This window comes from Streptomyces sp. NPDC026301 (genome assembly GCF_055567935.1).
Map to the genome: position 1 here is coordinate 1 of NZ_JBVHPN010000003.1, position 57671 is coordinate 57671.

Consider the following 57671-nt stretch of genomic DNA (forward strand, 5'->3'; position numbering starts at 1 on the left):
GTGTGCCGGGGGGGGTTGCTGGTGGTACGCGTTGGGTTTTTTCGACACAAGGGTGCTTCTTGTTAAGCAAGAAGATGGGGGTTGTGCCCGCCGTGTCCCTCCCCCCACCGCCCTTGTGGGGCACGGGAGTTACCCGTAGCTGACCCGCAGCTCCTTGACGCCGTTGAGCCATGCCGAGCGCAGCCGCCGCGGGGCGCCGGTCAGCGCGATGTCCGGCAGGGCGTCGGCGACGGCGCGGAAGATCAGGTCGATCTCCAGGACCGCGAGGGACTTGCCGAGGCAGAAGTGCGGCCCGCCGCCGCCGAAGCCCAGGTGCGGATTGGGGTCGCGGGTGATGTCGAAGACCTCGGGCCGGTCGAAGACCTCGGGGTCGTTGTTGGCCGACGCGTAGAAGATGCCGACCCGTTGTCCCTCCTTGATGCGCGCGCCGCCCAGCTCGGTGTCGCGGGTGGCGGTGCGCTGGAAGGAGACCACCGGGGTCGCCCAGCGCACGATCTCCTCGGCCGCGGTCGCCGGCCGCTCCCTCTTGTACAGCTCCCACTGCTCGGGGTGGGTGAGGAAGGCGTGCATGCCGTGCGTGATGGCGTTGCGGGTGGTCTCGTTGCCGGCCACGGCCAGCAGCAGCACGAAGAAGCCGAATTCGTCGCTGCCGAGATTGCCCTCGTCCTCCGCGGCCACCAGCCGGCTGACGATGTCCTGTGCCGGACACTCCTTGCGCGCCGCCGCCAGGTTCATCGCGTACGAGATGAGCTCCATCGCCGCGTTGGTGCCGACCTCCTCGGTGATCGCCAGCTCGGGATCGTCGTACGCGATCATCTTGTTCGACCAGTCGAAGATGCGGGCCCGGTCCTCCTGGGGGATGCCGATCAGCTCGGCGATGGCCTGGAGCGGTAGCTCGCAGGCGATGTCGGTGACGAAGTCGCCGCGGCCGTTCTTCTTCGCCTCCGCGACGATCCGGGCGGCGCGCTCGCGCAGCGCGTCCTCCAGGGCGCGGATGGACCGGGGCGTGAAGCCGCGCTGGACGATCTGCCGTACCCGGGTGTGCTCGGGCGGGTCCATGTTCAGCATGATCAGCTTCTGGACGTCGATCTGGTCGCGGGTCATCGACTCGTTGAAGCGGATGATCGAGGTGTTGCGGTTCGCGGAGAAGACGTCGGGCCTGGTGGAGACCTCCTTGACGTCCGCGTGCCGGGTCACCACCCAGTAGCCGTCGTCCTCGAAGCCCGCGATGTTGTGCGGCTGGGCGTTCCACCACACGGGCGCGGTCCGGCGCAGCCGGGCGAACTCGGGGAGGGGCACGCGTTCCTGGTAGACGTCGGGATCGGTGAAGTCGAACCCGTCGGGCAGCGCGGGACAAGGCATCGGCGACTCCAGGTCCGGGTTGTTTCCGGCTCGCCCGCTCGTCCTGACGAGCCATCAGAATCTGCCGCGAAGGTAGTAACGAGTTCTACAAGTGGCAAGGCTCACGCGGGAAATGCTTGCGGGTGCGGCCGACGCGGCACTCTTGCGCGGGCGCGTGTGGCTCGTGAGACTGGGCGCAGAACTAGAACGCGTACTAGTTCTGCCCGGGTGCCGGGCCGCCCGGACAGCCAGGAGAGGACGAGTCATGGCCGCTGAACCCGTCATCGTCGAAGCCGTCCGCACGCCGATCGGCAAGCGCGGGGGCGCGCTCGCCAATCTCCATCCCGCCTACCTACTGGGCGAGACGTACCGCGAACTCCTGGCGAGAACGGCGATACAGCCGGACTGCGTCGAGCAGATCGTCGGCGGGACGGTCACCCACGCCGGCGAGCAGTCCATGAATCCGGCCCGCAACGCCTGGCTGGCCGTGGGCCTGCCGTACGAGACCGCCGCGACCACCGTGGACTGCCAGTGCGGCTCCTCGCAGCAGGCCAACCACATGGTCGCCAACATGATCGCGGCCGGCGTCATCGACGTGGGCATCGGCTGCGGCGTCGAGGCGATGTCCCGCGTCCCCCTGGGCAGCGGCTCCAAGCACGGCCCCGGCAAGCCCTTCCCGGACGAGTGGCATATCGACCTGCCCAACCAGTTCGAGGCGGCCGAGCGCATCGCCCGTAAGCGCGGCCTGACCCGGGAGAACGTCGACGCGCTCGGGCTGATCTCCCAGGAGCGGGCCGCGCAGGCATGGGCCGAGGGGCGCTTCAAACGCGAGACGTACGCGGTCCAGGTGCCCACCACGGAGGCGGAGCAGGCGGCCGGGCAGGGCATGTGGCGGCTGGTCGACCACGACGAGGGGCTGCGCGACACGAGCATGGAGGCGCTCGGCTCGCTCAAGCCGGTCATGCCGACCGCCGTCCACACGGCGGGCAACTCCTCGCAGATCTCCGACGGGGCCGCCGCCGTGATGTGGGCGTCCAAGCGGATGGCCCGGGCGCTCAAGCTGAAGCCCCGGGCGCGCATCGTCGCCCAGGCGCTGGTCGGCGCGGACCCGCACTTCCACCTGGACGGACCGGTCGACGCGACCCGGGCCGTCCTGGGCAAGGCCGGCATGTCCCTCAAGGACATCGACGTCGTCGAGATCAACGAGGCGTTCGCGTCCGTCGTCCTGTCCTGGGCGCAGGTCTTCGAGCAGGACCTGGAGAAGGTGAACGTCAACGGCGGCGCCATCGCCCTCGGCCATCCGGTGGGCGCGACCGGGGCCCGCCTCATCACCACCGCGCTGCACGAACTGGAGCGCGCCGACAAGGAATTCGCGCTGATCACGATGTGCGCGGGCGGGGCGCTGGCGACGGGGACGATCATCCAGCGACTGTGACGGGGGCCGCGCTCGCGGCCCGACGGCCATTGTCAGTGGCGCCTGTCACACTCCTGCCATGACGACAGAACCGACGGAACCGACAGACCCGGCGGGCCCGACAGGACCACCGAAGATCCCTGCTGACAACATGCCACCGGTCTGGGCGGGGCCGGACGAGCGCCCGGCCCCGCCCCTCGTCGGCGACGAGCGCGAGATCCTCACCTCGTTCCTGGACTGGCACCGCAGGACCTTCGAGCTGAAGTGCGCAGGGGTGCCGCCCGAGCGCCTCTCCGAGAAGGGCGTCCCGCCGTCCGGGCTGAGCCTGCACGGCCTGGTCCGCCACCTCGCAGGCGTGGAGCACTGGTGGTTCCGCGTGCAGTTCGCGGGCGAGCGGGACGACTTCCCGTACTACTCCGACGACGACCCCGACCAGGACTTCGAGATGCTGGAGGGGGACGTCGAAGAAGAGCTCGCGTTCTGGCGCGCCGAGTGCGCGCACTCCCGCAAGCTCGTCGCCGCCGCGCCCTCCCTGGACGTCACGGGCACCCATGCGGCCAGCGGGCAGCCGGTCTCGCTCCGCCGCATCCTGGTGCACCTGATCGCCGAGTACGCCCGGCACAACGGCCACGCGGACCTCCTCCGTGAACGCCTCGACGGCGCGACCGGGGTCTAGGACCCGGGCACGCCGTCGGGGGACAGATGGTGAGGGGGAGGAGCCGCCCCTGGCTCAGTACCAGTTGTGGGACTGCCAGAAGGTCCAGGCGCCGCAGGGGCTGCCGTAGCGGTCGTTCATGTAGTTCAGGCCCCACTTGACCTGGGTGGCGGGGTTGGTCTTCCAGTCCGCGCCGGCCGAGGACATCTTCGAGCCGGGCAGCGCCTGGACGAGGCCGTAAGCGCCGGAGGAGGCGTTGGTGGCCTGGGGGTTCCAGCCGCTCTCGCGCTCCACGATGTTGCTGAAGCACTGGAACTGCCGCGCGTCCGGGATCTGCTGGTGCGCCGCGGCCTGGGCCTCGCTCGCGCCGGCCCGCTCGGCGGCCTGTGCGGGGGTCGCGGCGAAGGCGGCCGCGGCGGCGCCGAGCGCCACGGCACCGACGGCGGCGGCGCCCGCGGCCCGCTGACGGGTGACGAGACGGGGAGCGGTACGGCCGGTGGTGCGGCCGGTGGCCGAGGACACGGGGGACAGCACGGAGGAAGGACCTTCCGACGGAGACAAGGGGGGAGGCCGCCGAGGGCGAGACGAGTCGCGGGGGCGAGCCGAGTCGCCGGGGCGCGGTGAGGTTTGCGGACCCGGCGACCACTTCACCGTGGGAGGTGGCTCGGGGTTCCCGCAAGCACCGCCGGTACGTAAGGGCTTCGTAGCAGGCCCCGGGAACGGCGGCCGGAGCCGGGCGAGGGCCCGCGCCGGTTCCTCCTATCGGGCCTCGTATGTGACCAAGGTCCCTGTGCGGGGCTTCACAGGAGGGCTGCGCTCTAGGGCGCGTCTCTCGGGGCGGCGGGCACCGGTGCGTCGAAGGAGACCGGTGCGTCGAAGGCCGCGCGGCGGGTGGCGCGGCGGAGGGCCTTCAGGACGGAGGGGCCGACGGTGAGGGTGAGGACGATCGTGACCAGGGCGCGGGGGAGGTCCCAGCCGAGGGAGGTGGCCAGGCAGTAGGTGACGAAGCGGGCGAGGTTGTCGGGGAGCGGGTCGCCGGGGACGAAGGAGACGCCGGAGGCGAGGCCCGCGATGTACGGCCAGCCCTGGAGGTTCATGACCAGCCCGTACAGGAGGGAGGAGAGCGTGCCGTAGACCGCCAGCAGCAGCATCTCGCGGCGGCCGCGGAGCCGGTCGGGCCCCGGGAGCAGGCCCGCGCCCATCGACACCCAGCCCATCGACAGCATCTGGAACGGCATCCAGGGGCCGACACCGCCGGTGAGGAGGGCGGAGGCGAACATCGAGACCGCGCCGAGCACGAAGCCGAAGCCCGGCCCGAGCACCCGCCCGGACAGCACCATCAGGAAGAACATCGGCTCGATGCCGGCCGTGCCGGCGCCGAGCGGGCGCAGCGCCGCGCCCGCGGCCGCGAGCACGCCCAGCATGGCGATGGCCTTGGCGTCCAGGCCGACGTCCGCGATGGTCGCCACGACCACGGCGAGGAGGAGGGGGAGCAGGGCGGCGAACAGCCAGGGGGCGTCCTTGGAGTGCGCGAGGCCGGACGCGGAGTCCGCCAGCAGCGGCCAGCCGAAGGCCAGCACGCCGACGGCCGAGACCAGTACGAGCGCGGCCACCGACCGCGGCCCGAGCCGCACCGCCCGTACCCTCCTGTCCGTCCGTGGGCTCATGCCGTGTGCTCCAGCTCGGCCAGGGCGTGCGTGACCTGGGGCACGGTGAGCCAGGGAAGCGGCGCGAGGACCTTGGCGACCTGCGGGGCGAAGGACGGGGAGGCGACCACGACCTCGGCGGTCGGGCCGTCCGCGACGATCTCGCCGTCGGCGAGGATGACGACGCGGTGGGCGAGTTCAGCGGCCAGTTCGACGTCGTGGGTGGCGAGGACGATCGCGTGGCCCTCGGCGGCGAGGCCGCGCAACACCGCCACCAGGCGGGCCTTGGCCGCGTAGTCCAGGCCGCGGGTCGGCTCGTCGAGGAGGAGCAGCGGCGGCCGCGCGGTGAGGACCACGGCGAGCGCGAGCGCGAGGCGCTGGCCCTCGGAGAGGTCGCGCGGGTGGGTGCCGTCCGGGACGTCCGGCAGCAGCCGGGTGACCAGCGCCCGGCAGCTGCCCGGTGCCGCGCCCGCGTCGGCGTCCGCCGCCGCGCACTCGGCGCCGACGGTGTCCGCGTACAGCAGGTCGCGCGGCTCCTGCGGTACCAGGCCGACCCGGCGCAGCAGGTCGCGCGGCCCGGTGCGGTGCGGCACCGCGCCGCCCACGCGTACCGATCCGGCGGCCGACTCGTGCATCCCGACGAGCGTGTTCAGGAGCGTGGACTTGCCCGCGCCGTTGCGGCCCATCAGGGCGACGGTCTCGCCGGGGCGTACGGCCAGGTCGACGCGGTGCAGCGCGTCGATGCGGCCGCGGCGCACGGACAGCCCGGCGGCCTCGGCGACCGGCGGGGCGCCCTCGGCGACCGGCGGGACGGACGGCGCACCGGCCGCCTCGGGGGATGCCGGTGACCGTCCCGCCAGCCGCTCGCGCAGCGCGCCGGCCTTGCGGCGTGCGTCCCGTACGGTCAGCGGCAGCGGCGACCAGCCGGCCGCCCGGCCGAGGGCGACGACCGGCGGGTGGACCGGGGAGACCGCCATGATCTCCGCGGGCTCGCCGATGACCGGCGCGGCGCCGGGCGCGGGCAGCAGGATGACCCGGTCCGCGTACTGGACGACGCGCTCCAGCCGGTGTTCGGCCAGCAGGACCGTCGTGCCGAGGTCGTGGACCAGGCGCTGGAGGACCGCCAGTACCTCTTCGGCGGCGGCCGGGTCCAGCGCCGAGGTCGGCTCGTCCAGCACCAGCACCTTGGGATGCGTGGTGAGGACGGACCCGATCGCGACGCGCTGTTGCTGGCCGCCGGAGAGGGTGGAGATGGCCCGGTCGCGGAGGCCGGCGAGGCCGAGGAGGTCGAGGGTCTCCTCGACGCGGCGGCGCATCACGTCGGGCGCGAGGCCGAGCGATTCCATGCCGTACGCCAGCTCGTCCTCGACGGTGTCGGTGACGAAGTGGGACAGCGGGTCCTGGCCCACCGTGCCGACCACGTCGGCCAGTTCGCGCGGCCGGTGGGTGCGGGTGTCGCGGCCGTCGACGGTGACCCTGCCGTGCAGGGTGCCGCCGGTGAAGTGCGGTACGAGGCCGGAGACGGCGTTCAGCACGGTCGACTTGCCGACACCGGACGGGCCGACCAGCAGGCAGAGTTCGCCCTCGGGGACGGTCAGGTCGACCCCTTGGACGGCGGGCGCGCCCGCGTCCCCGTAGGTGACCGACACCTGCTCGAACCGGATCACGTCGTCTTCTCCTTCGGGTTCTTCGTACGCCGCTCGTCGGGTGGTACCGGGGCGACGAACGCCGGCACCAGCCCGACCAGCACCGAGAGCGCGGGCCAGAGGGGGAGCTCCGGGGCCGTCAGCGGTACGGCCGGCGGGTGCAGGGCGGCGGGCGCGTACGAGCCCGCCCAGATCATCAGCGCGGCCACCGCCGCGCCGGAGCCCGCGACCAGCCAGGCGCGCGGGCCCCAGCGGTCGGGCCGGTAGCGGGTGCGGACCGAGCGGCGGCCGCCCAGCCACAGCCCGGCGAGCGCGGCGGCGAGCCCGGCGGCCAGCACCGGAAGTCCGTAACCGGCGCCCTGGGCCGCGAGCAGTCCGTACGTGCCGGCGCAGATGCCGAGGAGGCCGCCGAGCGTGAGGGCCGTGGTGGTGTGCCGGACGGCGCGCGCCACCTGCGCGGTACGCCCGTACCCGCGGGCGTCCATCGCCGCCGCGAGCGCCACCGAACGCTCCAACGCGCCCTCCAGCACCGGCAGTCCGACCTGGAGCAGTGCCTTGACACCGCGGTCGGGGCGGCCGCGCAGCCGGCGCGCCGCGCGCAGCCGCTGGACGTCGGCGACCAGGTTCGGGGCGAAGGTCATCGCCACGACGACGGCCACGCCCGCTTCGTAGAGCGCGCCGGGCAGGGACTTCAGCAGGCGGGCCGGGTTGGCGAGCGCGTTGGCGGCGCCCACGCAGATCAGCAGCGTGGCCAGCTTCAGCCCGTCGTACAGCGCGAAGAGCATCCCCTCGGCGGTGACCCGGCCGCCGATCCGCACGCCGCGCGCCCAGTCGGGCAGCGGCACTTCGGGGAGCGTGACCAGGAGGTGCGTACCGGGGACGGGCGAGCCGAGTACGAAGGCGAAGACCAGCCGGATGGCGAGCACGACCAGGCCGAGCTTGACGAACGCGCCGTAGGACCGGGCCCAGGGCGCGTCGGAGCGGCGGGCCGCGACCACGTATCCGGCGACGCCGATGAGCAGGCCGAGGAGCAGCGGGTTGGTGGTGCGGGACGCGGCCGTCGCCAGGCCCAGCGCCCACAGCCACCACGCGCCGGCGTGCAGCGCACGCCCCCGCGTGGCGAGGGGAGCACGCAGCCGGGCGGGGGCGCGCAGCCGGGCGGGGGCTCGGGTGCCGGTCATCCGCGCCGGCGCCGGGCCTGCCACACCGCGGCGGCGCCGAGGACGGCAACCGCGGCGATGCCGCCCATCAGGCCGGCGGAGGGCCCACCGGCACCGGTGTGCTCGCCGGAGCCGGACGCACCGGAGCCGGACGCGCCACCATCGGGCGCCGCGGACCCGGTGGACCCGGTGGACTCGCCGGAGCCCTTCGACGACCCGCCCGCCTGCTCGGCGCAGCCCTTTTCCGGATAACCGGCTATCGCGCACAGCAGCGCACTGGAGTCGTACCGCAGCGGCGCCGCGACCGCGGCCAGCGCGTCGCCCGCGCTCGCGTCCTCGGGGACCCGCGCGCACTCCGTACGGGCCGCGGGCGGGTTCTCGCCCTTCGGGGCGTCGGCCGCCGTGCCGAAGTCGAGGACGACGGCGACCCGCTTGCGGCCGTCCGCCGCCTTCGTGCCGCCGCAGACCGCGTCGAAGTCGGCGGCCGCGCGCGGCTTCGTGGCGCGCGCGGAGTCGGCGCTGACGGTGAAGCGGAAGCCGGCCACGCCGCCGTCTGCGGGGCGGGCCGTCGAGGGCCCCTCGGTGGCGTACGTCCAGCCACCGCCCCCGTGGGCCGCCGCGTCCGCCGTCCAGAAGGACCAGTAGCGGTACTCCTCGGCGTGCGCGGGCGCGGCGGCCAGGCCCGTGGCCGTGCCGGCCAGGGCCAGGGCGCCGATGCCGCGTGCGATACGGACGGCGCTGCTCACAGCTGGTTCTGCTTCCGGCGGCCGCTCACCAGGAAGCCGATGCCGGCGCCCGCCGCCAGGCCGACGACCACGACCCACCACACGGAGATGCCGCCCTCGTCCTGCTTCTGGTCCTTGCCGTCCTGCCGGGCCGAGGCGGCCGCCGGCTTCGGGCCGGTCGCGTTGAGCTTCGTCACCAGGTCCGTGCCGCCGAAGTCGTGCGGGTCGCCGCCGGTGGCGTGCGTGGCGAGGATCAGCTGCGCGTACGCGGCCGGGCCGCTCTGCTTCGCCCAGGCCGCCGAGTGCCCGCGCAGCCAGCCCAGCGACCGCTTCGCCTCGTCGGCACGCCCCGCGGCGGCCAGCGCGACGACGGCGTCGGCGGTGTTGCCGACGTCCGGCTGCGCCTCGGCGCCGGGCATCGCGGACATCAGGTGGTGGCCGTGCGCGTCCAGGACGGAGACGAGGTGGGCCGCGCCGTCGGCGGCGGCCGCGTGCGGGTCCTTCGCGGCGTCCTCGCAGGACGCCGGCTTCGCGGCGTCCGCACCCGGCTCGACGACGAAGCCCTTCCCCAGCGCCCCCAGTACCGCGGCGGCCGTCGCGTCCTCATTGGCGGCGAGCTTCCCGTCCTTGGCCTGGAAGGCGAACGCGCCGCGGTCCTTCTTCTTCGCGTCGCAGCCGAGCCGGAAGGCGAGCAGCCCGTCGTACGGCGACGTGCCGCCCTTCTTGGCCGTCACCGACTCGGGCTTCGTGCCCGTGGCGGCCAGCGCGCCGATCACCACCGAAGTGGAGTTGGCGTCGCTCGGGGCGCCGGCGGCCGAGCCCCAGCCGCCGTCGTCGTTCTGGGCGGACTTCAGCCAGGAGACGCCCTTGCGCACCGCGTCCGCATGCCCGCCGACCGCGGCCAGCGCCTGCACGGCGGCGGCCGTCTGGTTGGTGTCCCGCATCGTCTTCGCGTCGCAGCCCTGCTTCGGGTCGGCGCGGTACGCGGTGAACGCGCCGTCGGCGCACTGCTGCCCGGCGAGCCAGTCCACCGCCGAGTCCGCCGGGCGCACGCCCGCGGTGTCCTGCGCCAGCAGCGCCAGCGACTGCCGCCAGACGCCGTCGTACTTCGGGTCCGTGCTGCCGTACAGGCCCTTCGGGAGCTTGGGGGACGCGGCGGGCGCGGGGTCGGCGGCGAACGCGGCGGGGGCAGCGGCCGCGCACAGCACGGCGGCGGCCAGGGCCGCGGCGCAGCGGCGCGCCGGGGCGGCGAGGGAGCGGGCCGTGATGGCCATGGGGTCGGTGCCTCTCGGTCGGTTCGCGGGGTGCGCGAGGTGGGAGGTCACGCAGCCGTACTCCGCCGCACCACGTCGCGCGCGGCGCGCGGGCGCGGTGGCACCGGGCTCAGCTCCGTATACCTCGACGGTGCCGCGCGCCGGACGGCCGATGAAGGGCGGCCGTACGGTACGCGGGAGCCTTGGGCGTGCCCCGCCGGGCGTTCCGGCTCGCTCCGGCGCACGGATGCGCGCCAGGGCTCACGGCTGCGGGTCAGCGCCGGTTTTCCACCGGCTTCCCCCGGTCGGGCACGAATGAACTTGTCCGGACCACTTTAACCGGCGGGTAGCGGCCGGTCTCCGGCACGTGCAGAAGGGCTGCGTGGCCGCCCGGGCCCACCGCCTCCGGCAGCCGCGTGCCTCACACCGCCCGGTACGTCACCGGTTCCGAGCCCGGCACCGGCTCGGCCAGCCCCGCCTTCACCAGGCGCCGCAGGTGCGCCTCGGCCTCGGAGACGGCGATGGTGCGCGAGCCGTACGGGATCTCCTCCCACGGGCGGTTCCACGTCATGGTCTCGGCGAGCTGCCAGGGCGTGAGCGGGGCGGCGAGCAGGGCGCGCAGGCCGCCGAGCCGTTCCTCGTGGTGCGCGACGAGCTCCGCCGCCCGCTCGGCGGCGCCGGTGAAGGCGTGCTGGTGGGCCGGGAGGACCTCGGCGACGCCGAGCCGCGCGATCCGCTCCAGGGAGTCCAGATAGTCGCCGAGGGGATCGGTGACCGTCGCGTCGTCCGGGTCCTCGTACAGGCCGACGTGCGGCGTGATGCCCGGCAGCAGGTGGTCGCCGGAGAAGAGCCGGCCGTGCCCGGGGCGCGCCGCCGGGTGCGCCTCCTCCAGGTGGAGGCAGACGTGGCCCGGTGTGTGGCCCGGCGTCCAGACCGCGCGCAGCCGCCGCCCCGCGAGGTCCAGCAGCTCGCCGGGGACGATCTCGCGGTCCGGGAGCGCGGGACGCTGGTCCGGGAGCCCGCGCGTGCGCCCCTCGGCGCGGGCCGCGTAGAGCGGCGCGAGGTGGTCCTCGGGCGCGCCAGCCGAGGCCAGTTTCGCGATGACGTACGTCAGCCACGTGCCCGGCTCGGCCTCACGGGTGCGGCGGACGACCTCCGTGTCGGCCGCGTGCATCGCGATCCACGCGCCGGACGCCTCCCTGACCCGCGCCGACAGACCGTGGTGATCCGGGTGGTGGTGAGTGACCAGGACGCCGTGCAGATCGGCCACGTCGGTGCCGCAGGCGGTGAGCCCGGCGGCGAGGGCGTCCCAGGAGTCCGGGTCGTCCCAGCCGGTGTCGATCAGCACCGGGCCGCGGTCCGTCTCCAGTACATGGACGAGGGTGTGCCCGAGCGGGTTGTCCGGTATGGGCACGGCGATGCTCCACACCCCGCCCCGGTGGTCGATCACGTGCGGCATGTCCTGCCCCTCCCGGCCCGCACGCCGTCGCGTGCCTCACCGTTGCCCACTATAGCTAGAACTGGTATCAGTTCTGATGCAGCGTCAGATTTACGTCACGTATCGCGGTGACCGCGGGAGGCGGAGTCGATGGCCGATCTGATCGAGCACGGACAGCTCTACATAGGCGGCGAGTGGGTCGATCCCGCAGGGCGGGACACCATCGAGGTCGTCTCCCCGCACACCGAGCAGGTCATCGGCCGGGTGCCGCACGCCTCCCGGGCCGACGTGGACCGCGCCGTCACGGCGGCCCGCGCGTCCTTCGACTCCGGCGTCTGGGCGGACACCCCGCTCGCCGACCGGATCGCGGTGATCACGCGGATCAAGGACGCGTTCGCCGTGCGGAGCGAGGAGTTCGCGCGGCTCATCAGCGCGCAGAACGGCACCCCGTACACCGCGGGCGTCATGGTGCAGTCGCTCGCCGCGATGCTGGCCTGGGACGCGGCGATCACGGTCGCCCGCGACTTCGCCTACGAGGAGCGGCGGCAGGGCCTCCTCGGGCCGCTGCTGATCCGCCGCGAGCCGGTCGGGGTGGTCGCGGCCGTGGTGCCGTGGAACGTCCCGCAGTTCACCGCCGCCGCCAAGCTCGCGCCCGCGCTGCTGGCCGGGTGCTCGGCGGTGCTGAAGGTGTCGCCGGAGACGCCGCTGGACGCGTATCTGCTCGCGGAGATCGCGGCCGAGGCCGGGCTGCCCGAGGGTGTGCTGTCCATCCTCCCGGCCGACCGGGAGGTCAGCGAGTACCTGGTCGGGCACCCGGGCGTGGACAAGGTGTCCTTCACCGGGTCGGTCGCGGCCGGCAAACGCGTCATGGAGGTGGCCGCGCGCCGGCTCACCCGCGTGACACTGGAGTTGGGCGGCAAGTCGGCCGCGGTGATCCTGCCGGACGCGGACCTGGACGCGGCGGTCGCCGGGATCACCCCCTTCGCCTGGATGCTCAACGGGCAGGCGTGTGTGGCCCAGACCCGCATCCTCGCGCCGCGCTCCCACTACGAGGAGATCGCCGAGCGGTTCGCCGCAGCGGCCACCGCCCTGAAGGTCGGCGATCCGCTGGACGCGGCCACCGAGGTCGGCCCGCTGGTCGCCGAGCGGCAGCGGCGCCGGTCGCTGGAGTACATCGCGGCCGGGCAGCAGGAGGGCGCCAAGGTGCTGGCCGGCGGCGGCCGCCCGGCGGACCAGGCCACCGGCTGGTACGTCGAGCCCACCCTCTTCGGCGAGGTCACGCCCGGTATGCGGATCGCCCGCGAGGAGATCTTCGGCCCGGTGATCTGCCTGCTGCCGTACGAGGACGAGGACGAGGCGGTACGGATCGCGAACGACTCCGACTACGGGCTCTCCGGATCGGTGTGGACGGCGGACACCGAGCGCGGCATCGAGGTGGCGCGCCGGGTGCGCACCGGCACGTACTCCGTGAACACCTTCAGCCTGGACATGCTCGGGCCGTTCGGCGGCTACAAGAACAGCGGCATCGGGCGGGAGTTCGGCCCCGAGGGGTACGGCGCGTATCTGGAGCACAAGATGATCCACCTCCCGGCGGGGGAGTGAGCGCATGGGCGACCGCTGGCAGGTGGAGGTGGACCGCGGGGTCTGCATCGGCTCGGGGCTGTGCGCGAGCATGGCGCCCGGGGACTTCCGGCTGGACTCCGCGCGGCAGTCGCACCCGGTGGCGGGCGAGACGGACGCCCGTGAGGCCGTGCTGTCGGCCGCCGAGGGATGTCCGGTCGAGGCGATCCTGATTACGGAGGCGGACTCCGGGGAATCAGTCTTCCCGCCGGAGGAGTAGCGCCGCCCCGTACGCCCCGCCCGCCCCGTCGAACGGATGAGCGAGCCCCTGGTCCGTACTTAGAGTTACCTGTGCGTTCCTCACGGTGATCTCATGACATCTGTGACTGTCCGTCCCTCCCGTTGCGTGGAAATCTCTATTCCACGCCGCCGAGGGGGGAGACGATGGATAAGCGGTACGAGGTGTACTGCCTGGCTGACAGGTATTTCTATGAAACCCCGGACCGTTTGTCCGTCGGGGAAAGTGCCGCAGCTGACGACAGTGCGGTCTACGAAGCGGCGCAACGCGCGGTCCCCGAAGGGTGGCGCTGTTTCCTCTCCGGGGACTGGCTCCACGTCAATCCCGTGGACAGCGAGGGGAACCCGCGTCCGGGCAGGCCGAAGCAGGGGTGGAAGATACATGTGTCGGCCTGCCCGGACAATGCGGAGAAGATAGCGTCCAAGGTCTGGGACTACTGCGTCGCCAGGTCCATTCCGTTCAAATTCGTGCCGGGCCCGCGCCCGCTGCACCTGCGGAATTCCAAGTACGCCGACCGGGCCGCCAGCGGCAAATTCGCCACCATTTACCCGCTGGACGAAGCGGAATGCCACCGCGTTCTGGAGGAGCTGGGCTCGCTGCTGGACGGCGAGCCGGGCCCCTACATCCTGAGCGACCTGCGGTGGAACGACGGACCGCTGTACGTGCGGTACGGCGGCTTCGCCCGGCGGTACTGCGTCGACGGCACGGGCGCGCTCGTGCCCGCCATCGAGAACGCCGAAGGACGGCTGGTCCCGGACCGCCGCGAGCCCGCCTTCCGGCCGCCGGAGTGGGTGCCGCTGCCCGGCTTCCTGGCCCCGCAGCTCGCGGCCCGCAACGCCACGACCGTCGCCGACCTGCCGTACGCCATCGAGTCGGCGCTGCACTTCTCCAACGGGGGCGGCGTCTACGCCGGCCGGGACCGGAGCACCGGTGAGAGGGTGGTCCTGAAGGAGGCGAGGCCGCACGCCGGCCTCGCCGCCGACCTCGCCGACGCGGTCACCCGCCTGGAGCGCGAACGCGCCGCGCTGGAGCGGCTGTCGGGCCTCGGCGTGGCCCCCGAGGTGCGCGACTGGCTCACCGTCGGCGACCACCGCTTCCTGGTCCTGGAGCACATCCCGGGCAAGCCGCTGAACTCCTTCTTCGCCGAGCGCCACCCGCTGCTCACCGCCGACCCCGACCCGGAGGCGCTCACCTCGTACACCGAGTGGGCGCTGGGCATGTACAACGCCGTCGAGCAGGCCGTCGCCGCGGTGCACCGCCGCGGCCTGGTCCACAACGACCTGCACATGTTCAACGTCATGGTCGCGCCCGACGAACAGAGCGTCACGCTGCTGGACTTCGAGGCCGCCGCCGGCAGCGGCGAAGGGACCCGGCAGTCCCTCGCGCACCCCGGCTTCCTCGCCCCGCGCGAGCGCACCGGCTACGACGTCGACCGGTACGCGCTGGCCTGCCTGCGCCTCGCGCTCTTCCTGCCGATGACCACGCTGCTGACCATCGAGCGGGAGAAGGCGGCGGACCTCGCCGAGATCGTCGTCCGCGAATTCCCCGGCGTGCCGGCCGGTTTCCTGGAGGAGGCCGTGCGGACGATCTGCGCGCACCGGCCCGCCAGGCCGCGCATCCGGCGCCCCGCGCAGGCCCGCCACCTCGTCGCGGTCGACACCCGCGAACCGTACGTCTGCGACCCGGCCGACTGGCCGCGCAGCCGCGAGTCCATGGTCCGGGGCATCCTCGCCTCGGCCACGCCCGAGCGCACGGACCGCCTGTTCCCCGGCGACATCGCCCAGTTCGCCGACGGCGGCGGACTCGGCATCGCCCACGGGGCGGCCGGTGTCCTGTACGCGCTCCACGAGACGGGTGCCGAGGGGTTCGAGGAGGGCGAGGAGTGGTTACTGCGGCAGACCGCTCCGCCTCCCCTCGGCACCCCCCTCGGGTGCTACGACGGACTCGCCGGCGTCGCCTACGTACTGGACCGGCTCGGCCACCGCGAACGGGCCGACGAGCTGATCGAGCGGGTGCTCGCCGAGAAGTGGTACCGCCTCGCGCCCGACCTGTACGGCGGGCTGGCCGGCATCGGCCTCACCCTGGACCACCTGGCGCGCCGACGCGGCGAACGCGAGCTGCGCGACCGGGCGCTGGAGGCGGCGGGACACGCCGCCGACCGGCTGGAGAGCTGCGCGAACCGGGCCGGACTGCTGCGCGGCGCGAGCGGCCCCGCGCTGCTCTTCCTGCGGCTGTACGAGGGCACCGGCGACCCCGGGCTGCTCGATCTCGCCGCGCAGGCGCTGCGCAGCGACCTCGCCCGGTGCGTGCGCAACGAACGCGGCACCCTGCTGGTCGACGAGGGCTGGCGCACCATGCCGTACCTCGGCGCGGGCTCGGCGGGCATCGCGATGGTGCTCGACGACTATCTGACGCACCGCGCCGACGCGGAGTTCGAGGAGGCCAGGGCCGCGATCCTGCCGGCCACCCAGGCCCGCTTCTACGCGCAGCCCGGCCTCTTCAGGGGCCGCGCCGGCATGGTGCTGCACCTGGCCCGCACGACGACCCCCGACCCCGACGTCGAGGCCGCGCTCGCCGCACAGATCGCCGACCTGAGCTGGTACGCCATGCCCTACCGCGGCGAACTGGCCTTCCCCGGCGACCAGATGATGCGGCTCTCCATGGACCTGTCCACGGGCACGGCCGGCTGCCTGCTGGCCCTGGGCTCGGCCCTGCACGAGGACCCCGTACAGCTGCCGTTCCTCCCGCCGCTGCCGGCGCCGGACGGGCTGCGGCACTGAAACCGACCAACGGAAGGACGTGCCACGTGGCACTGCTCGATCTGCAGATGCTGGAGGCCCCGGAGCACGGGAGCGGCGAGGACAGTACCGACAGCTTGCTGGACTGCGACAGCACCCTGAGCCTCCTCATCTGCTAGCGCGTCATCCCCGCGGTGGCCCGGCTCCGTCCGGCCCGCCGCCCCTGATCAGGTTCGTTCCGGTACGCGTCGACCGCGGACCGGGAGGTGATACAGGCCGACCGCGGTACGGGAGGTGACCGTGCCCGGCCCGGATCGTGAGGTCCGATCCGGTCCGGACACGGCACACCGCCCGCACCGTCCGGCCTGCTCCGGTGGCCGACGCCGGGACGAACCGGTGCGCGTGCGGCTCCTGGGGGAGCCAAACACGCCCCCCCCCCCCCACCCCCCCTCTTTTCCTTTCCAGGGAGATTCCACCCCCCCCCCCCCCCCCCCCCCCTCCCCCCCTCTCCCCCCCCCCTCCCCCCCCCCCCCCCCCCCCCCCCCCCTCCCCCCCCCCCGCGGCCGGGGCGCTCGACGCGCTCGGGGCGGCGCTCGGGGCGCTCGGAGCGCGGTCGAGGGTGATGCCGAAGTGCGTACGGTAGGCCGCGAGCACCTCCGCCTCGGGGATCTCGCGCTCCGTCCGGCCCCCGTCGGGCGCGGTGATCACGAGCGTCCGGCCGGAGAGCGTGATCCGGCCGCCGTCATCGGTGAGCCGCGAACAGACCAGCGACTGCGTGAAGTGCGACTTCGGAGACGTGGTCTGCCACCAGCAGCCCGCCTCGAAGTCGGCGAGCACGCGCGGCCGCAGTTCGAGGCGGTACTGCGGTGCCCCGTCCCGCAGCACGTCGAGATCGCCCTCGGCCGTTTCCACGACCCGGAAGACCCCGCCCGGCTCGGCCTGCTCCTCGGCCGTGTCCAACCGCAGCGGATAGTGACTGTGCCGCCCGAACCCGACGTCGGCCAGCAACGGCCCATCGGGCGTACGAACACGCACGGCCGCGTGGTCGTACGGGATGCCCAGCCGCCCGTCCTCCCCGTAGACCCGCCCGGACAGCAGCTCGGCGTCGTACCCGAGCGCCGTCAGCAGGAACGCGAACGAGCCGTTGAGTTCATAGCAGAACCCGCCACGGCGGTCCCGTACGACCTTGTCCAGCAACGCCTGCTCGGTAAGGACGATCTCCTCCCCGAGATGGACGGAAAGGTTCTCGAACGGAACCGTACGCAGATGCTGAAGGTGCAACGTCCGCAACGCGGCGACATCGGACACGGCGGGCCGCCCAACACCGATCCGCCCGAGGTAGGCGTCAACGGCGTCAATTGCCCCGCCGTACGCACCACCGGAGCCACGATCACCACGCTCACAGCCCGTACGACCCTCGCGATCACTGCCCTCGGGCTCGCGGCCCTCGCGGTCACTGCCCGCGGAGTTCGCGGTGGCCATCAGCTCCCCGTCCTCTCCATCGCGAACCACCGGCGCGTACGGTCCGCCGACGTGGCCGGGGCCGCGGCGAGCACGTCGGCGAGGGTCTGCGCGGCCAGCTCGCGGCGCCAGGCCAGCTCGGCTCGGCGCATGGCCGTAGCGATGCCGCACGGCCCCCTGAAGTCGCGCCCCGCCCCCTCGGCGCCCGCGCCCTGCTGCCGGATCTCCATACAGCGGAACGCCTCCTCCGGCCCCTCGATCGCGGTGACCACGTCCATCAGCGTGATCGCCTCCGGCGGCCGGGCGAGCCGGAAACCACCGCGGGCACCCGGCGTCGAGCTGAGGATTCCGGCCCGTACGAGCGCCTGGAGCCGCTTGTTGAGGTACGCGGCCGGCAGGTCGAAGAAGGCGGCCAGCCTCGCCGTGGACACCGGCCGCTCGTCCCCGAGCCAGGCCAGCGTCACGCAACAGTGCAGCCCCCACTCGACGCCTTCACTCATCCTCATATTCTGGAGTTTACAGATCCGGGTTCCACCGGCCCTCCCCTCTCCTCCGTCTCCACAGGCTCCACCGCCCGGTACCGACGGCTGAACCTCTGCTGAAGGCTTGCCGAAGCGTGCTCGCCCACGACGACGGCTCCCTGGATTGCGGCCATCACCCCAAGAGCAAGCAGCGCATGCTGGTACTGCACAAACGCGTGCCCTGCGCCGACGACCGGAGCCTGTCGGCCTCCGTATGCCGTCCCTGACAGCTGCCCGCCTGCGCCCCGGACGCCTGCGAGCCGGGCTCCTGCCGCCCGGGTTTCTGCGGGCCGGGCTTCTGCGGACCGGCTGCCGTCGTCGGCCGTTGCTGGTGGCCGCTGCGAGCCCGGTGGTGGCGCTGCCCGTCACGGCGATCGCGCCATCGGTGTCCGTACGCAGCACCCTCGCCCCCTGTACGCGCAGCGCGGCGACCGTGCTGGGAGCGGGGTGTCCGTACGGATTCCCGGCACCGCAGCTGATCAGGGCGAGCCGCGGCGCCAGCGCGCGGAGGAGCGCCGGGTCCTGGTAGGCGGAGCCGTGGTGGGCGACCTTGAGGACGTCGATCGCCCGCAGGCCGGGGTGGGCGGCCAACAGTTCCTGCTGAGCGGGCGGTTCGAGGTCGCCGAGGAGGAGGACGGTCAGCCCTGCCGTATGTACGAGGAGGGTGACGCTGGCGTTGTTGGGGCCCTCGGGCATCGGTCCGGTGGAGGGAACAGGGGGCGACGGACCGATCGCCGTGCGTGCGGCCGGGCCGGAAGCCGGGAGCTGGGGCGGCCACGGTGTCGGTTGCGGGGGCCAGAGGACTTCCCAGGACACCGGACCCGTACGGCGTCGCTCGCCCGGCGCCGCCCGGACCACCGGTACCTCATGGGCGGCCGCCTCCTTGCGTACGAACGCCGCCTGGTCCGGCGGATCGTCGCGCGTCGTGGTCTCCAGCGCGCCGACGCTGCGGCCCCGGAGCGCGCCGGGAAGGCCGTCCACATGATCGGCGTGGAAATGGGTCAGGACGAGGAGCGGGATGCGGCGTACGCCCAGTTCCTGCAGGCAGCGGTCCATGGCACGCGGGTCGGGTCCGGTGTCCACGACCAGCGCGCTGCCGGGGCCGGTGGCCACTACGAGGCCGTCTCCCTGGCCGACGTCGCACACGGCCAGCCGCCAGCCGGGCGGCGGCCAGCCGGTGATGATCCGGGTCAGGGGCACGGGCCGGACGACGAGAACGACCAGCAACAGGGCGCAGACGACGCACAACCAGCGGTACCGCAGCACGGCCCGGGCGACCGGTACCAGGGCGGCGACGGCCGCGGCCAGCAGGAGACCCCCTGACCAGCCGCCGGGCCAGCCGAACTCGGCGCCGGGCAGCGCGGCTCCCGTCCGGGCGATGGCCGCGATCCACTCGGCCGGCCACCCCGCGCACCAGGCGAACGCGATGGCGAGCGGCGGGAGGAGAGGCGCGGTGGCCAGGGCCGCGAACCCGAGCACGGTCGCGGGGGCCACGGCCAGCTCCGCGAGCAGGTTGCAGGGGATGGCCACCAGGCCGACGCGGGCGGCGAGCACCGCGATGACCGGCGCACACACGGCCTGCGCGGCGGCGGCCGCGGCGATCACCTCGGCGAGCCGGGGCGGCACGCGCCGCCGCTGGAGGGCGGCGCTCCAGCGCGGGGTGAGCGTGAGCAGCGCCCCGGTGGCCAGTACGGAGAGCAGGAAGCCGTAACTACGGGCCAGCCAGGGGTCGTAGAGGACCAGCAGCAGAACGGCGGCGGCGAGCGCGGGGAGCAGCGTACGGCAGCGGCCCGAACCGATGGCCAGCAGCGTGATCAGGCCGCAGGCGGCGGCGCGCAGCACGCTGGGGTCGGGGCGGCACACGACGACGAAGGCGATCGCGACCGCGCCGCCGATCACCGCCGTGGTCCGCAGGGACAGGCCCAGGCGGGGCGCGATGCCCCGGCGTTCGGCACGTACGGCGAGGTGCGGTGGGCCGATGAGCAGGGCCAGCACGATGGTGAGGTTGCTGCCGGAGACGGCGAGCAGGTGCGTCAGGTCGGTGGCCCGGAAGGCGTCGTCGAGCTCGGGCGTCAGGCGGGAGGTGTCGCCGACGACGAGCCCGGGCAGCAGCGCGCGGGCGTCGGGCCGCAGCCCGTCGGACGCCTCGCGCAGCCCTTCCCGGAGGGAGCCCGCGAGCCGCTGGAGAGGGGTGGGGCCACCGACGCGCCGCGGCGACGCATCGGCCGCATCTGCCGCTACGCGCAGTACGGCGGCCATACGGCCGGTGGGCGGCAGCGGGGGTGCGAACCGCGCTTCGACCCGGATGCGCGTGGAAGGGAGCAGCGCCCGCCAGGGGCCGGTGGCGGCATTGTCGGAGGCTTGCGCGGTCGAGGGGGCGCGCTCTCGCTCGTCCTGCCCGTCTCCTGCACCGGGCGTGCGCTCCGGCTGCGGCCGGTACAGGCGCTGGTGCTGGTGCTGGTGCTGGTGCTGGTGCTGGTGTTGGTGCTGGGGAACGATGACCAGGACGGGGGTGCGGAGGGCGGTCACCGTACCGTCCGGCGCGGTGATGCGGCGTACATCGGCGGCGAACACGACGGCGGCCGGCATACGTTGTGCGCCGCGCACCCGCTGCCGGGCGACGTGCGGGTCCTCGGTCACCTCCAACTCGACGGTGGCCTGCGCGTACTGATGCGCCAGCCGGGGCACCGGTCCGCGCCGCAGGTCCGCTCCCTGGAGCGCCGCCGAGGCCGCACCGCCCACCGCGCACAGCAGCACAGCGGCCGCCGCGACGAGCGTCCCCGCCTCCCATGCCGTACGCCGTCGGCGCCACCCGCCGCGGGGAAGACCGATGCGGGGGTGCGGGCCAGGGTCAAGGTCAGGGTCAGCGGAGGCCGCTGGTCCGGCCGTGCGGCGGCGTACGGCCCGGAGGACAGCGAGGCCGGCCAGCACCAAGGCGGCGGCACAGGACAGGAGCAGCGGGCGTACGGGGGCGTCCAGGGCCAGCGCCGCGGCTCCCCAGGCGGCGAGCGCGGGCGCAACCAGCCGCAGATCGGCCGGTCCCTCTCCCTGCGGAGTCTGCGCCTGCTGGGCGCCAGGCCCTGCCGACGACTGTGATGCGCCAGGCATCGGCCGCGAGTCGGCCCGCCCTCCCTCGGCGTCGCTCGTCGACTGCACAACAGCCGAGCCGTACGAGGAGGCCGGAGCGTGTGGGGTGGTCATGGCTGCACCAGAGGGCGCAAGTCGGCGAAGCGGCGATCGCCGATTCCGTTCACTTGCTGCAACTGGTCGACCGAGGAAAAGCCGCCGTGCTGGGTGCGGAAGTCGATGATGTGCTGGGCGAGGACGGGCCCGACGCCCGGGAGGGTGTCGAGTTGGTCGGCGGTGGCGGAGTTCAGGCTGATCGGACCGGCCGGGGCGCCACCGGCCGCTGCGGAGCCTCCCGCGGTACCCCCGCCACCTGCGGTACCCGTCGCACCGGCAGCGGCGCCGCCTGATGCCGCAAGGGCGGCGGCCGGAGCGCCGACGACGACCTGCTCGCCGTCCGCCAGGAGGCGGGCGCGGTTCAGCGTGCGGGTGTTCGTCCCGGGCAGCACCCCGCCCGCGGCCCGCAGTGCATCGGCGACGCGGGCGCCCGGAGCGAGGCGGTGGATGCCGGGGTGGCGCACCTTGCCCGCGACGTCCACGACGATGCGGCGGTCCGAGGCGCCGGACATCGCACCGGCTGCGGCGCCACTCGGGCCGGAGAGTCCGGCCGGCCCCGTCCGCTCGGCCGCGGTGGGGCCGCTGCCCGCTGCGGCCGCAGAGGCGTGCTGTGCGGTCGGCGCCCGTACGGTCTGGGGCCGCGCGGTCCAGAAATGGTGGACCGCGAAGGCCACGGCGATCAGCAGCACGACGGCGAGCGCGCCGAGCGCCTTCGGGTCCGTGCCGCACCGCAGTTGGATCCACAACGGCAGTCGTTCCTGCAGCGCCACCCGCCAACGCGCCGACGACAACGGGCCGGTACCCCATGAAGCAGAAGAATCAGATGGACCTAATGGATCAGGTGGACCATGCGGATCAGGTGGATGCGACGGTGGCCGGCCGGTGTGGGAAGCAGAGGAAGAGGCAGCGGAATAGGCGGAGTTGCGAGATCGCGGAGTCATGTCGACGACGCTAGAGCGATTTCGCGAATCCCGCCGATCACCACCAAATTCCGTGGATAACCGCCGTGTTGTGGATATCCCGGCCACCCGGACGAGGGAATCAGCGCGGCGACAACGCCGTCACGGCGACCTCTGCACCACCGTCCCCACCACCCCCACCGCCCTACCGCCCTACCGCGGCGACAGCACAACCCCCAGCAGCCCCGGCCCCGTGTGCGCGCCGATCACCGCGCCCACCTCGCTGACGTGCAGGTCCATCAGGCCCGGCACGCGGGCGCGGAGGCGATCGGCCAGGGCGTCGGCGCGCTCCGTCGCCGCCAGGTGATGCACCGCGACATCGACCGGGTCCGTGCCCGCCCGCTCCGCGACGATCTCTTCCAGGCGCGCGATGGCCTTGGAGGCCGTACGGACCTTTTCCCGCAGTTCGATGCGTCCGTCGGCGAGTTGGAGCAGGGGCTTGACCGCGAGCGCGGAGCCCAGCAGGGCCTGTGCCGCGCCGATCCGGCCGCCGCGGCGCAGATACTCCAGGGTGTCGACGTAGAAGTACGCGGAGGTGCCCTCGGCGCGCTTCTCGGCCGCGGCCACCGCCTCGTCGACGTCCCCGCCGGCCTGTGCGACCTCCGCGGCCGCGAGGGCGCAGAAGCCCAGCGCCATCGCGACCATGCCGGTGTCCACCACCCGCACGGGGACCGGTGCCTCCTTGGCCGCCAGTACGGCCGCGTCGTACGTCCCGGAGAACTCCGAGGAGAGATGGAGCGAGACGATGCCGTCGGCGCCCGCGGCCGCGACCTCGCGGTAGGTCTCGGCGAACGCCTCGGGAGCGGGCCGGGAGGTGGTGACGTACTTGCGTTTCTGCAGCGCCTGGGCGACCGACCTGGCCGAGATCTCCGTTCCCTCTTCCAGGGCCTCGTCGCCGAGGACCACGGTCAGCGGCACCGCCGTGATGCCGTGGCGCTCCAGCGCCGCCCGCGGCAGGTAGGCCGTTGAATCGGTGACGATCGCGACATGGCGGGACATGACTGGGAGGTTATCCAGAGAACCCGGTGCCCGACAGTGCGGCCCCCGTCTCAAGATCTTCTCCGATTACCCGGCGATGCGCTACAGCCAACTTCGCGCGGTCGGCGAGCTCGCCCGCCGACGCTCCGGCAGGTCCCCGGCCGGCAGCCGGCCGTATCGAGCACCGCTCTCCGCCCACGTCAGCCCGCGCTCTCCGGACGGGCCGCCTTCTCCCACGGGTACGGCCTCCGCATGCGCGGGGCCGGGGCGTCGATCGCCTGCGGGCCCTCGGGAGCAGCGGCGGTACCGGGCTCCTCCGACGGCGGCGGCCAGCTGGCGAGCGGGTCCGGCGCGGCACCCGCACCCGGCCGGGACGTGGTGTCGCACTCGTCCGGCGCCGGCGTCCAGTGCCGCAGCGCGCCCGCCTCCACGTCGATCTGTCCGGCCAGCGCCGAGAGATCGTCCTCGGCGAACTTCTGGGCGCGGTCCTGGGCCGCCCAGCGCAGCGAGTCCGCGGAGTGCGTGATCCGCTCCAGGCGTTCTCGCAGCTCAGGGAGGCAGTCGGTGATCCGCGCCCGGTCCGGCTCGCGCTCCAGGCGCTTCAGGTCGGCGTCCAGCTCGTGGCCGTGCGCGCTGAGCCGTGCGAACAAGTTCAGCGCCTCGCTCAGCGACTGGTCCTCGGGGGCGGCCTCCTGCAGCGCTTCCTGGGTGGCGCGCATCGAGGCGCGCAGGGAGAGCCGCATCTGGGCCAGCTGACCGGCCGAGCCGGACTGGGTGTACTGCCGGGCGCGCAGGGTGGTGTCCTCGACCGTGCGGCGGGCCTGGGCAACCGTACGGTCCACGCCGCGCTTGGTCGCCGAGACGACTTTGACCGTCGCGATGACCCCGGCCGCGACGAACAGCACGAAGAGCAGGGCGAGGATCGCGATCACAGCGATCATGGGCTTACCTCATGTGGGCTCGGTCGGACCGACGGACGGAAGTACTTCCTTCTCCCACCGTAAACGCCTCGGGCAGGTCGGCGGTTCCCCGAGAACCCCCAACCTGCCCGTAATGGTCATCCCCCACGCGCGCCTGCCGGGCAGGCGCGCGGGGGAACCGGATCATGCCGGAACGATGTTGACCAGCTTCGGCGCCCGCACGATCACCTTGCGGATGCCCGCGCCGCCCAGCGCCGTCACGACCGCCGGCTCGGCCAGCGCCGCCGCCTCCAGGTCCGCGTCCGAGATGGCCGGCGAGACCTCCAGGCGGGCCTTGACCTTGCCCTTGATCTGCACGACGCAGGTCACGGTCTCGTCGACGACGTACGCCGGGTCGGCCACCGGGAAGTCCGCGTGCACCACGGAGTCGGTGTGGCCCAGCTTGCGCCACAGCTCCTCACCGATGTGCGGGGCCAGCGGCGCGACCAGCAGCACCAGCTGCTCGGCGACCGCGCGCGGCACGTTGCCGCCGGCCTTCGTCAGGTGGTTGTTCAGCTCCGTGACCTTGGCGATCGCGGTGTTGAAGCGCAGCCCGGCCATGTCCTGGCCGACGCCGTCGATGGCCTTGTGCAGGGCACGCAGGGTGTCCTCGTCCGGCTCCGCGTCCGTGACGGTGACCTCGCCGGTGGCCTCGTCCACGATGTTGCGCCACAGGCGCTGCAGCAGGCGGTACTGGCCGACGACGGCGCGGGTGTCCCACGGGCGCGAGACGTCCAGCGGGCCCATCGCCATCTCGTACAGCCGCAGCGTGTCCGCGCCGTACTCCTGGCAGATCTCGTCCGGCGTGACGGCGTTCTTCAGGGACTTGCCCATCTTGCCGAGGACGCGGCTGACCTTCTCGCCCTGGTAGAAGTACCCGCCGTCGCGCTCCTCGACCTCGGCCGCCGGGACGGCGATGCCGCGCTTGTCCCGGTAGACGAACGCCTGGATCATGCCCTGGTTGTACAGCTTGTGGAACGGCTCGGCCGAGGCGATGTGCCCCAGGTCGTGCAGCACCTTGGACCAGAAGCGGGCGTACAGCAGGTGCAGCACGGCGTGCTCGGCGCCGCCCACGTACAGGTCGACACCGCCGTGCGGCTGACCGTCGCGCGGGCCCATCCAGTACTGCTCGACGGCCGGGTCGACCAGCTTCTCGTCGTTGTTCGGGTCCAGGTAGCGCAGCTCGTACCAGCAGGAACCGGCCCAGTTGGGCATGGTGTTGGTCTCGCGGCGGTAGCGCCGCACGCCCCGGCCGTCGCCCAGGTCCAGCTCGACGTTGACCCAGTCCTCGTTGCGGGACAGCGGGGTCTCCGGGGAGGTGTCCGCGTCGTCCGCGTCGAAGGTGCGCGGCGAGTAGTCCTCGACCTCGGGCAGCTCCAGCGGCAGCATCGACTCGGGCAGCGCGTGCGCCACGCCGTCCTCGTCGTACACGATCGGGAAGGGCTCGCCCCAGTAGCGCTGCCGGCTGAACAGCCAGTCGCGCAGCCGGAAGTTCACGGTGCCCTCGCCGATCCCCTGCGCGGCCAGCCACTCGGTGATCTTCGCCTTGGCCTCGGTGACGCCCAGGCCGTCCAGCGAGATGGTGTCGTCCGAGGAGTTGACGATCTTCGCGTCGTACGAGGAGAAGGCCTCGTCCCAGGTGGACGGGTCGGTGCCGCGATCGTCCGAGGGCTCGACCACGCAGCGCATGGGCAGCTCGAAGGCGCGCGCGAAAGCGAAGTCACGGGAGTCGTGCGCCGGGACCGCCATGATCGCGCCGGTGCCGTAGCCCATCAGGACGTAGTCGGCGATGAAGACCGGGACGCGCTCGCCGCTGACCGGGTTGATCGCGTACGCGCCGGTGAAGACGCCGGTCTTGTCCTTGGCCTCGGCCTGGCGCTCGACCTCCGACTTGGCGGCGGCCTGCTTGCGGTAGGCAGCGACGGCCTCGGCCGGGGTGTCGTAGCCACCGGTCCACACGTCGTGCGTGCCCTCGGGCCAGGCGTCCGGGACGATCGAGTCCTCACCGGAGACCAGCTCGTGCTCCGGGGCCAGCACCATGTAGGTCGCGCCGAACAGGGTGTCCTGGCGGGTGGTGAAGACCGTGATGTGCTGGTCCCCTACGGGGAAGTCGACCCGCGCGCCCTCGGAGCGGCCGATCCAGTTGCGCTGCTGCAGCTTGATCGCCTCGGGCCAGTCCAGCCCGTCCAGGTCCTCCAGCAGGCGGTCCGCGTAGGCCGTGATGCGCATGTTCCACTGGCGCAGCTTGGCCTTGAAGACGGGGAAGTTCCCGCGCTCGGAGCGGCCGTCGGCGGTGACCTCTTCGTTGGCCAGTACGGTGCCCAGGCCCGGGCACCAGTTGACGGGCGCGTCCGAGGCGTACGCCAGGCGGTACTCGCCCAGGACGTTGGCGCGCTCGATGGCGCTCAGGTCGGCCCACGCGCGGCCGTCGGGCGTCTCGCGCTCCCCCGCCTCGAACTGGGCGACCAGCTCGTCGATCGGGCGCGCCTTGTTGGCGTCGGTGTCGTACCAGGAGTTGAAGATCTGCAGGAAGATCCACTGGGTCCACTTGTAGTACGCCGGGTCGATCGACTCGATCGAGCGGCGCTGGTCGTGGCCCAGGCCCAGGCGGCGCAGCTGCGCCTTCATGTTGACGATGTTGGCCTCGGTGGAGACCCGCGGGTGGGTGCCCGTCTGGACGGCGTACTGCTCGGCGGGCAGGCCGAAGGCGTCGAAGCCCAGGGTGTGCAGGACGTTGTGGCCCGTCATGCGCTGGAAGCGGGCGTAGACGTCGGTGGCGATGTAGCCCAGGGGGTGGCCGACGTGCAGACCCGCACCCGAGGGGTACGGGAACATGTCCATGATGAACTTCTTGGGCTTGGCCACCTGCTCCGGGTCGCCGGCCAGGTCACCGCTGGGGTTCGGCGCCTCGTAGGTGCCGTTCGCCTCCCAGAAGTCCTGCCAGCGTGCCTCGATGTCCGCGGCCAGCGCGGCCGTATAGCGGTGCGGGGCCGCCGCCTCGGCGGCCGTGGTCGTCTCGCTCATCGTCCTCAAAGCTCCATCGATCGTCTCTGCCTGCGGAAACGCACCCCTTGCGGGCACCTTCTTGCCGGCTGGCGCCTGAAACAAAAAGGCCCCTCGCACAGGAGGGGACGCCGCGCCGATGCCGACCTGGACCCGCAGTCCGTGATCCGGTCGGTACTGATCAGCGCGGCCCGCTAAGCAGAAGGCGTACGGCACGCATGGCGTCAGGGTACCGCAGGCCACCAGGGGCCCGCGCCGAGGATTCCCCCGCGCGGGCCCCGTCCCACATGCCGGGACGGGCGAGCGCCCCGGTATGCGCGGCGCTCAGCGCCGGTAGGAGTCCACGTAACCCCGGCCCGGTGTGCCCACGCCCGTGACGTCGTCGTAGCCGACGACCGCGTGCAGCGAGCTGTCCTTGCCCAGGCTGCGCAGCGAGGTGGTCGTGCCCTCACTGGCGTCGATGCCGTTCACGTAGTCCACCCGGACCACCCCGAGGTCCCGCCCGGCACCCAGGGGGTGATCGGTGACGTCGTGGTACGCGGCGGTGCCGTACCGCTGGTAGATCCCGGGGTTGGCGAAGCCGATCGGGACACCGTGCCGGGCCTCCTGGGCCAGCGCCTGCACGCCCGCGATCACCGGCGCCGCCAGGGAGGTGCCGCCGATGCGGTACTCGTCGTACGTGAGCGAGCCGTCCGGGAGGGACTGGGTCTGGCCTACGAGAAAGCCGGTGTTCGGGTCGGCGACCGCGGCGACGTCGGGGACGGTGCGCATCGCGGTACCGCCGTTCGCCTTCGAAAGCGCGTTCGGTACGACGCCGCGCTGATAGAAGGGCTGCGCGACGGTCCTACTGGTGCCGCCGCCGGCCCCGGAGGTGAAGGCGCCGGGGAAGTCCTGCCAGCTGCCGCCGTCGGCCGCCAGATTGGCCTTCTGGGTGCCCCAGCCGGTCTCCCACAGGTACTTGTCACCCTTGCCGACGGCCAGCGCGGTGCCGCCGACGGCGGTCACCCAGGCGGAGTTCGCCGGAGTGTCGACCTGCTTGGTGCCGGTGTTGGCGACCTCGTCACCGTTGTCGCCCGAGGAGAAGTAGAAGCCGATGCCCTCGACGGCGCCCCTCTGGAAGATCTGGTCGTACGCCGCTGCCACGTCCGGGGTCTCGTTGGCCTCGATGTCGCCCCAGCTGTTCGAGACGATGTCGGCGAGCCGGCCGTCGACGATCTTGCCCAGGGAGTCCAGGAGATCGTCGTCCATGCAGGACGCGCCACCCACGTAGACGATGTCGGACTCCGGAGCGACCGCGTGCACGGCCTCGACGTCGAGGGTCTCCTCCCCGTACCACCCGGCCGCGTCGCACTCCTTGATGTGCGTGTACTTCTTGGGCAGCACCTGGGAGAGCTGCCCCTTCGTGTACCCGGCGTCCCCGTTGCGGTCGGCGTACTTACGGGCGTCGGCGGCGATGGTCGGCGAGGCGTACGCATCGGTTATCGCCACCGTGACGCCCTTACCGGTGCGCTTGCCCGCTCCGTAGGCGGCGCGCAGCTGCTTGCCCGTGTAGCCCTTCACGGCGTACGGCTGCTTGGCCCCGTAAGCGGAGGGCAGGTCCTTGTTCGTCCTCGAGCCGTAGTAGCTGGAGAACGGGCCGGAGTTGCGGAAGATCTGACTGGGCGGCGGCAGCTGGGCATGGTGCTGCGCCATGTGCGGCGCGTTGTCCAGACCGGTGACCGTGAGGACCGCACCGTGCAGCGACTCCGGGGCGGAGGCGGTGCGCGACGGGGCGTGGTAAGTGTGTCCACCCTTGCGGTAGTTGTGCAGGTCCGTGGCGAACGCGCGCTCCACTTCCGAAGTGGTGCCGGCCACGGTGAGGGAACGGCGGTCGGTGGCGGTGACCTTCAGGCCGGCCCCCGTCAGCCAGTCGGTGACCGCGGATATCTGTTCACGGGTGGCGCCGAAACGTGCCTGCGCGCGGTCGGCGCTCAGGTACTTCCCGTACGAGGCGGAGGACGGGTCCGAGACGGCCCTGGCGTAGGCCGCGAGGCCCTCGGCGTCCCGTCCGGCCAGGAACACCCGGGCGGTGACCCGGTCGGCGTTCCTGGTGCTGCCGCGGTCGGCCTGCTGGGTGGCCCACTGCGGCTTCGTGCCGTGCAGCGTGTCCCGGCCGTCGTGGCCGGCGGCACCGGCGGCGGGCGTACCGAGCGCCAGCGCGCCGGCGACCAGCGGCAGCGTCGCCGCCGCGGCCAGCCCGGCGCGTCCCCGACGCGCTCTGGAGCGGCTTGATCTCATGAAACCCCCTGCGATGCGATGCGTCGCGTGCGGTGCACGCGGTCTCCGCGGTGGCGCACGGTGTACGCGGTGGCGGCCACACGCACGCGCTGCGTCACTCTTTCGATGATCTGTTCACGTCAGGGGCATGGGATGACCAAGAAGCACCCAAGGACGGACAAGAAATAGCCATGGAAAGTGCATCAAATGGCCTGTATGCACACGGCAATTCGCGTGTACAGAAGGGCGACCGAGCTGGTGTGCGGGGCGCGAACGGACCGACGTTAGCAGCGGGTCACGCCGGGCGGGCGGGATACGCGAAGGCCGCCGCGGGCCCTCGCGACGGCCCCTAGCTTGCCGGGCATGCAACCGCTCACGGGCCCGGCGGCGCGCCGAGCGGCCCGCACCCGCCGCCCCCGCCGCTTACGCCTCCCCCACCGTCTCCAGAGGCCACGCCCCGCGCTCACCACCGGGGCCGGCGCCGTACTGGTCCTCCCCCTCCTCGGCGCGGCCCCCGCCTTCCGCGCGTTCTTCGACTACACCGCCGGGGTCCTCACGCTCGTCTCGCTCACCGCCGCCGTGGTCTGGGGCCTGCTCGCGGCCGGCCGCACCGTACTGGCGCCGCGCAGCAGGCTCCTGGCGCAGGGCGTCCACCGGGCGCTCGCCACCGCCTCGCTCGGCTTCCTTGTGCTGCACATCGCGGTCAAGGTGGCCGAGACGCACGCCCTGTTCTCGGACGCGTTCCTGCCCTTCGCCTCCGTGGTGCTCGGCGGGCCCGTCGCGCCCGGCACCGCACCGCTCATCGGGTTCGGCACCCTGGCCGGGCTGCTGATGGTGCTGGCCGCCGCGACCGGGGCACTGCGCAGCGCGTTCGCGGGGCGCGGGCGCGTCTCCGGGCGCTGGCGCGCCCTGCACACCAGCGCGTACGCCGCGTGGTGCCTGGCCCTCCTGCACGGTCTCAAGTCCGGTCGCGCGCCTTCGGGGTGGGTCACCACCGGGTACGTGCTCTCCCTTGCGGCGGTCATGGGCGCGCTGCTGGCTCGTCTGTTGTTCACCCCGTGTGCGGAGTTCCCGTACTTCGTACTGCGGCGGGAGCTGCCGTTCCGGTCACGAAAGCGGGACCGGCAGCGGGCGGTGCGCAGGGGGGCGGGCCGTACGGACACGCGCTCCGCCTCCGAGGCACCGGGAGTGGCTGCCTCTGTTGGCGCCCATGCGGGCGACGGGCGACCTACGGGGGCGGCGACCACCCCACCAGGGGACGCGCGGGAAGCGCCTTCTTGGGCTGCGCTGGCCGACGCCCCTACAGAGACACTCCCCTACGTCACCGACGCACCACCCCTGGCCCTCGGAGCGGACGGGGCACCCACGGAACGCATTCCCTTCGCCGGCTTCGACGCCGCCCCCGAGTGGGGCGGTCCACCCACTCTGGTGCAGCCCCGGCCCTCCGACACTCACACCGAGGGCGCGCCTCTCCCCCACGCCCCGAACGGCCGGACCTCATGACCAGTACCGCGCTGGTCCCGTATACGGGCGGTGGGCCGCTGCCCGATGTGCCCGGCGTACGCGTACTCGGGCTGCCGCGGCTGTGCGCCGGATTCGACGAGGCCGAACGGCTGGACCGCAAGCGGCACCTGCTCCTCCACGGCTCACTGCCCGCGCTCTCCGGGGAGCGGCTGGCCGCCGTCGCCGAGGCCGTGGCGCTGCGAGGCCGGGGCGGCGCCGGATTCCCGCTCGCGCGCAAGCTGACGGCCGTCGCCGACGCCGCGGCCCGCCGCGGGGTGCGCCCCGTCGTCGTGGTCAACGGCTGCGAGGGCGAACCCGCCTGCCGCAAGGACACCGTGCTGCTGTGCCGTGCGCCACACCTCGTCCTGGACGGCGCGCTGCTGGCCGCCGCGGCGCTCGGCGCGCACCTCCTGGTCGTCGGCGTGACGAAGGCCACGACGAAGAACTCCGTACGGGAAGCCCTCGCCGAACGAGGGCTGGGGCGCAGGCGACGTGGGCGTGCGCTGCGCGCACAGGTCGTGCGCTCCCCCGAGCGCCTGGTGTCCGGGGAGGCGTCCGCGCTGATCCGGGCCGCCGAGGGCGGGCCGCCGGTACCGCCGGGCCGCCGGGCACGGGCCGCCGAATCGGGCCTGGGCGGCGCGCCCACGCTGCTCTCCAACGCCGAGACCTTCGCCCAACTCGCCGTCGCCGCCCGCCTCGGCCCCGACCGCTACGCCTCCACGGGTCTCCCCGGCGAGCCGGGCACGCTCCTGCTGACGGTCTCCGGCGCGGTCCCCGCCCCCGCCGTCGTCGAGGTCCCCTCCGGTGTGCCGCTGCCGTACGTACTGCAGGCGTGCGGCGCGGAACCGGCACCGTCCGGCGTCCTGGTCGGCGGCTATCACGGCGCCTGGCTGGACCCGGCCACCGCGTACGGGACGCCGCTGTCGCGCGAGGCGCTGGCGGCCCGCGGCGGGGCGCTGGGCGCCGGGGCGGTGCTGCCGCTGTCCACGCGGACGTGCCCGCTGGGCGAGGCGCTGCGGATCGCGCGGTGGCTGGCGGCGGAGTCGGCGGGGCAGTGCGGCCCGTGCCGGCTGGGGCTGCCGTCGCTCGCGGAGATGCTCGCGGACGCGCTGGGCGGCGGCGGGCAGCCGGCCCTGGAGGCGGTACAGGAAGCGGCGCGCGGCGTACGGGGGCGGGGCGCGTGCAAACACCCCGACGGTGCGGCGCGGTTCGTACTGTCGGCGCTCACCGCGTTCCCCGACGACCTGGCCGCGCACGTCCTGGGCGACGGCTGCGGGCGGCCCACGGTCGGGCTGCTGCCGCTGCCGCGCGAGGAGGGCGCTGGGGCGGCGACCGGCGCCGGAGAGGACGCCGGGGCCATCGGTGCCGCCGGGGAGCGGCTGGCGGTGGACTGGACGCTGTGCGAGGGGCACGGGCTGTGCGCGGGGCTGCTGCCCGAGGCCGTACGGCTCGACCGGGACGGCTTCCCCGTACTGTCCGACGACGTACTCCCGGGGGCGCTGCGCGCCCGCGCACAACGCGCCGTACGCCGCTGCCCAGCCCTCGCGCTCCGACTCGAGAAGCCGTGACGGCGGGCGGGGATACGACAAAGCGGCCCGTCCTCTTCGGACGGGCCGCTCTGATCACTGTGGAGCTAAGGAGAATTGAACTCCTGACCTCCTGCATGCCATGCAGGCGCTCTACCAACTGAGCTATAGCCCCGTGTTCTGTTGTCGTCTCCGGAAGTTTTCCTCGGGGGTTTCCCTCGCGGCGACATCGACTACATTACACGGCTGCCCCGGGCTTCTGCCAAATCGCTTTCCCGGGTCCCTGCGGCGGCGGTCTGCCGAAGATCTCCGAGGAGCCGGAGCGGCAGCCGGGACGCACCCGGCGAGGCACTCGGCGACGCACTCGGCGACGCACTCGGCAGCGGTACTGTCGACAATCCGTGCTCGAAGGAAACCGGGGGCCTGGACGTGACCGCGCCGAAGCTCGACCAATCCGTCGGACGCCGCGGCCCGTCCTCCCGTGAGGGCGTCCACCGCCGCCGCGTCCTGGCGGCCGCACTGGCCTGTGCCCTGTCCTTCACGGTCTTCTGGATCGCCCAGCGGCTGGCCGCCGTGACCATGCTCGACCTCATGGTCTACCGCGCCGAGGGCTGGACCGCCCGCACCGGCGGCGACCTCTACGACATGCTCGCCACCTCCGCGCGGCTGCCCAACACCTACCCGCCCTTCGCCTCCCTGCTGTTCCTGCCGCTGACCTTCCTCGGCGTACCGGAGATGCGCACGCTCGCCACGCTCGGCAACCTGCTGCTCCTGGTCGCCGTGGTGCACCTCACCCTGCGCCTGACCGGCCTGCCCTCGCTCGCGCGCGGAACCCGCGCCCCCCGGACACGGCAGGCCGCCGCGACGCTCGCCCTCTCCGCGCTGCTGGTCTGGTGCGAGCCCGTGTGGACCACGCTGCGCTACGGGCAGATCAACCTCCTCCTCACCGTCCTCGTGCTCTGGGACGTCACCCGCCGGGACACCAACCGCTGGGCCGGCATCGGCATCGGCATCGCCGCCGGGATCAAGCTCACGCCCGCCCTCTTCGCCGTGTGGCTCGCGCTGGCCGGGCTGCTGCGCGCCCGCCGGCTGTACGAGCCCGGGCAGGGGCTGCGCGGCACCTGGAACCCCTGGCTGCGCCAGGCATGCGTCGCGGTCCTGTCCTTCCTCGGCACCGTCCTCCTCTCCGCACTGGTCCTGCCCCGTGACTCGGCCCGCTTCTGGACCGAGATCGTCTTCGCCTCCGACCGGCCGGGCGACGTGGAGATCACCGCCAACCAGTCGCTGCGCGGCGTCCTCGCCCGGCTGCTGCACACCCCCGACACCGGACTGTGGTGGCCCGCCGCCGCGGCCGCGGCGGCGATCGCGGGGCTGGCCGTCGCCACCACCGCCCTGCTGCGCGGGGAGCGCGCCTGGGCGGCCGTGGTCTGCGCCACCACCGCGCTGCTGGTCAGCCCGGTCTCCTGGTCGCACCACTGGGTGTGGGCCGTACCGATGCTGATCCTGCTCGGCACCGAGGCGGTGCGCCGCGGCGGCCGGGCCACCCGGACGGGCCGCCGGCTGTGGACCGCCGCCGCAGCCCTCGGGCTGCTCTTCGCCTCCTTCGCTCTGTGGTGGGTGCCGCACCGCCCGCACAGCCACGCGGAACTGCACCAGAACGGCGGCCAGATGCTGCTCTCGGCCGGCTACCCGATCGCCGGTGTCGCGCTCCTGCTGCTGGCCGCCGCCCGCCTGCGCCGGACCGCCGCGCCCGGTGTCAGTGCGCCCCGTGGTCGTGACCACCACCCGGGTGCTGGTGATGGAACGCCAGCACCTCCGGAGGCATCACCACGAACGGACGCATCATGCCCATGTCTTCGTGTTCCAACAGATGGCAGTGGTACATGAAGCGGCCCTTGGCGCCGTGGAACCGGCCGATCACGTTCACCATCTGCCCCGGCAGCACCTGTATGACGTCCTTCCAGCCCTGATCACCCGGGGCTATCGGCGCCTGGCCCCCGTACTCCAGCGGGCTGCGGGTGCCCCCGAGCGCGTTGTCGTACGGGCTGTCCGGCACCGCTGGGTACCGGTCGCGGCTGCGCACCTGGAAGTCGATCAGGTGGATGTGCATCGGGTGCGTGCCGGCGCCGCCGAGGTTCAGGAAGCTCCACTGCTCCCAGTCGTCGTGCCGGACCATGAAGCCGAGGGCGTCGTCGAACATCCGGGCGCCGCGCTGGTACGTACGCGTCGTGCCGTTGGCCCCCTTGACCTGGATGATCCCTTCGGACGGGATGGTGACGTCCGCCGGGTCGACCTCGTGCAGCTCCCACATCTCCGGGTGGCCGTTGCCGATCGGGCCCGGCGGGGTGAGCGCTATCAGGCGGTGCTCGTGCTTCGGTGCGGTGTCGTGGGTGATCCGCTCGAACGTCGGCGAGATCACCGCGGGCAGCACGAAGGAATCAGCCACCTTCTTCGAACCGACCCGGAACTGCATCACCTGCGGATACGCCACGCCCGCCGCGGCGTTCACCAGGCGCAGCCGCCGCCCGCGCAGCCGGCCGAAGTCGACCAGCAGGTCCATCCGCTCGGCCGGGGCCACCGACAGGGTGCCGTCGACCGGCAGCGGGCGCGGCAGCAGGCCGCCGTCCGTCCCGATCTGATGCACCGCGCCGATGACAGGCTGCCCCGTCTCCTCGTCCACCAGCTGCAGGGCGTACGTCCGGGCGTTGGAGGCGTTGAGCAGGCGGAAGCGGTACCACCTGGCATCGACGTCCACGTGCGGCCAGACCGTGCCGTTCACGAGCGTGTACGGGCCCGAGAACGGGATGGTGATGTTCTTGCCGCCGTTGTCCTTGCCGACTATGAGGGTCTTGTGGAGCAGCTGACCGGTCAGCCGGCCTTCGGCGTCCGTGTCGAGGTTGCGGTCCTGGATGATGAGCGGCATCTCCCGCCCGCCCGAGGGGAGCCGGAGCGCGTCCTCCTCGTCGTCCCGCACCAGATACATGCCGGCCAGGCCCGAGAAGACGTTCCACCGGGTGATGTCCATGGCGTGGTCGTGGTACCACCAGGTCGTCGCGCGGTGGTCGTTGGGATACTCCGAGAGCTGCGCGTCGCCGGGCGAGACGGCGTTCTCCGACCAGCCGTCGTTGCCGCCGCCGGTCACCGCGCCGTGCAGGTGGGTGACCAGCCAGGGCGGGAGTGCGGCCACGCCGGCGGTGGGCTCGGCCCCGCCGCGCCCCGGTTCGTTCAGCGGCGCGGGCACCTCGGGCGTCGCCGCCACTTCCACCGCGGTCACCGGGAAGGTGCCCGTGATGCGGTTCGTCCAGGACACCCGGAGGCGCCGACCGCGGCGCACCTCGATGGTCGGGCCCGGGAAGTGCCCTTCGTACGCCCACACTTTGGTGGGCGGCAGCTCGGAGTGCAGCCGCACCCAACTGGTCTTCTGCTCGATGGTGATGCCACGCAGGGCTTCTGCGCGACCCGGCTTGACGACAGGCGGCACGCGCAACGCGTCGACGAACGGCGTGAGTCCGGCCGCCGTGGCCTGTCCGTCCCGCTCCGCGATGGTCTCTGCCTGCGGTGCGGCCCCCACAACTGTGTCTGTCACTTGCGACCCCCGTCGCTTCCCCCGTGCCGCCGACCGTTCCGCGGCGGCAGCTCTGAGTCCTACAACGCCTCACGGTACGACCGGAGTTCCACCCTCACCGTGAATTTTCCGGCCAATCGTCCGCAGTCCGCACATAGAGGAGCGGACCGGTCCGGTCCGGGGCGTCGGAACTGAAAGTAGCTCAGGGAGCGGAAAATGCGCCGAGGTTGTGGAGAAACGGTCATTCAGAGATCGGCGGTCGTTCTCGGGCGCGGTCGTGCGCCCTCACGAAACGGAGTGACGGGCCCTCAGCGGGCCGGGCGGCAGGGCCGGTTCTCAGGCGGTGGCGAAGGAGTAGAAACGCTTCAGCGTGCAGTGCTCGTCGAGCAGGCGGCCGTAGATGGGCTCGCCGTCCAGCTCACGGTAGGTCTCGATGGGGTCGCCTTTTATGATCAGCGCCCGGGCGCATTCCTCGCACCAGTACTGGAATTCGGGGTTCAGCGGCTCCATGTCGCGAACGATGGGCGTACCGCTGCCGCACCAGTCGCACTTCCGGCTGTGTGCCCCCATCAGTCAGCTCCAGCTGTGGCCGCAGGCCGTGCAGACGAACGAGACGCCACCGTCGTCACCCAGCATCTGCGCCACGTGAGGCGAGCCGCAGGAAGGGCACTGCAGCGCGGAGGTGGCCACGCCGAGCAGGTCGCGGACCTCCTCGATGATGCTCGTGGGCATCGCGTTCTCTCCTCCCCTGCCGGCGCCGTCCGATTCTGCCACGGACCGACGACCAGGTCAGGCCCGCAGCCCTACGAGTACGGACGGGCTGCCCGCTACCGCCGCGCAGCCGAGCACGAGGCGTTGCGCGGGCACTCACCCCGGCGCGCACAGCGACGCACGCGCCCCGAAAGCCCCGAAACAGCAGTGATCCCGCCTCCTGGTGAGGCGGAGAACAGTCTCTCCGTCTCCGCCAGAGGGCGGGATCATCCGGGTTGTGGAGCTAAGGAGAATTGAACTCCTGACCTCCTGCATGCCATGCAGGCGCTCTACCAACTGAGCTATAGCCCCGGGTCTTGTTCCGCCCCTCCGGGTTTCCCCCGGCGGCGCCGCGAACAAGAAGAACTTTAGCCTGCGACCTGCCCAGATGTGAAATCCGGGTCCGGCCGGCCGCCGGACGGCCCCCGGAGAGCCGCCGCCGGCCCGGCCCGCGGCGTCAGTCGTCGTCGCCCAGCACCGGCTCGGGAAGCGTGCCGGCGTTGTGCTCCAGCAGGCGCCAGCCCCGGGCGCCCTCCCCCAGGACGGACCAGCAGCAGTTCGACAGGCCGCCCAGGCCCTCCCAGTGGTGCGGCTCCAGGCCCAGCAGCCGCCCGATCGTCGTACGGATCGTGCCGCCGTGGCTGACCACGACCAGGGTGCCCCCGTCGGGCAGCTTGTCGGCGGCCAGCCCCACGACCGGCGCCGCACGGTCCGCGACCTCGGTCTCCAGCTCACCGCCGCCGCGGCGCACCGGCTCGCCGCGCTTCCAGGCGGCGTACTGCTCGGGGTACTGCGCCACGATCTCCTCGTGGGTCAGGCCCTGCCAGGCACCCGCGTACGTCTCGCGCAGCGCCTCGTCGTGCGTCACGTCCAGGCGTGTGACGGCGGACAGCTCGGCGGCCGTCCGCGCCGCCCGCTGCAGGTCCGAAGCGATGATCGCGTCCGGCTGCAGGGCGGCGAGCAGCCGCGCGGCGCGGCGGGCCTGCTCGACGCCCGCCTCGGTCAGCTCGATGTCCGTGGAGCCCTGGAAGCGGCGCTCCAGATTCCAGGCGGTCTGGCCGTGCCGCCACAGGACGATCCTGCGGCCACGGCCCCCCTTCGTGCCGTTCAGTGCAGCTCTCCGTCCTGCTCGGCGGTGGTCTCCTCGGCGTGCGCGGCCGCCTTGCCGCGGGTCGCCTTGGCGTCCTCGGGCAGCTCGATCTCGGGGCAGTCCTTCCACAGACGCTCCAGCGCGTAGAAGACGCGCTCCTCGCTGTGCTGGACGTGGACGACGATGTCGACGTAGTCCAGGAGCACCCAGCGGGCCTCGCGGTCGCCTTCGCGGCGCACCGGTTTGGCGCCCAGTTCCTTGCTCAGCCGCTCTTCGATCTCGTCGACGATCGACTTGACCTGGCGGTCGTTGGGCGCCGACGCCAGCAGGAAGGCGTCGGTGATCGAGAGGACGTCGCTGACGTCGTACGCGATGATGTCGTGCGCGAGCTTGTCGGCGGCCGCCTGCGCGGCGGCGGTGATGAGCTCGGTGGAGCGGTCCGTGGCGGTCACAAGCCAAACTTCCGGGTCGATGGCGACGCTGCCCGGCCCCGTCCGCGGGAAACCCCGTCGGCCGCGGCCGAGTCAGCGGTCAAGTACCCCTCAAGGGTCTCACGGACCGCTGACACCCCGGCGGGCTTGTGGACAACGGGGCATCCGAGCTGGTCAGAGGGGGGACGGGCCTGCGGCGGAAGCGGCGGGACGCGGGCGGTGGAGACGGCAGGATGCCGACGGCAGGCAGAGCCTTGGCCAAAGCTCCGCCGCCGCCCGCACCCACGGGCCGATCACCCCTTGTAGTCGTGCCCCAGCACCACCGTGATGTCCGCGTTCGAGGCGACCTTGCCCTTCCGCACGGCGCTCGATGGCAGGCCCAGCGTCTTCGCGACCTCCTCGGCACGCGGCTGGTGGGCCTCGTCCCCGTACGTCACCTGCGACGCCGACAGCGAGCCCGAGGCGGTGCCGCTGTCCACGAACGAGTACCCGCCGTTGACCAGCGCGGCCTGCGCCTGCCCGACCGCTTTCTGGCTGCCCGAGGCGTTCCGGACGCTGACCCGCGCGGTCGCGCTCGGGTCGGTCTTCTTGACCTTGCCGCCCAGGACGTCCTTGACCACCTCGGAGGCGGTCTGCGCGCTGAGCGTGCCGTCCTGTTGCACGGGCAGCACCGTCGTACGGTACGCACCGGTCTTCGCGAGCTCGGCGCGCTGCGCGAGCGAGCTGCCCAGCTGCCCCTCGGTGAGCGGCGGGTCCAGGACCTGGAACAGGGACTTCACCGTCGCGGTCGCCCCGCCCGCGTCACTGGACACCCGCTTCAGAGTCGCCTGCATCACCTGTCCGAAGCGCGCCAGCTGCTTGGTCTGCAGCTCGCCCGGGCCCCGGTAGGTGGCGTACGCGACGGCCGCCTGGCCGTTCAGTACGCGCCCCTTCCCCGCCTTGACCAGCGGGCCGTCGCCCTTCTTCGCGCCCGGCACGGTGGTGTCGGCGTCGACGGTGATGCCGCCGACCGTCTCGACGAGGTTCTCCAGGTACGGCGTGTCCAGCCGCCAGCTCGCCTTGATGTCGGCGCCGAGAAGCGTGTTGAGGGAGTCGCGGGTGGGCTCCGCGCCGGCGTCCTTGACGGACTTGCCCAAGGTGGTGGCCTGGCCGTCGTCCCCGGTGATGGCGAGGTTGTTTGGGAGGAGGACGGTGGTGCCCTTGTGGGTGGTCTCGTTGTCCACAAGCAGCGCCGTCGAGCTCTCGTCCGTACCGGTCCTGCGGAGGTGGACCAGCAGCACGTCGCGCTTCTGGCCCGCGGCGGCGGCCGCGTCCCCGGAGGCGGCCCCGCCCAGCCCCGGCAGCTTGCCGGCCCACCACAGGTAGCCGACGCCGCCCGCGACCAGGAGGACGAGGACCACCGTCAGCGCGATGACGCGGCTGCGGCCGCGGCGCTTGGCCTCCTCGCGCCGCTCGGTGCGGCTCTCGGTGAACTTCAGCCAGTCGATGACGTCTTCGGAGTCCTCGTCCGGCTCCTCGATGAACGAGAACTGTTCGGTGCGGTACTCCTCTCCGGAGGGGCGGTCATCCCCGTCGGCGGCTCCGTGAGGCGGCGCGGAGTCGTAGGAGGGCGCGGATCCGTACGGGGGCCGCGGCTCCTCGTACGGGGGCCGCGGCTCCTCGTACGGAGGCTGCGGCGGCGCATACGGAGGCTGCGGCGGCGCGTACTCCTGCTGCCCGTACTGCGCCTGCTGCGGAATCCACCCCTGCTGCTGCGTCTGCTGCGCAGCCTGGTGCTGCGCCGGCCGGCCGTACGGGTCGTGGCCCGGCGCATAGCCCTGCTGCCCGTACTCCTGGCCGTAGCCCTGTTCGGGTGCCTGCCCGCCGTAGCCCTGGCCGTACCCCTCGGGGTGCTGCGTGCCGTACGGGTCGTACTGCCGGCGCGGCGCTTCCTGGTACACCGGCTGCCCGTAGGCGTCGTAGACGTACCCCGGTCCACCGTGCTGCCCCTGGCCCCCTTCGTAGGGCTGCGGGCCCCCCTCGTAGGGGTCCTGGGCATACGGGTCCCGTGGCGGGTACGGATCCTGTCGGTCGTTCACCGGTGCCCTCTTTCCGTCGGCCCCGTCGGCGGTCGTCGTCAGCGGTCGTCGTCGTGGTCGTGGCGATGGCTGTGGCGGTCGTCCCGGTAGAGGCGGCGCTTGTCGATGTAGCGCACCACACCGTCGGGCACCAGGTACCAGACCGGTTCCCCCTGGGCGACGCGCGACCGGCAGTCGGTCGAGGAGATGGCCAACGCCGGCACCTCCACCAGGGAGACCCCGCCCTCGGGGAGACCGGGGTCGGCCAGTACGTGACCGGGCCTGGTCACCCCGATGAAGTGGGCGAGCGAGAACAGCTCCTCCGCGTCCCGCCAGGTCAGGATCTGGCCCAGCGCGTCGGCGCCGGTGATGAAGAAGAGATCCGCGTCCGTGTGCTCGGCGCGCAGGTCCCGAAGGGTGTCGATGGTGTACGTCTTGCCGCCGCGGTCGATGTCGATGCGGCTGACGGAGAACTGGGGATTGGACGCGGTCGCGATGACCGTCATCAAATACCGGTCCTCGGCCGGGGACACCGCCTTGTGGCTCTTCTGCCACGGCTGCCCCGTCGGTACGAAGATGACCTCATCGAGGTGGAACTGGCTGGCCACCTCGCTGGCGGCGACCAGGTGACCATGGTGGATCGGGTCGAACGTCCCGCCCATCACTCCGAGCCGCCGCTTCACAGGCCCTGTCTGCTCTCCCATGCGTGCAGACCCTACTGGGCGCCGCGCATCGAGGGGATAGCGGTGCCCCGCCTCAGCGGTCCCGGTTGAAGCGGGTGGTGATCCACAGCAGGAGCAGCAGCACGATGAAGGCGCCGCCGCCGGTGATGGCGGGATTGAGGCTGTTGTGGTTGCCGCCGTGCTCGCCGCCCTCGGCGAGGGCGACCAGGACGGAATGTGCGGAGGTGTGCAGGCTCATCGTCGGCAGGACCAATCCGGGCTGATGCGGGCAGGGACTTGCCCACATCGTAAGCGCGGGCCCGTCCGGAGCTCACGCCGACTCCGCCGGAACGGGCCACCAGGGGATCTTTCCGGTGGATTCCGCCGCCGTACGCGTGCCCCTCGGAGGCCGTACGCGTACACCTCGAAGCCCGTTCGCGTGCCCCGAAGGCCGTACGCGTGCCCCTCTATGAAGGCCCGCCGTGTGCGTGCCCTCCCCGGGCGCTGCGCCCGGGGGGCCGCTTCAGTCCTGGTCGCCGCCGTAGCCGCGCAGCAGGAACCACGCCATGAAGATCGCACCCAGCACGCCGACGATGATCACGGCACGCAGGATCCAGCCCGGGCCGTCGGCGTTGGAGGTCTGCAGAGCGAGCAGCGTGCTCGGGTCCACCATGAGGGGTCGGCTCCTTTGTGGGGGGTCTGTGCGGCTGTGGGGGTTCTGTGCGGCCCGTTCGCACCACGCGCCACGGGCCTCGGGCGGCCCGGCCGTGACCGGTGCCCCCGCCGCGAGCGGCTGTCCTTGCGGGCATCTGCGGCGATTCGTTCCTTCGCCAGCGTACGCCGAGCATCCAAAGCGCTGTCAGTGGCGTCCTCTACTCTGAATTCACGCAGTCGAATCAGGGGGAGGCTCCAATGACGGATGGCCCGAACGGCAGCGAACGCGTACCGAGCAGGGACCGCAGGCGGTTCCCGGGGATCTCTTCCCGGGCGTACGAGCACCCCGCGGACCGGTCCGCTCTGGTTGCCCTGCGCAAGCTGAGCGGGTTCGACACCGTCTTCAAGGCGCTGAGCGGCCTGCTGCCCGAGCGCAGCCTGCGGCTGATGTACCTCTCGGATTCGGTGCGCGTCAGCGACCAGCAGTTCTCGCACCTCAACGACATGCTGCGGGACGCCTGTTACATCCTGGACCTGAAGAAGGTCCCGCCGATGTACGTCAATCAGGACCCGCAGCCCAACGCCATGTGCATCGGCCTGGACGAGCCGGTGATCGTGCTGACCACAGGACTCGTCGAGCTGCTCGACGAGGAGGAGATGCGCGCGGTCGTCGGCCACGAGGTCGGACACGCCCTCTCCGGGCACGCGGTGTACCGGACGATACTGCTGTTCCTGACGAACCTCGCCCTGAAGGTCGCGTGGATCCCGCTGGGCAATGTGGCGATCATGGCCATAGTGACCGGGCTGCGCGAGTGGTTCCGCAAGTCCGAGCTGTCGGCGGACCGTGCGGGCCTGCTGACCGGCCAGGACCTGCAGGCTTCGATGCGCGGCCTCATGAAGCTCGCGGGCGGCAACCACCTCCACGAGATGAACGTCGACGCGTTCCTCGCCCAGGCGGACGAGTACGAGCGCGGCGGCGACCTGCGCGACTCCGTCCTGAAGATCCTCAACGTGCTGCCGCGCAGCCACCCGTTCACGACCGTGCGCGCCGCCGAGCTCAAGAAGTGGGCCGCCTCGCGCGACTACCAGCGCATCATGGACGGCCACTACCCGCGCCGCGAGGAGGACAAGGACACCTCCGTGTCCGACTCCTTCAAGGAGTCCGCGACGCACTACGCCGACTCGGTGCGCAACAGCAAGGACCCGCTGATGGGTCTCGTGCGCGACATCGCGGGCGGCGCCGGTGACCTGGGCGGCAAGCTGCGCGACACGGTGTTCGGCAGCGGCCGCGCGGGCGGCGCGGGCCGGCAGGACCCGGGACAGCAGGGCTCGGAGGGCCCCGAGTCGTCGCCGGGCCAGTAACCACTTGCCAGTAACCACTTGGCGGAGGTGTCCGGCCGGCCTAGCGCAGCGGGCTCGGTTCCGCCGACGGGGCCATGACGCCGCAGAGCGAGGCGTTCGTACTGCCGTGGGCGTACGGGTCGGTGCCCTGCGGGCGGCCGTTACCGGCCCGCTCGCCCGCCAGCAGCGGCCGCAGCGCGCTCTCCGGCCCGGAGCTGCACGACATCGGTCCCGCCTGGAGATAGCTCGACTGCAGCTCCAAGCGGCGGTCGCGCAGGTCGTCCCGGTCGAAGCGGAAGTGCAGTTCACGGCGCACGGTGAACAGTGACGCGCCGTCGGCACGCTGCTGCGCCGCCGCCTGCACCTTGCCGCCGGCCTCGGGTGACGTACTGCCGGCCGGGCTGCCGGCCGCCTTACTGGCTGCGCGGCCTGCCGCGCTCCCGGTCGGCCTCTCGGCGGCGGCCGGTGCGGTGTTCCCGGAGCCGCCGGCGGTGGGCCTGTCGTCGGGCGGCCGTACCGCGTACACGAAGGTGTAGTCCGCGGTGACCTCCAGGGCGTTGCCGGCCGCGGCAGACTCCACCGCCAGGGTGCCGTCGACCCGTACGCGCGGATCGGCGAGCCGGGCCTGCGAGGGGTCGAGGCGGACGAGCCAGCCGGTCGCGGCGTGCCGCCCGTCGTCGGACGGCCGCCGCAGGCTCCGGTCGAACTGGTCGAGCTGCGAGGTGTCCAGCAGCAGCCGCACGCCCCGCGCGGGCCCGCCGGACAGCGTGTCCGGGTCCAGCGAGGAGCGCACGACGTACTCCTTCGCCGTGGTCAGGGCGGTCATGACCTGGCTCTCGGAGAACTGGCCGGTGCGCCGCACGACGGGGAGGTTGACGCCCGCGGCACCGATCCGGAAACCGGCCGCCGGACTGCGGTCGAAGAGGTCACCGGGGCGCCCGCCGGGCACCGTGCCCACCGGGGCGAGCGGGATGACCGTACTGCGCAGCGGCGGCGCGGGGGTGGGCTCCGGGGCGCGATACGGATGGCGCACGCCCATGTAGATCGCGGTACCGAAGGCCAGCGCTATCAGGAGGACCAGGATCAGGGCCTGGCGGGAGCCGCCGAAGCGGGACCAGGCATGCCGACTGCGCACGGCACGTGCGTGGTCCCCCATGCGCTCCTGAGCGGAGAACTCCTGCAAACGCGCAGCGCGTACAAACGATTCGTCGAACACGACGGATCGGTATTCATCCTCCCCACCACCCGGGGCGCCCTCTGGGGTCCCTTCGGGAGGGTCACCTGGCCCGGTCATACAACAAGAGTAGGTCGGCGGCGGCCGAGGTAAACGCCCAGGTGTGCGCCAACTTCCCCGTGCAGGTCAGGCACGGCGCACAGATGGCTCAAGCGGGCGCGGACCGCTCCGGCGCACGCGGCAGGACCCTCGCCCTCACGGACCTCATGGAGCGAGCGCGCGTCCGCGACAGCCGGTGGATCACGGCGTGCGCGGCACGGCGGGTGCCGAGGGCGGGCCGGAGTCGGCGGAGGCCGAGGGCGGTACGACCGGCGGGGCCGGATTGCCGCGCTCGGCGCTGGAGGCGGGCGCCTGCCCGATGCGCGCGGTGGGCGGCCTGCCGTCGACGCCCGTGGTGGCGGGCGGCGGGGCCGGGCTCTGAGTACGGCCCGAAGCGCCTCGGTAGACCGCCGTGAAGGCCAGCACGACCATGCCGATGCCCATGAGGACGGCGAGCACCCAGGCGATGGGCCGGTGCCAGCGGGCCGCGCCGCGGTACGGGCGCAGGGCGCCGCCGTACGGTCCGTACGGGCCGTAGGCCGAGATGTCCGGGACATCGTCCAAGTAACGGCTGTTCGGCGCTCCTGGGGGCCCTCCAGGCCCTTCTCGGCCGTCCCGGCCCTGTCGGCCGCCGCCCAAATCTCCGTCGCGGTCCGCGGCCGGCAGCGAGTGGCCGCGGCCGGCTTCCGACTCGGCGCGGGCCTGCGCGGCGGCGACCATCCGCTCGACGGCGGTCGGCTCGTGCACGAGGGCGGACCGGACGAATTCCTCGTCGAAGACCACGGCGGCGAACTCGTCACCCTCGCCCTCGTAGGGCGAGTGCGCGTCCGCCTCTCCGTGGTTCCCGTTGTGGTGCTCGTCGGGCTCGCCGCCGTCCGGGAACGGCCCGGCCCCCACGTCGTCCGGCACCCGTCCAGATTAGCCGGAAGCGGCCAATCTGGGCAGTGTGAAAGGGAATTCGGCCATGGGGGCTGAGCTTGGCTCAAGCCGACACGGGGGCTGGCTCCTCAAGGAGCACGGGCCTTGGGGTTGGGGCAGGCCGGCCCCGAGGGCGGCCCGCCCCGGCCCCAAGGCCCCTGGAGTGAAACCGACTTCGTCAGTCGCGAATGTGGCCGTCGCCCGTGACGATGTACTTCGTGGAGGTCAGCTCCGGCAGGCCCATCGGGCCGCGGGCGTGCAGCTTCTGTGTGGAGATGCCGATCTCGGCGCCGAAACCGAACTGGCTGCCGTCCGTGAAGCGCGTCGATGCGTTGACGGCGACCGTAGTGGCGTCCACCAGCTGGGTGAAGCGGCGGGCGGCGGCCTGCGAGGTGGTGACGATGGCCTCCGTGTGACCGGAGGACCAGCGCCGGATGTGCGCGACGGCGGCGTCCAGGTCGGGCACCACGGCGGCGGCGATGTCGTACGAGAGGTACTCCGTCGCCCAGTCCTCGTCCGCGGCGGGCGCGACCATACCGGGCCCGGCCTTCTGCCAGGTCTCGTCGCCGTGCACCATCACGCCCGCCTCCGTGAGCGCGGCCAGCGCGCGCGGCAGGAAGGCGTCCGCGATGCCGGCGTGCACGAGGACGGTCTCGGCGGCGTTGCACACACTGGGGCGCTGCGCCTTGGAGTTGATGAGGATCTTGAGCGCCGTCTCGATGTCGGCGTCCTTGTCGACGTACACGTGGCAGTTGCCGGTGCCGGTCTCGATGACCGGGACGGTGGACTCCTCCACGACCGTACGGATGAGCGAGGCGCCGCCGCGCGGGATCAGCACGTCGACCAGGCCGCGGGCGCGCATCAGCTCCTTCACCGACTCCCGGCTCTGGCCCGGCACCAGCTGGACCGCGTCGGCGGGCAGCCCGGCCTCCGCCACCGCGTCGCGCAGGACGGCGACCAGCGCGGTGTTCGAGGCGTACGCGGAGGACGAGCCGCGCAGCAGGACGGCGTTGCCGGACTTCAGGCAGAGCGCGGCGGCGTCGACCGTGACGTTCGGGCGGGCCTCGTAGATGATCCCGACGACGCCGAGCGGGACCCGGACCTGGCGCAGGTCCAGGCCGTTGGGGAGGGTCGAGCCGCGGACGACCTCGCCGACCGGGTCGGGCAGCGCCACGACGTGCCGCACGTCGGCGGCGATGGCGGCGATCCGCTCGGGGGTGAGGGTGAGCCGGTCCACGATGGCGTCGCTCGTGCCGGCCGCGCGCGCCTTGGCGATGTCCTCGGCGTTGGCGGCGACGATCTCGTCGGTCCTGGCCACCAGCGCGTCGGCGACCGCCAGCAGCGCGCCGTCCCGGGCCGTGCGCGGCAGCGGGGCGAGCGCGGCGGCCGCCTCCCTGGCGCGACGGGCGGTGTCGAGGACGGGCGAGCTCTGGGCAGTCTGCGTGCTCGGGGCAGTCTGCGGGGCGTCGGATGCGCTGGTCATGGCCCGCAGCCTAGCCGGGCCGGGCTGGGCGCCCGGCCCGCATTTCACAGTGCGGGACGCGGTGGGGGCGGGGGTGGACACCGGGGGGGTGGACATCGGGGGCGGGGGATGCGGCGGGCGCGGGGTGGGCGCCGGGGACCTGGGAATGGACACCGGGGGTCGGGGGTCGGGGGGTGGAAACACCCGGGGCGCGGTGGGTGGTGGACCTCGTGTCGCGGCCCCGGGGCCCGGGCTCACCGCCCCCTCCCATCGGGTCAGGCCTCCCCTTCCCATCGGGGCCTCCCCCCATCGGGGCGGGCCCCATCGGGGCGGGTCGTCCGGCTTGTCGTCGCCGGCGCCTCCTCGTTCTTACTCCGGCAACGATTACGGAGAGTGGTTCGTTTCTTGTTTTTGTCGCCTGATGTGATGAGTTTCGAGGGGGACGGGGGCGGTCAGTAGGGGTGGACGCCGACTGGGGAGGCGGGGGGTGGGCCGTAGCCTTCGGCGATGCGTTGGTGGTAGGTCTCGCGGTCGATGACTTCCAGTCCGACGATCTCCCAGGGGGGCAGCTTCGCCGAGGAGCGGTGTTCGCCCCACAGGCGCAGGGCCACCGCCGCCGCGTCGTGCAGGTCCCTGGCCTCCTCCCAGTAGCGGATCTCCGCGTGGTCGTTGGCGTACCTGCTGGTCAGCAGAAAGGGATGGTCGTGGGCCAGCTGCTCCAGGGCCCGCCGGACCTCCTTCAGCGGCGCCTCCTTGCCGGAGACGCTGAGGGTGACGTGCCAGAGCCGGGACACCTCCCGCTCGCGCGGGAGCGGTGCCTCTTTGAGCCGCCCGCCCTGCTGCGCACCTTCGCCCGGCGGTGTCCGGCCGCCCGGCTGTGCCCGTTCGTCGTGCTCCGTCCCGGTGGTCTCCTCACCGGTCTGGATGCTGGTCCCCACGCTGGTCAGCGTCCGCTCCGCCGTCCCTCGGGGCAGCGCCCCTCGGCGCCCTCGTCTCACCGGCGGCCTCCTGTTATGCGTATCGCTCCGCTCGCGCGTGGCGGAGCCGATCGGTGCTGTCTCACGTCGGCACAGCGCGCTCGTACTGCGCCGGGAGCGCCGCTCCCCTACAGCGCCCCTGCAACAAAGTTGACCAGCCCGCGGGCCTTCGCGGGGGCGTTTTCGAGAAGGTCTCCGTTGAAAGGCTGGTCTTTCGGCCGTGCTGCCGGGCTCCGTACGGGGTTCCCACCGGCCGCCTCGTCAAAAGTTCTGTCGGCCGCCGCACGGACTCCCGACAGCCGCCGCCCAAGTTCCCGCCGGCCGCCGCACCGGGCACGCACTCCCGACGGCCGCCGCACCGGGCCCGGACTCCCGACAGCCGCTGGCCACCACAGCCGGCCGCCGCACCGGACCCGAGTTCCCGTCGGCCGCCGCACCAGGCCCGAGTTCCCACCGGCCGCCGCGCCAAGCCCCCGCCGACCACGACACCGGTCCCCCGCCGACCGCGACACCAGTCCCCCGCCGGCGAGGCCGGTCAGCGCTCCCGGGGCCCGGTCAGCGCTCCCGGGTCCCGGTCAGCGTCCCAGCACCACCAAGTCGTCCCGGTGCACCACTTCGCGCTCGTACGCCGGGCCCAGTTCGCGGGCGAGGTCGTGGGTGGTGCGGCCGATCAGGCGGGGGATCTCGCGGGCGTCGAAGTTGACGAGGCCGCGGGCGACGGGGTCGCCGGCGGTGTTGCGCAGCTCGACCGGTTCGCCCGCGCTGAAGCTGCCCTCGACCGCGGCGATGCCGGCGGGGAGCAGGGAGGAGTGCCGTTCGACGATCGCCTCGACGGCGCCGTCGTCCAGGATGAGCGCGCCGCGCGGGGTGGAGGCGTGCGCGAGCCAGAGCAGCCGGTCGGCGGAGCGCCGTCCGGTGCGCAGGAAGTGGGTGCCCGTGGGGCCGCCGGCGAGTGCTTCGGAGGCGTGTACGGCGGAGGTGAGGACGACGGGGATGCCGGCGGCCGCGGCGATGCGGGCGGCCTCGACCTTGGTGACCATGCCGCCGGTGCCGACGCCGGCCTTGCCCGCGCTGCCGATGGAGATGCCTTCGAGATCGGCGGGGCCGCTGACCTCGGCTATGCGCGACGTTCCCGGGGTGGCGGGGTCGCCGTCGTACAGGCCGTCGACGTCGGAGAGGAGAACCAGCAGGTCCGCGCGGACCAGGTGGGCCACCAGGGCCGCCAGGCGGTCGTTGTCGCCGAAACGGATTTCGTCGGTGGCGACCGTGTCGTTCTCGTTGACGATCGGTACGGCGCCCATGGCGAGCAGCTGGTCGAGGGTGCGGTACGCGTTGCGGTAGTGGGTGCGGCGGCTGGTGTCGTCGGAGGTGAGGAGGACCTGGCCGACGCGGCGGCCGTAGCGGGCGAAGGAGGCGGTGTAGCGGGCGACGAGGAGGCCCTGGCCGACGCTGGCGGCGGCCTGCTGGCGGGCCAGGTCGCGGGGGCGCTTCTCCAGGCCGAGGGGGGCGAGGCCGGCGGCGATGGCGCCGGAGGAGACCAGCACGATCTCCTTGTCCTGGTGCTTGGCCAGGACGTCGACGAGTGCGTCCACGCGGTCGGCGTCCAGTCCGCCGGCGGCGGTGGTCAGCGACGAGGACCCGACCTTCACCACGATCCGCCGGGCGTCCGTCACGTCCTGCCGGGCGTTCATCACATTCGGACGGCCATCCGTCACACCCGAACGCGCATCCGTCAGACCCGGCCGGGTGTTCGCCACATCCGGACGGGCGTCCGTCAGGCCCTGCCGGGCGTTCGTCACATCCGGACCCGCATCCGTCGCTTCCGGTCGGACATCCGTCACACCTTGACGACCATCCGTCGCTTCCGCAGGGGCGTCCGCCACACCCTGCCGGCCATCCGTCGCTTCCGGACGGTCACCCGTCGCTCCCGCAGGGACATCCGTCACACCCCGCCGGGCACCCGTCACGTCCCCACGGCCATCCCCGCGGCCATCCCCGCGGACATCCGCACGGCCATCCGCCACCCCTCGACGGCCGTCCCTCACGTCCCGCCGCCCCTCTGCCGCCTGACCTGCGCTTGTCACCATTACCCCTGTACTCGCTGCTCGCCCGTACGCGTCTTGTACTCGCCCGTACGCGGCTGTGTACTCGCCCGTACGCCCCTGCACTCGCCCGTACGCGCCGTGTCCGTGCCGTATGGACCAGTGGATGCTGCCGTACGGCCTACGGATATGGATGCCGTACGGCGTACCGACATGAACGCCCGTACGGGCGAAATCTACGGCAGACGGACCATCGGCCGCCTGTGCATATCGCCTGCCGGACAGGCGGTGCGTACGCCTCCGGGCCCTGTGATCATGCTTATGGGCAACCTACGCAAGACGGAAAAGGGCAGCATTTGGTTCCGAGCGAATCGTCCTGATTCGCGGTGATGCGAGCCACAGCAGATTGTCACCGGGGCAGCCAAAGTCATACGGTCGGTTGTCGACCTGTCCCTCTCTGCCGCCCCGACGGCCCGCAGGGAGTGTTCAGGGAGTGTCGTCCGGGTCACACGGTGGCCCGGCACTCGGCCGCCCCACCGGCCCCCCACCTGACCGACTTGCCGCCAGGAGCCCCGCCCGTGCCTTCCGCCGGATTCGCCAACCGACGAGCCCTCAAGCTCGTGGCCCTGCTCGCGATGCTCATCGCGTTCGTGGCCCAGCTCGTCGGTGCCCTGCTGCCCGTCGTGCCGTTGTTCATCGCCGCGTCCGTGGTGAACCTCGGCCTCGACCTCTATCTGCAGCACAAGCAGCCCGGGCTGCTCTCCCTGCTGGGAAAGATCCGGCTGGACATCACGGTCCGCCAGCTCATCCGCGACATGCTGATCCTGGTCGGACTGCTGCACATCCCGGGCATCAACCCGCTCAAGGAGCAGGCCCCCCTCACCATCGGGCTGCTCGTCTTCTATGTGGCGCACTTCGCGTGCCAGGCGGCGGCCGTACTGGTCCGCCGCACCCGTACGCTGCCGTTCCTCACCCGGAACATCGATTCCTCCGCGCTGCGCCTGACCAAGGCCCCGCCGCGGCTGCTGGCCCGCCAGACCGGCCGTCGCCTGCTGCGTTTCTCCGTGCCGACCACGCTCGGCATGATGGCCACCGCGATCACCCGGGACGCCCTGTGGGGCGGCATCGGCCTGGCCGTGGCCCTGGTTCTCGCGGTCGGCGGCACGGTCTACCTCGCAACGTGGCTGCTCCCGAAGAAGCGCGCCGTGAACGAGGCGCAGGCCCTGGAGTGGCTGGAGAACTGGCTCGCCGAGTACCAGCCGTCGGTCGGCATGTACTTCTCCGGCGGCACGACCTCCGCGTACCAGGCCAACATGTGGCTGAGCACGCTCGCCGAGCTGGACGGCAAGCCGATCATCGTGCTGCGTGAGCGCTTCATGGTGCAGAAGATCGACGCGACGGACATCCCGATCGTCTGCATTCCGAAGGTCGCGAACCTGATGCGGCTGGAGCACTCGGCGCTGAAGGTGCTGCTGCACCCGGCGAACTCCGGCAAGACCTCGCAGATCCTGCGGATCCCGTCCATCAAGCACGCGTTCATCAACCACGGCGAGAGCGACAAGCTCTCCTCCTGCAACCCGTACGCCAAGGCGTACGACGAGGTGTGGGTGGCCGGTCCGGCGGCGCGCGACCGCTACCAGCTCGCCGACATCGGCGTGGAGGACAAGGACGTCGTCGAGGTGGGCCGCCCGCAGCTGTCGCCCATCAAGGCGTACGAGGGCGCGCCCAAGGGCGAGTACACGACCGTGCTGTACGCGCCGACGTGGGAGGGCTGGGACGGCAATCCCGGCAACACCTCGGTGATCCTGGCGGGCGAGAACATCGTGCGCGAGCTGCTGGCCGATCCGAAGGTGCGGCTGCTGTACAAGCCGCACCCGATGACCGGTTCGGTGGACCCGGAGGCGGGTGCCGCGAACAGCCGTATCCAGGCGATGATCGCCGAGGCGAACACGCAGCGTGATGGTGCCCGCCCGGGCGCGGAGGCCGCTGCCGAGCTGGAGGCCCGCGCCGCCGATCTGGCCGCGCTGACCACCTCGGGCTTCCGCCGCAGCGCGGACGAGCTGGAGCGGATGCTGGTCCAGGGCGCTCCGGACGAGGGCCGTGCCGCGGCCGTGGCGGCCGCGACCGCCGCCTGGGAGGAGGCGTACTGGGCGTCGTTCCCGGAGTGGGAGCACCGCATCATCACCACCTCCCGCCCGGCGATCTTCGCGTGCTTCAACCAGGCGGACGTCCTGATCAGCGATGTCTCCAGCGTGGTCTCGGACTACCTGAGCAGCGAGAAGCCGTACGCGGTGGCCAACACCTCCGGGATGAGCGAGGAGGAGTTCCGTACGAACTTCCCGACGGTGCGGGCTGCGACGATCCTCACGCCGGAGGCGGACGGTGTCGCCGGGATGCTGGAGACGGTGCGGAATCCGGAGCGGGACACGCTGGTGCAGGCCCGTACGGAGCTGAAGGAGCACCTGCTCGGCCCGTCGGACCCGCCGTCGCTGGCCCGCTTCAACGCGGCCGCGCTGGCGCTGCACGCGGCGGCCGAGGAGCGGCAGGTCCGGATGGAGGCCCGGCTGGCGGGTGTCCCGGGCCAGCGCGAGGAGGGCACGGAGGCCAACGAGGCCCAGGAGGCGGCCGAGGAGATGGAGCTGGACCCGTCGGAGTCCACCGACCCGGCCCGCCCGGCCACGGAGCCCGCGGAGGCCGCCGAGGCGGCGGACGCGGCGGAGACGGGCGAGGAGCCGGTCCCGGCGGACGGCTCGGAGGCCCGCGCGATCGTCTGACGACGCGACGCCCCCGTAGGGGAAGCACGACACCGGAAGGCCCCGCGAGGTTGATCCTCGCGGGGCCTTCCCGTTGCTCGAGTTGCCCGAAAGACGCAAGTTGCCCGAAAGACGCTCCCTAGCCCTTGCACACCTTCCCCGTCGGCAGCTCCGCCGGTACTCCGCCGCGCTCCGCCGCGGTGAAGTTCCGCTGTCCCGTGAGCCGGCACAGCGTGTTCCGCCAGACGGCCGGGTCGAGCCGGATCAGGTTCACGCCGTCCGCCGAGTCGTTCCGCCTGAGCAGCGCCTTGCCGTCGTCCGTGACGTCGTAGAAGTCCTGCCGGCCGCCGAAGTCGTACGACTCGATGTCGCCGTGTCCGCCCGCCCGGTAGATGCGGGCCCAGTTCCCCTCGGCGAGGAAGAACCGCGGGCTGTCGCCGAGGAAGTCGACGGTGAATCCGCCGCCCGTCTCCCCCACCGGGCCGATCGGGCCCATGATCCGCTTCGATGTCCCGCCGGGGCGTACGGACCACAGCTCGACCAGCGAGCCGCGGGTGAGGACGGCCGCATAGGCGCCGCTGTGGTCCAGAAAGGCCGTCGCGGTGTCCTTGCCCAGCCGGAACCCGAGCTTCTTGTCCTCGCGGCCGGTGCGCAGGTCGACGACGTGGAAGGCGGGGCCGGAGCCGACCTTGACCAGGACGCGGTCCGCCTTCGAGCGATCCGCCTTCACGCGGTCCGCCTTCGAGTGGTCCGCCTTCACCTCGTACGGATTCAGCCGGAAGTCCGACTCCGGCACTGACTCCGCCGGGTCGAAGGGCCTCGCCTCGGGACCGGGCAGCTTCAGTTCGCGCAGGTCGAGCCGCGACAGCCGGCGGCCTGTCCTGGCGTCCCAGTACTCCACCTGCCCGTCGACCTGGGTCACCAGCCCGTCGTCGCCGAGGAAGAAGTACTTCGGGGGTTCGCGTTCGTCCCAGTTGTTCGCGCGGGGCATGGGGACGGTGATCTCCGCCACCGGGTGCAGCGAGGGCAGCGCGTGGACGAGGATCTTGTTGTACGTCGCGAGGTCGGCGACCAGCGTCTGGCCGCGGTTGACCCGCGGTGCCGTCTGGTAGGCGGAATCGTCCTCCGCCAGGGGCCTGCCGATCCCCTGCGCCGTGTACCGGGGGCTGCGGGCGAGCGTCTTGCGCCGCTCGTCCGTCCCGACCACCTTGAGGCGGCGCTGTGCGCCCTTTCCCGAGCGCGCGACCATGCGGCTGCCGTCCTTGAGCAGCGTCGGCATACGGAGGTACTCCCGCGGCCGGGTGTCCAGCGCCTGTCCGGTGATGCCGGAGCCGGTCATCATGACGCCGACCGGCGCTTCGGGTCCGCCGAGCAGCCGTCGACCGAGCTGCCCTCGGTTTTCCCGCGCCTTGGTTTCCGCGAGCTTCTTGCCGTGGGCCACATCGAACAGCCGCCACTGGCCCGAACCGCCGGCGGCGAGCCGGGCGCCCGTGCGGTCCACGGCGAGGTCCTCGCAGCCGAGGGAGTCGTCGGCGTACTGGCCCAGCTTCCGGCCGTCCGCGACCCGTATCGAGCGATACGTGGCGTCTTCGAGCCCGTCGGTACCGTCCGAGCAGGTCATGGCCACCGTGCCGGCGCCGGACAGTGCGGCCCCGGCGACCTGATCGGCGAGCTGCCGCGCCGTGCCCGTGCGGGTGTCCACGGCCACCAGCCGGAAGTTCTCTTCGAGCAGGTGGAACTTGTCCCGCCGGCCGACCGCGGCCACCACCGTGTGGTCGTCGGGCCCGAACCACACCTTGATGACGCCGTCCGGCGCGGCGGCGGGCAGCCTGCGCCGCTCGCCCGCTGCCAGGTCCCACAGCGTCACGCGCTGGTTGTCGGCGACCGTCACGACGCGGCGGCCGTCCTGGGAGATGTCGGCGATGTCCTCGGGGTTCGACAGCACGGCCTTGTAGTCGGACTGGTCCTCCCTGCCCTCGATCGTGTGGGCCGGTCCCACCAGCTCCTTGGTGTCCCGCCGTACCTCGCGCCAGATCAGTGAGCCGTCGGCGTCCGTGTAGGCGAGGCGCGTGCCGTCCGCGCTGACGAGCGGGAAGACGATGTTCTCCGTGACGGGGAGCTGGCGGTGCCGGGTCGGCTTCCCGTCGCCCCGTACGAAGAGCGTCGCGCGCCCCAGCTCGGTGGTGACCAGCGCGACTTCCCCGTCGGCGCTCATCGCCAGCGCGTCGATGCTGCCCTGCGCGCCGGACAGTTGCCACTGCACGCCGCGCATGGCGTCGTACCGCCGCAGCAGTTCGTTGCGGGCCTCGCGGGTCGGCGAGGTGTCGTACGCGGCCATCGCGACCATCGCGGCCAGGCCCGGGTCCTGTTCCACCAGCTGCGCCGAGAGGCCCGCCAGCTCGCGGGAGCGGGACTGCCGGTCCGACTCCGCCTTGGCCCGCGACTCCACGGCGAGAAATGTCCCCAGCGTCGCGATCAGCAGGAGTACCAGCCCGCCCGCCGTCCACCCGGTGCGTCTTCGGAGCCTGCGCGTCCTGCGGTACCGCAGCCCGCGCTCCAGGTAGTCCAGCTCCGCCGCGCTCAGCTCCGCCCGCCGGCCCGTCAGCCACGGCCGTGCCGCGCGCAGGGCGTCCGCGTCCGGCAGCCGGTCGGTGCGCTCGCCGCCGGCCCGCCAGCGTTCCATGCCGCCGCGGAGCTCCGTACGCCAGAGCAGGAACTCCCGGTCGTCCCGCACCCGTTCCGCGAGCCGCCGCCATGCGCCGATCAGTGCCTCGTGCGCGAGTTCGACGGTCTCCCGGCGCTCGGGGTCGCTGCCCAGGACCAGCAGCCGGCGCTGCGCGAGCGCGCGGGCCACCTGCCACTGGTCCTCGCCCGCCTCCGCCCGCGTCAGGACGTTGCGCAGCGGAGCCTCGCCACCGGGCCGTACGCGTACCAGCCCGGTCAGCAGCCGCAGCGCCACGTCCTCGTCCGCCGCCGGTACGCACTCGCCCCAGATGTTCTCGGCCTGCCGCCCCAGCGCGCCCCGTACGCCGCCCAGTGCGTGGTACGCGTCGAAGCGCAGCTGCCCGCGTTCCTGCTCCCGCCAGAGCCGGTCCAGGACGAAGCCCAGCAGCGGCAGCGCGCCCGGCTCACCGCCCGCGTCGTCGAGCATGGTCTCCACGAGCCCCGGGTCGTAGGCGACGGCGGCGGTGGCCTCGACCGGCCGGACGATCACCGCGCGCAGCTGCTCGCGGGTCATGGGGGTCAGCGCGTAGACCGTACGCCGCAGGGCGGGGCCGGTGCCCGGGTGGGCGAGCGCCGCGTCCAGGAAGTCCGCGCGCAGGGTGACCAGGACGCGTAACTCCGCGGGCGGCTCGGCCGGGAAGAGCACCGCGGCCGCGGCGTCGGCCTCCTGGCCCGTGCCCGCGAACAGCTCCTCCCCCTGGTCGACGACGACCAGCAGCCGCCGCGCGCCGGCCTCGGCCAGGGCGAGCCGTACGGTCTCCGGCAGCCCGCCGTCGGCCAGCAGCGGCGCCAGCTCCCGTGCCTGCGCGAGCCGCTCGGCGCCGCGGAGTTCCGGGCGGAGCAGGGCGGCCAGTTCGGAGGCGAGGGTGGTGAGCAGGGACCGCCCGGCGGCCGGGCGCACCACGACGGCCGCGAAGCCCGCCGCCCGCAGCCGCGGCAGGACGCCGGCCAGGGCCAGCGAGGACTTGCCGCTGCCGGACGGGCCGACCACGGTCACGTACGGCTGCGCACCGACCAGCCCCGCCACCTCCCGGGCCTCCTCCTCCCGCCCGAAGAACACCTCCGCGTCCGCCTCCTGGAAGGCCGCGAGCCCCCGGAAGGGCGATGCGGGGCGGAGTACGGGGGCCAGCGCGGGGAAGGCATCGGCCAGCGCGCCGGTCGGAATGAGGAAACTCTGCCGCGGCCCGGAGAGCTGCGACCTGGCCACCATGCCGACGACGGCGCCCAGTTGCTCGTCCCATACCGGCGCGCCGCTGAAACCCCGCTCTATCGGGGTGCCGTGGGCGTCCCCTTGCGAGAACTGCACCCACCCCTCGGCGGTACCGGCCCGCAGCCGCCCCGCGTGCCAGATCCCTCCGGGGGAGGTGGCGGGAAAACCGGGGACGCGTGCGGCGTGCTCCCATACGCTGCCGGCCTCCGCCATCCGCAGCGGCCGGGCCCCCGGTATCGCCTGCCGCAGCCGCAGTACGGCGATGTCGCCGCTCCCGTCGTCCGCGTACGGCAGCCAGTGCGCGACCTCGGCGTCCGCACTGCCGCCGCCGCCCAGCGGCAGGTCGACGCGTACCCGCGCCCCGTCCGGCAGCGGCTCTTGATGGGGTGTCCGCAACGCGTCGGACACGACATGCGCGCAGGTCACGGCGAGCTCGGGCGCGACGAGAAAGCCCGCCCCCGCGATCTCACCGCCGTCACCGGCCGCCCGTACCCGCAGTACGGCCGCCCCCAGCATGTCCTCCGGACTCCGCAGCCCCGCCATACCCACCACCCCCGTGAGCGAACTCGGGTAGGAGTATGGCCAATTGAGCGCCGGAGGGATATCCCTCCGTCCCTCAGCGCACGTACGCGATGAATGCCGCGAACGCGGCGGGCGTGACGGCGATAGCGGGCCCGTCGGGATCCTTGGAGTCCCGGATGGCGATGAGATGGGGAGTCTCAGCTACTTCGACACACTCTGTCTCGGCACTGTGGCTGGACTTACGCCAGATGTACTGGATGGTGCTCATAGCGCTCCTCCATGACTCGGGCGATCAACTCCGCAGAGTCCGCCGGGGACAGTGCGGAGGCCCGCAAGAGATCGTAACGGAGCGAACGGGCCCTGATTTCCGCCGGATTCAGCGTTGCCCAGTCGTCGACGTACCCCTCCGTGTACGCCACGTCCGGGTGGTCGACGAAGGAGAAGAGGGTGAACGAGCCCGACAGTCCCGTGTGCGCTCCTACCGAGAACGGCAGCACCTGAATCTGCACTTCGTCCGTCTCACGGAAGGTCAGCAGGTGCGCCAGCTGTCGCCTCATGGTCGCACGGCCGCCGATTTCCCGGTACAGCACGGACTCGTCGAGTACGACCCACAGCAGTGGCGGCGCCTCACGGGCCAGGACCTTCTGCCGCTCCAGCCGCATCTCCAGCCTGGCGGCGAGTTCGTCCTGCCGCATGACGCCGAGTACGGCACGCGCGTAGTCCGGTGTCTGCAACAGGCCGTGCACCAACTGCGCCTGATACGTGCGGATTTCGGTGGCGGTCGCTTCGAAGTGCACGATCCGCCGGAGCCACGCGGGCAGTCGGTACTGCTTGACCATCTCCCACAAGCGCACCAGCGCGCCGTCGGCTCCCAGAGCCGTGTCGATGCGAGGCACGTGCTCGTCCTTCGGGACCTTCGCCGCCGTTTCGATCTGGCCGATCATCGAGCCGGTCAGGTAGACGATGTCTCCCAGCTGTGCCAGCGTCAGCCCGGCGCGCTCCCGCAGCCGTCTCACC

41 protein-coding genes, 2 tRNA genes, 3 pseudogenes and 1 riboswitch (1 of these 47 running past the window's edge) are annotated in these 57671 nt (G+C 72.7%); of the genes and pseudogenes, 11 read left to right on the plus strand and 35 right to left on the minus strand.

The genetic code is table 11. From position 1 onward, the window contains the following. Positions 1-129: 129 nt before the first annotated feature. Positions 130-1362 (minus strand): cytochrome P450, encoded by a 1233-nt coding sequence (locus ACZ4MH_RS05830; RefSeq protein ID WP_351599427.1) that lies wholly within the window; start codon positions 1360-1362, stop codon positions 130-132. 244 nt (positions 1363-1606) lie between these two features. Between ACZ4MH_RS05830 and ACZ4MH_RS05835 the strand changes: the two genes are divergently transcribed. Beyond that, entirely contained in the window at positions 1607-2776 is a 1170-nt protein-coding gene (locus tag ACZ4MH_RS05835) for a steroid 3-ketoacyl-CoA thiolase (protein ID WP_351599426.1), read from the plus strand. 130 nt (positions 2777-2906) lie between these two features. Next, entirely contained in the window at positions 2907-3431 is a 525-nt protein-coding gene (locus ACZ4MH_RS05840; RefSeq protein ID WP_351599425.1) for a DinB family protein, read from the plus strand. 54 nt (positions 3432-3485) lie between these two features. On the opposite strand, the gene ACZ4MH_RS05845 is transcribed toward ACZ4MH_RS05840, so the two are convergent. From ACZ4MH_RS05845 to ACZ4MH_RS05875, 7 genes are all read right to left on the minus strand, one after another. Further along, entirely contained in the window at positions 3486-3842 is a 357-nt protein-coding gene (locus tag ACZ4MH_RS05845) for an aggregation-promoting factor C-terminal-like domain-containing protein (protein WP_467754401.1), read from the minus strand. A gap of 386 nt (positions 3843-4228) precedes the next feature. Beyond that, positions 4229-5077 (minus strand): ECF transporter S component, encoded by an 849-nt coding sequence (locus ACZ4MH_RS05850; protein ID WP_351602143.1) that lies wholly within the window; start codon positions 5075-5077, stop codon positions 4229-4231. Further along, positions 5074-6723, minus strand: coding sequence for an ABC transporter ATP-binding protein (locus ACZ4MH_RS05855; RefSeq protein ID WP_351602147.1), 1650 nt, complete (start codon positions 6721-6723; stop codon positions 5074-5076). Before ACZ4MH_RS05855 ends, ACZ4MH_RS05850 begins: the two co-directional genes overlap by 4 nt. Beyond that, positions 6720-7883 carry an energy-coupling factor transporter transmembrane component T gene (locus ACZ4MH_RS05860; RefSeq protein WP_467754213.1) on the minus strand — a complete coding sequence of 388 codons (1164 nt, stop codon included), beginning with the start codon at positions 7881-7883 and terminating at the stop codon, positions 6720-6722. Before ACZ4MH_RS05860 ends, ACZ4MH_RS05855 begins: the two co-directional genes overlap by 4 nt. After that, positions 7880-8608 carry an SCO2322 family protein gene (locus tag ACZ4MH_RS05865; protein WP_467754215.1) on the minus strand — a complete coding sequence of 243 codons (729 nt, stop codon included), beginning with the start codon at positions 8606-8608 and terminating at the stop codon, positions 7880-7882. The genes ACZ4MH_RS05860 and ACZ4MH_RS05865 overlap by 4 nt, the downstream gene beginning before the upstream one ends. After that, complete coding sequence (locus ACZ4MH_RS05870) at positions 8605-9861, minus strand: prenyltransferase/squalene oxidase repeat-containing protein (RefSeq protein WP_351600782.1); 1257 nt, start codon at positions 9859-9861, stop codon at positions 8605-8607. The genes ACZ4MH_RS05865 and ACZ4MH_RS05870 overlap by 4 nt, the downstream gene beginning before the upstream one ends. Before the next feature lie 178 nt (positions 9862-10039). Further along, positions 10040-10179: riboswitch (cobalamin riboswitch) on the minus strand. A gap of 82 nt (positions 10180-10261) precedes the next feature. Beyond that, the gene (locus ACZ4MH_RS05875; protein ID WP_351600779.1) at positions 10262-11299 is read right to left on the minus strand and encodes an MBL fold metallo-hydrolase; all 1038 of its coding nucleotides are present in this window, start codon (positions 11297-11299) and stop codon (positions 10262-10264) included. Between the two features lie 129 nt (positions 11300-11428). On the opposite strand from ACZ4MH_RS05875, the gene ACZ4MH_RS05880 reads away from it, so the two are divergent. From ACZ4MH_RS05880 to ACZ4MH_RS05895, 4 genes are all read left to right on the plus strand, one after another. Next, positions 11429-12880, plus strand: a complete 1452-nt coding sequence (locus tag ACZ4MH_RS05880; RefSeq protein WP_351600776.1) for an aldehyde dehydrogenase — start codon at positions 11429-11431, stop codon at positions 12878-12880. Positions 12881-12884: 4 nt separating this feature from the next. After that, on the plus strand, positions 12885-13118 hold the full coding sequence (locus tag ACZ4MH_RS05885; RefSeq protein WP_351600773.1) for a ferredoxin: 234 nt from the start codon (positions 12885-12887) through the stop codon (positions 13116-13118). A 164-nt stretch (positions 13119-13282) separates the two neighbouring features. Further along, entirely contained in the window at positions 13283-15916 is a 2634-nt protein-coding gene (gene lanKC / locus ACZ4MH_RS05890) for a class III lanthionine synthetase LanKC (RefSeq protein ID WP_351600770.1), read from the plus strand. Positions 15917-15942: 26 nt separating this feature from the next. After that, positions 15943-16053 carry a SapB/AmfS family lanthipeptide gene (locus ACZ4MH_RS05895; protein WP_351600767.1) on the plus strand — a complete coding sequence of 37 codons (111 nt, stop codon included), beginning with the start codon at positions 15943-15945 and terminating at the stop codon, positions 16051-16053. 421 nt (positions 16054-16474) lie between these two features. Here the strand turns inward: ACZ4MH_RS05895 and ACZ4MH_RS05900 are convergent. From ACZ4MH_RS05900 to ACZ4MH_RS05935, 8 genes and pseudogenes are all read right to left on the minus strand, one after another. Further along, positions 16475-17233: pseudogene (locus tag ACZ4MH_RS05900) on the minus strand (arylamine N-acetyltransferase family protein); the annotation flags it as partial. A gap of 122 nt (positions 17234-17355) precedes the next feature. Then, complete coding sequence (locus ACZ4MH_RS05905; RefSeq protein WP_467754402.1) at positions 17356-17841, minus strand: RrF2 family transcriptional regulator; 486 nt, start codon at positions 17839-17841, stop codon at positions 17356-17358. Between the two features lie 372 nt (positions 17842-18213). Further along, positions 18214-21057: pseudogene (locus ACZ4MH_RS05910) on the minus strand (ComEC/Rec2 family competence protein); the annotation flags it as partial. Next, positions 21054-21809, minus strand: a complete 756-nt coding sequence (locus ACZ4MH_RS05915; RefSeq protein ID WP_351593801.1) for a ComEA family DNA-binding protein — start codon at positions 21807-21809, stop codon at positions 21054-21056. The gene ACZ4MH_RS05915 and the pseudogene ACZ4MH_RS05910, both read right to left, overlap by 4 nt. A 342-nt stretch (positions 21810-22151) precedes the next feature. Further along, positions 22152-22997, minus strand: a complete 846-nt coding sequence (locus ACZ4MH_RS05920) for a DegV family protein (protein ID WP_351593798.1) — start codon at positions 22995-22997, stop codon at positions 22152-22154. A 179-nt stretch (positions 22998-23176) separates the two neighbouring features. Beyond that, positions 23177-23917 (minus strand): TraB/GumN family protein, encoded by a 741-nt coding sequence (locus ACZ4MH_RS05925; protein ID WP_351593795.1) that lies wholly within the window; start codon positions 23915-23917, stop codon positions 23177-23179. Positions 23918-24079: 162 nt separating this feature from the next. Next, complete coding sequence (leuS, locus tag ACZ4MH_RS05930) at positions 24080-26959, minus strand: leucine--tRNA ligase (RefSeq protein WP_351593792.1); 2880 nt, start codon at positions 26957-26959, stop codon at positions 24080-24082. 303 nt (positions 26960-27262) lie between these two features. Continuing rightward, entirely contained in the window at positions 27263-29215 is a 1953-nt protein-coding gene (locus ACZ4MH_RS05935; RefSeq protein ID WP_351593789.1) for a S53 family peptidase, read from the minus strand. A gap of 342 nt (positions 29216-29557) precedes the next feature. On the opposite strand from ACZ4MH_RS05935, the gene ACZ4MH_RS05940 reads away from it, so the two are divergent. Beyond that, positions 29558-30697 (plus strand): ferric reductase-like transmembrane domain-containing protein, encoded by a 1140-nt coding sequence (locus tag ACZ4MH_RS05940; RefSeq protein WP_351593786.1) that lies wholly within the window; start codon positions 29558-29560, stop codon positions 30695-30697. After that, complete coding sequence (locus ACZ4MH_RS05945) at positions 30694-32265, plus strand: NADH-ubiquinone oxidoreductase-F iron-sulfur binding region domain-containing protein (RefSeq protein WP_351593783.1); 1572 nt, start codon at positions 30694-30696, stop codon at positions 32263-32265. Before ACZ4MH_RS05940 ends, ACZ4MH_RS05945 begins: the two co-directional genes overlap by 4 nt. A 60-nt stretch (positions 32266-32325) precedes the next feature. Here ACZ4MH_RS05945 and ACZ4MH_RS05950 read toward each other — a convergent pair. Then, positions 32326-32398: transfer RNA gene (locus ACZ4MH_RS05950), tRNA-Ala, on the minus strand. A 254-nt stretch (positions 32399-32652) separates the two neighbouring features. Here ACZ4MH_RS05950 and ACZ4MH_RS05955 point away from each other — a divergent pair. Next, positions 32653-34110: a glycosyltransferase 87 family protein gene (locus ACZ4MH_RS05955; protein WP_351593780.1), complete on the plus strand. Its 1458-nt coding sequence runs from the start codon at positions 32653-32655 to the stop codon at positions 34108-34110. On the opposite strand, the pseudogene phsA reads toward ACZ4MH_RS05955, so the two are convergent. From phsA to ACZ4MH_RS06005, 10 genes and pseudogenes are all read right to left on the minus strand, one after another. Further along, positions 34076-35809: pseudogene (gene phsA / locus ACZ4MH_RS05960) on the minus strand (O-aminophenol oxidase PhsA); the annotation flags it as partial. The gene ACZ4MH_RS05955 and the pseudogene phsA overlap by 35 nt on opposite strands. Before the next feature lie 315 nt (positions 35810-36124). Continuing rightward, entirely contained in the window at positions 36125-36358 is a 234-nt protein-coding gene (locus tag ACZ4MH_RS05965; RefSeq protein WP_351593777.1) for a hypothetical protein, read from the minus strand. A 3-nt stretch (positions 36359-36361) separates the two neighbouring features. Then, positions 36362-36520, minus strand: coding sequence for a hypothetical protein (locus ACZ4MH_RS05970; RefSeq protein ID WP_351593775.1), 159 nt, complete (start codon positions 36518-36520; stop codon positions 36362-36364). A gap of 257 nt (positions 36521-36777) precedes the next feature. Continuing rightward, positions 36778-36850, minus strand: a tRNA-Ala gene (locus ACZ4MH_RS05975). 145 nt (positions 36851-36995) lie between these two features. Beyond that, positions 36996-37649: a histidine phosphatase family protein gene (locus tag ACZ4MH_RS05980; RefSeq protein WP_351593810.1), complete on the minus strand. Its 654-nt coding sequence runs from the start codon at positions 37647-37649 to the stop codon at positions 36996-36998. Next, positions 37646-38080, minus strand: coding sequence for a ribosome silencing factor (gene rsfS, locus ACZ4MH_RS05985; RefSeq protein WP_351593772.1), 435 nt, complete (start codon positions 38078-38080; stop codon positions 37646-37648). Before rsfS ends, ACZ4MH_RS05980 begins: the two co-directional genes overlap by 4 nt. 272 nt (positions 38081-38352) lie before the next feature. Then, positions 38353-40137, minus strand: coding sequence for an LCP family protein (locus ACZ4MH_RS05990; RefSeq protein ID WP_351593769.1), 1785 nt, complete (start codon positions 40135-40137; stop codon positions 38353-38355). A 38-nt stretch (positions 40138-40175) separates the two neighbouring features. Next, positions 40176-40820: a nicotinate-nucleotide adenylyltransferase gene (nadD, locus tag ACZ4MH_RS05995; protein WP_351593766.1), complete on the minus strand. Its 645-nt coding sequence runs from the start codon at positions 40818-40820 to the stop codon at positions 40176-40178. A gap of 52 nt (positions 40821-40872) precedes the next feature. Then, positions 40873-41037 carry a hypothetical protein gene (locus ACZ4MH_RS06000; protein WP_351593763.1) on the minus strand — a complete coding sequence of 55 codons (165 nt, stop codon included), beginning with the start codon at positions 41035-41037 and terminating at the stop codon, positions 40873-40875. A gap of 264 nt (positions 41038-41301) precedes the next feature. Next, positions 41302-41451 carry a hypothetical protein gene (locus ACZ4MH_RS06005; RefSeq protein ID WP_169749902.1) on the minus strand — a complete coding sequence of 50 codons (150 nt, stop codon included), beginning with the start codon at positions 41449-41451 and terminating at the stop codon, positions 41302-41304. Between the two features lie 239 nt (positions 41452-41690). On the opposite strand from ACZ4MH_RS06005, the gene ACZ4MH_RS06010 reads away from it, so the two are divergent. Next, positions 41691-42794, plus strand: coding sequence for a M48 family metallopeptidase (locus ACZ4MH_RS06010; protein ID WP_351593760.1), 1104 nt, complete (start codon positions 41691-41693; stop codon positions 42792-42794). A 40-nt stretch (positions 42795-42834) separates the two neighbouring features. On the opposite strand, the gene ACZ4MH_RS06015 is transcribed toward ACZ4MH_RS06010, so the two are convergent. The 5 genes from ACZ4MH_RS06015 to proB all read right to left on the minus strand — a co-directional run bounded on the left by ACZ4MH_RS06015 (position 42835) and on the right by proB (position 49094). Next, the gene (locus ACZ4MH_RS06015; RefSeq protein ID WP_351593757.1) at positions 42835-44067 is read right to left on the minus strand and encodes an SCO2583 family membrane protein; all 1233 of its coding nucleotides are present in this window, start codon (positions 44065-44067) and stop codon (positions 42835-42837) included. Between the two features lie 180 nt (positions 44068-44247). Then, on the minus strand, positions 44248-44955 hold the full coding sequence (locus ACZ4MH_RS06020; protein WP_351593754.1) for an SCO2584 family spore wall biosynthesis protein: 708 nt from the start codon (positions 44953-44955) through the stop codon (positions 44248-44250). Positions 44956-45142: 187 nt separating this feature from the next. Then, a complete protein-coding gene (locus tag ACZ4MH_RS06025) occupies positions 45143-46447 on the minus strand; it encodes a glutamate-5-semialdehyde dehydrogenase (protein WP_351593751.1) in 1305 nt (434 codons plus the stop codon). A gap of 431 nt (positions 46448-46878) precedes the next feature. Next, positions 46879-47424 (minus strand): hypothetical protein, encoded by a 546-nt coding sequence (locus ACZ4MH_RS06030; protein WP_351593748.1) that lies wholly within the window; start codon positions 47422-47424, stop codon positions 46879-46881. A 554-nt stretch (positions 47425-47978) separates the two neighbouring features. Further along, the gene (proB, locus tag ACZ4MH_RS06035) at positions 47979-49094 is read right to left on the minus strand and encodes a glutamate 5-kinase (RefSeq protein ID WP_467754403.1); all 1116 of its coding nucleotides are present in this window, start codon (positions 49092-49094) and stop codon (positions 47979-47981) included. 929 nt (positions 49095-50023) lie between these two features. Here proB and ACZ4MH_RS06040 point away from each other — a divergent pair. Further along, the gene (locus tag ACZ4MH_RS06040; protein ID WP_351593745.1) at positions 50024-52219 is read left to right on the plus strand and encodes a hypothetical protein; all 2196 of its coding nucleotides are present in this window, start codon (positions 50024-50026) and stop codon (positions 52217-52219) included. A gap of 118 nt (positions 52220-52337) precedes the next feature. Here ACZ4MH_RS06040 and ACZ4MH_RS06045 read toward each other — a convergent pair whose 3' ends face one another. The 3 genes from ACZ4MH_RS06045 to ACZ4MH_RS06055 all read right to left on the minus strand — a co-directional run. After that, entirely contained in the window at positions 52338-56675 is a 4338-nt protein-coding gene (locus tag ACZ4MH_RS06045) for an nSTAND1 domain-containing NTPase (protein WP_351593742.1), read from the minus strand. A 73-nt stretch (positions 56676-56748) separates the two neighbouring features. Continuing rightward, the gene (locus tag ACZ4MH_RS06050; protein ID WP_351593739.1) at positions 56749-56922 is read right to left on the minus strand and encodes a DUF397 domain-containing protein; all 174 of its coding nucleotides are present in this window, start codon (positions 56920-56922) and stop codon (positions 56749-56751) included. After that, positions 56894-57671 carry the 3' portion of a helix-turn-helix domain-containing protein gene (locus tag ACZ4MH_RS06055; protein ID WP_351593736.1) on the minus strand. Its footprint extends 59 nt past the window's final position, so 778 of the gene's 837 nt are visible here — the last part of the coding sequence; the start codon falls outside the window, past its right edge — the gene reads right to left on this strand; its stop codon occupies positions 56894-56896. The genes ACZ4MH_RS06050 and ACZ4MH_RS06055 overlap by 29 nt, the downstream gene beginning before the upstream one ends.

Excerpts from the sequence above, each read along its gene's own strand:
- ACZ4MH_RS05830 (WP_351599427.1), bottom strand. The coding sequence starts at position 1,362 with ATGCCTTGTCCCGCGCTGCCCGACGGGTTCGACTTCACCGATCCCGAC.
- ACZ4MH_RS05835 (WP_351599426.1), top strand. The coding sequence starts at position 1,607 with ATGGCCGCTGAACCCGTCATCGTCGAAGCCGTCCGCACGCCGATCGGC.
- ACZ4MH_RS05840 (WP_351599425.1), top strand. The coding sequence starts at position 2,907 with ATGCCACCGGTCTGGGCGGGGCCGGACGAGCGCCCGGCCCCGCCCCTC.
- ACZ4MH_RS05850 (WP_351602143.1), bottom strand. The coding sequence starts at position 5,077 with ATGAGCCCACGGACGGACAGGAGGGTACGGGCGGTGCGGCTCGGGCCG.
- ACZ4MH_RS05860 (WP_467754213.1), bottom strand. The coding sequence starts at position 7,883 with ATGACCGGCACCCGAGCCCCCGCCCGGCTGCGCGCCCCCGCCCGGCTG.
- ACZ4MH_RS05870 (WP_351600782.1), bottom strand. The coding sequence starts at position 9,861 with ATGGCCATCACGGCCCGCTCCCTCGCCGCCCCGGCGCGCCGCTGCGCC.
- ACZ4MH_RS05875 (WP_351600779.1), bottom strand. The coding sequence starts at position 11,299 with ATGCCGCACGTGATCGACCACCGGGGCGGGGTGTGGAGCATCGCCGTG.
- ACZ4MH_RS05880 (WP_351600776.1), top strand. The coding sequence starts at position 11,429 with ATGGCCGATCTGATCGAGCACGGACAGCTCTACATAGGCGGCGAGTGG.
- ACZ4MH_RS05885 (WP_351600773.1), top strand. The coding sequence starts at position 12,885 with ATGGGCGACCGCTGGCAGGTGGAGGTGGACCGCGGGGTCTGCATCGGC.
- lanKC (WP_351600770.1), top strand. The coding sequence starts at position 13,283 with ATGGATAAGCGGTACGAGGTGTACTGCCTGGCTGACAGGTATTTCTAT.
- ACZ4MH_RS05905 (WP_467754402.1), bottom strand. The coding sequence starts at position 17,841 with ATGAGGATGAGTGAAGGCGTCGAGTGGGGGCTGCACTGTTGCGTGACG.
- ACZ4MH_RS05920 (WP_351593798.1), bottom strand. The coding sequence starts at position 22,997 with ATGTCCCGCCATGTCGCGATCGTCACCGATTCAACGGCCTACCTGCCG.
- ACZ4MH_RS05925 (WP_351593795.1), bottom strand. The coding sequence starts at position 23,917 with ATGATCGCTGTGATCGCGATCCTCGCCCTGCTCTTCGTGCTGTTCGTC.
- leuS (WP_351593792.1), bottom strand. The coding sequence starts at position 26,959 with ATGAGCGAGACGACCACGGCCGCCGAGGCGGCGGCCCCGCACCGCTAT.
- ACZ4MH_RS05935 (WP_351593789.1), bottom strand. The coding sequence starts at position 29,215 with ATGAGATCAAGCCGCTCCAGAGCGCGTCGGGGACGCGCCGGGCTGGCC.
- ACZ4MH_RS05940 (WP_351593786.1), top strand. The coding sequence starts at position 29,558 with ATGCAACCGCTCACGGGCCCGGCGGCGCGCCGAGCGGCCCGCACCCGC.
- ACZ4MH_RS05945 (WP_351593783.1), top strand. The coding sequence starts at position 30,694 with ATGACCAGTACCGCGCTGGTCCCGTATACGGGCGGTGGGCCGCTGCCC.
- ACZ4MH_RS05965 (WP_351593777.1), bottom strand. The coding sequence starts at position 36,358 with ATGGGGGCACACAGCCGGAAGTGCGACTGGTGCGGCAGCGGTACGCCC.
- ACZ4MH_RS05970 (WP_351593775.1), bottom strand. The coding sequence starts at position 36,520 with ATGCCCACGAGCATCATCGAGGAGGTCCGCGACCTGCTCGGCGTGGCC.
- nadD (WP_351593766.1), bottom strand. The coding sequence starts at position 40,820 with ATGGGAGAGCAGACAGGGCCTGTGAAGCGGCGGCTCGGAGTGATGGGC.
- ACZ4MH_RS06000 (WP_351593763.1), bottom strand. The coding sequence starts at position 41,037 with ATGAGCCTGCACACCTCCGCACATTCCGTCCTGGTCGCCCTCGCCGAG.
- ACZ4MH_RS06005 (WP_169749902.1), bottom strand. The coding sequence starts at position 41,451 with ATGGTGGACCCGAGCACGCTGCTCGCTCTGCAGACCTCCAACGCCGAC.
- ACZ4MH_RS06010 (WP_351593760.1), top strand. The coding sequence starts at position 41,691 with ATGACGGATGGCCCGAACGGCAGCGAACGCGTACCGAGCAGGGACCGC.
- ACZ4MH_RS06015 (WP_351593757.1), bottom strand. The coding sequence starts at position 44,067 with ATGACCGGGCCAGGTGACCCTCCCGAAGGGACCCCAGAGGGCGCCCCG.
- ACZ4MH_RS06025 (WP_351593751.1), bottom strand. The coding sequence starts at position 46,447 with ATGACCAGCGCATCCGACGCCCCGCAGACTGCCCCGAGCACGCAGACT.
- proB (WP_467754403.1), bottom strand. The coding sequence starts at position 49,094 with ATGAACGCCCGGCAGGACGTGACGGACGCCCGGCGGATCGTGGTGAAG.
- ACZ4MH_RS06045 (WP_351593742.1), bottom strand. The coding sequence starts at position 56,675 with ATGGCGGGGCTGCGGAGTCCGGAGGACATGCTGGGGGCGGCCGTACTG.
- ACZ4MH_RS06050 (WP_351593739.1), bottom strand. The coding sequence starts at position 56,922 with ATGAGCACCATCCAGTACATCTGGCGTAAGTCCAGCCACAGTGCCGAG.